Here is a 43,619-nt window from a genome sequence, read left to right on the forward strand (position 1 = left end):
TTCCACCGCCACCGCTCCCACCGCCGTCCTTCGCGTATGCAGAACCCATGATCGACAGGCCGTCAGGGAGTAACGGGGCGGCTGCAAGCATCATGGCGCATGACATTACAGCTACGAGACTCTTGTTTTTAAAAAGCATGATTGCTTCCGTAGGTGGTTGATATCGCGTGGCGTATGACGCGATATCCCTCAGACAGTTCAAGTTGTCACGACAGACGGCTGGAGCACCTTGAATCAGCAGGAAGACGACCTTCCTCAGGTTAATCAAACGCACCGTCGAGAATTTCATAAATCACCCCGGTGGCCAGCGCTACCAGGATCAAATCCGTACCGACCTGCTGCCACTCGTAACCCTCATAGTGGGGCAGTCTGCCGACCAGTCGGCCATCGAGTTTTTTGGCAATGCCCGGTGGAAGCGGCTTGCCTCGGGCGAGGTTCTTTTGAATACCCGGTGGCAAAGCCGGCCCGGGGCTCCAGTAGCCCGTATTCCCGCCAATGATCTCGAGCACGCTGCCTCGATTGATGCTTGGACCATTGCTCCAGTCCCCGCCACCGGAATTCTTGTTCTTGTTGCCATGACTGCCCTGGTTGCCATGGCTTGCCTTCCCGTTGCCCTGGCCGTTACCCGGATCGGCCAGCGCAGTCAGCGGACCGCTGACCAGAGTCAGACAGGTAATCGCTGCAATCAATGATCGAGACCTGAACATGAGTCGCTCCTTCGTGGCGGGAATATTCCCTGAAATTTAGACGCTATTGACGAAGTTGGTTCCATCGAGGCACAGAACCATAAACCGTCTACGCTCATCCGATCGAAGCCTTGCAGGTGTTTGCCGAAGGATGGGGCATGTCGATTGTATGCATCTCACAGCACCTCCCCGGAGACAGCGCCATGATCCGCCCCCTGCTGACCGCCCTCACCCTGCTCGCCTCAAGCGTCGCGGCCCACGCCGATGTCACGCCGTTCCCTGCCTCCTTCCAGACCCAGGACATCCCCGTCGATGGCGTCACGATGCACGTGCGCGTCGGCGGCAAGGGGCCGGCGGTGGTGCTGTTGCATGGCTTTGGCGACACCGGCGACATGTGGGCACCGCTGGCGGCCGATCTGGCGCGGGACCACACCGTGGTGGTGCCGGACCTGCGCGGCATGGGCCTGTCATCGATTCCAGCGGCGGGCTACGACAAGAAAACCCAGGCCGGCGACATCCGCGGCGTGTTGCATGCGCTGAAGATCGAGCACTCGGTGGTCGTCGGCCACGACATCGGCACCATGGTCGCCTTCGCCTATGCCTCGCGCTACCCGGAACACACCGATCGCCTGGTGGTGATGGACGCGCCGGTACCGGGCATTCCGCCGTGGAACGACATCGTGCGTTCGCCAATGCTGTGGCACTTCGACTTCGGCGGACCGGACATGGAACGCCTGGTCGCCGGGCGTGAGCGCCTCTACCTCGACCGCTTCTGGAACGAATTCGCCGGCAACCCGGCCAAGGTCGACGAAGGCACCCGCCAGCACTACGCCAGACTCTACGCCCGCCCCGGCGCCATGCACGCGGCCTTCGCCCAGTTCCGCAGCATTCGTCAGGATGCCGTGGACAATGAAGCGTCGATGGTCAAAAAACTGAGCATGCCGGTACTCGCGGTCGGCGGTGAGAAATCCTTCGGGGCCAATGAGGCCATCGTGATGCGCAATGCGGCGGACAAGGTCACCGAAGTGGTGATTCCGGGGGCCGGGCATTGGCTGATGGAGGAAGCGCCGACGCAGACCATCGCGGCGATTCGCGGGTTTATCGACAAGTGACGTCGAGACCTGCGATTTCCTGCAGGCACAACTCTGAAACCTTGTATGGAATTCCATTCGGTGAGCGCCCATTCGGCCCGAGATACTCGCCGCAACCTTCTTCGATATGAATCCACCCTTGATACGTCGCAGATACTTCAATGCGTGGCGCTGTTTCCCGATTGTTACCTCAGCGCCGCAGTTGTCACTTCTGCGCCGCCGAACTGGCCAATAGAGTATGGCCGTCGGTGTGCAGCAGGGTCGTCGACTTGTCGGCCCGCGCCGGCACCGATCCCCCCATCACGGAAGAGGTGAATCATGAGTTTCGTCAAAGTGGAAAAAAACCAGAGCAGCGCCCCGTCGGAAGCCGACATGAAAAAAGCCATGGTCGAGTCGGGCGGCAAGCCGGGCGAGGTCACCGGGACCAATGCCGCCCGCACCCTGACCTACACCGGCGTGGTCAATCACACGGTGTACGAGAACAAGCTGATCGAGGTCGCCAAGGGTAAGCGCACGAGCTGGAACTTCGTCTGGGCCGATGCCAAGGCCGCCTGAGGTCAAGGCGGGGCGGCCGATTGGCTGCCCCGCTGACTTGCCCCCTGATACAACCCCGATACCCGCTTGTAACACCAAGACACTTAGCCGCCCTGCCCCTCGCCCCTAGAGTGAAGCCGTCAATGGACTGCAGTGCCAGGCGCCAGCAACCCATTGATTGTCCAACACACCACCAAGGAAGAGGGAAACCATGAGCAAATCAATCGCTGTCAGCCAACAGAGCCAGCAGCTTCACAATGATGTGCAAGAAGCCGTCAAGTCGATCATGGGTGCAACGCAACTGAAGACGTCGGATTACGGCCCGGTATTGAGGTCGGCCCTGGCGGCTTCGCAAAAAACCGTCACCATCGAAATCGCCGCCGGCGACCTGACGCTGCTGAAGAAGTCCGGCTACAAGCTGTGCTTTGCCAAGAAGGTGGGTGACGCCGACTACAACGTGGTCTGGCAGTCCTATGACGCTTACCTGAGCAACAACGAGTTCAGCTGGACGCCTCAATATCAGCTGTTTGCGTCCAACCTGTTCAAGGCAAATGTGCAGGTCAAAGTCTCGACCAATATCGTCAATATCGGCCTGGGGCAAACATCGACACTCGATGAGCACGGTCTGTTGAGTTCGGCGGTTACCGGAGGACCGAACATTTCCATGACCTTTGTAAACGACTACGCACCCATCCATCCGGGTATCAACCAGCTATCTACCGGCATTGATGGCACTCAGGTCAGCACCCCCATTTACGTTGCGGTGGATCAGGTCGTCACCGGTGAAACCGTGCTGACGCCGGTGGAAACCATCCTCGTGTGGTTCGAACAGAACGTACAGACCAGCACCATGTTCAGTACCTCACGCTCCAAGGCGATCGAAATCGACTTGACGTTCGATAACACCGCAGGTCGCCTTTACGAAGGCGGTCAGTGGAAAACCGTGTAACCGTCATGCCGGGGCAACCTTGCGGTTGCCCCTTTCACTCCTCGTTGCCCGTCGTGGCGAAGTAACCCGTCAGCGAGCGGCAGATCGACTGCGCGAGGTCCTCCTGGGTGGCGATGCCATAGGGTCGATCACGATCGAACTGCGCCGACCAGCGAATCCGCCCCTGCGCCACATCCACCAGACGCAATGACGCTCGCACCCGCGAAGGCTCGACCCGCACGCTGCCCTCCAGGCAATAGCTGTAACGCCCGCCACGCTTGAAGTCCGGTACCGGTTCGCTGTTGCGTGCCACCCGCATCAACACATGATTGGTCCCGGTCTGCGCCTGTTCGAACGACTCGAACAGGCGGCAGCTCAACTCCTCGCACAAGCCCCGGGTAAAGTCATCGCCATCGCGGGTGAGGCAGGTAAACGGCTGGATCTGGACCACCGGATGGCGAGTGCCGACGCCCTTGGGCCGCAGCCGCTGATAGGTCAAGCGATAACACCCGGGTGGAATGCTCAAGCGCACCGGGTCCTGCTGGCCATTGCCGGCGTAATGCGCTGCGAGCTTGCGCCGCAAGCGCCCCACCTGGACTCGCACCACCGGATCGTCGCCCGTGCAATACACTGCCGGGTCACGACGAAACACCGCGATGCCGATGGCGTGTTCGGTCAGCGGCGTGTTGCAAGCCTGAAGGTCGTGCTCGACCAGAAAGCGCAACAGACCGCCCATGCGCCTGGACTTGGCAAACAACGGGCTGGCCAGCAACAGCGCCAGCACCCGCTCGATTTCTTCCCGATCGAGCGGCACGGGAACCCCCGCCGCAGTCGAATCGGCCATGCTTTTGATCACCATCGCCTGCCTCCGTGCAGGTTGCCGACAGGAATGGATGTCGCGCTCCGTAATTACCCTTGCAGCGTGAGCAGGAATGAGGCTCGGGCACTGCAACGACCAAGCGTAGCAGCCGTGTCGATATCGGCAGGCAATTGCGATGGTAGCAACCCGCCATCCGACGAACGTTCAATCTCGACGTCTGAAGAATTTGCACGACTTGCCCGCTTGTGGCCGCTGAGCCATTGCCCTCAGCCGCTGGCGAAGGGCTGCCCGCAGGCGCCCGCCTGCGGCACCAGCTGGATATCGACACGGCGGTTGGCCGCACGACCGGGTTCGGTGTCGTTGCTGGCGACCGGCTGGCTGGCAGCAAGTCCCTGGACGGCAAAGCAGCTGTCCGGCAGGTCGCCCATCCGTTGCATCCAGCCACGCACGGCAATGGCGCGGGCGTGGGATAGCTGCCGATTGTGCTCAGGACTGCCGCTGGCATCCGTATGCCCGGTGATCACGATCAGCCAGCCTGGCTGGGCCTTGATGTCGGCCAGGGCGCTGATCAAGACCTTGGTCGAGTCGGGCTTGAGCTGCGCACTGCCCGCTTCGAACAGTGAAAGACTGTCCAGTCGCACGGGGTCACGGATCACCTGCCCCGGTTGGAAGAGGCCCCGGAGACCCGGCCGGCCCTCACCATTCCCGGTCGAAACGCTCCACCAGACCCCGCTGGCCAGTACCAGCGTGGCCGCCACTGCACCCATCAGGAACGCGGTGCGACGCCTCGATGTTTTCATCTCGGGCATAGGCATAGGGGCAGCCGGCAAAATCACAACGGGGGTGACCAGTGCCCGTTCAGGGGCAGCCACTGCCAGCGGTACCGTGGTGCCCGGCAGCTGGCTTTGCTGCACGCGGAACATGACACTCTGGAGCTGCTGGCGCAGGGTCTGCAAGGCGACCACGGGAACCGCTGCCTGCAGATCCAGGCGTGATTGCAGATGCTCCATTTCAACCGCAAGGTGAGCGAGAGCCGTCAGGTTTCGTTCATGCACTTCCAGGCTGCGCAGCAACCATTGCAGTTGAGCGAATAGCCAGGCCAGGATTTCCAGGCGGGAAGATGGCGCGGGCGGCCACACGCCGGACCACTCACCGGCAAGTGCCTCGATCAGTGCAATCCCCTGGGTCATGCCGTCAAGTCCGCAGCGGTGACTGCGTGCCAGCGCGAAGGCTGCCGCCGTCTGCAGATCCGCTCCGTTGCACTGGAAAAGTACCAGGCATAACTGCTCCACCCTGGCCCAGTCCACATCGGGACAGGCTGGGTGACTCAGTTTGGCCAGTTCATCGCGCAGAGCCGCACACTCAGCAAACTCGCGCGGATCACCGCCCACGCGAATTCGCATTTCAAATAACGCCGTCATCCGGCCTCCCTTCCTTGCAGATTCGATTACGACAGCCAGTTGCGCTGTTTGAGGTGACGCACCACGACTTTGCCCTGCGCGGCCAGGGTCGTGCCGAACGTCACCCGGCCGCCGCCCTTGAGTTGCGCCTCCAGGGCATATTCCAGGTGCCCCGGTTGAACCTGTGGCAGCTGCTCGATGCTCACCGCCGCCAGACGTGGTTCGTACTTGATCAGGGTATCTTGCAGCGTCCTCATCAACCCCTGTGCCGAGGCGGGCAACCCCTGCAGGATCACGCCCATGTCCGGGAGCCCGTAATCGGGCAAATGAGCGAGAGTACCGGCACGGCTGTTGAGGATGCGCTGCACATTGTCCAGCACCGACAGGGTGTGCTGATCCTCTTCACTGACCTGGGACAGTTCCAGGTCACCGTCGAAGTTCTGCAGGAGCGTTTCATAGAGCGAAGGATTCAACTCGGGCATTGGTTACTCCTTGGCCAACGGTCGCAGGGTCAATCGGTTATCCCCCAACTCGACGACGCGCGCCCGGTCCGGCTCCAGGTCATCGCGCGACAGCGTCAGGCGCCAGGTATTGCGCTCGGTGTCGGGCAGGCGAAACAACGCGACCACCGAGATGAACCGTGCGTCCTTATCCATCGGTACATTCAGTTGCATCCCTTCCCCGGGCTTGACCACCACGGCCCGCGTGTCCAGCAGGTCGCCGGACAGCACACTGTCGTCATCGCCCAGCAGGCTGTCGTAGGCAGCCTTCTGTACTTTCCTGTCATCGCGCAATTGGTACACCCGCACCAGCGTTGGCACCGACAAGCCATTCATGTCTGTCCCATCGGTGTTGGTCGCCACCCGGGCATTCAAATCCAGGTGCAGGGTTTTCACCTGTTTGTAAAACATCGCCCGGCCGATGGACGCGGTGGAATCGCTCGCCGATTGGGTCAGACCGCAGCCAGCGAGCAACGCGGCGAGTGCAACGATCATCAGTGGGTTAATAGCGGTACGCGACATGCTGTAGTTCCTTGGCGTCGGGATTGCTTTTCAGGCCTTGGTAGCGGCCCAGATTGATCGTGATGCTGTGGTCTTGCGCGTCCTGCCGGGTATCTCGGCCCGCGCTCAACATGCCGGTCATGCCGAGCAGTACGGGGGCTCCTCCCAGAACCGCTTGCGGCAGGCTGCGTACGGGCAGCGATAGCTGCAGTCGGGCGGTGCAGCGCCAGCCCAGGTAAACCCGCAGCAGTACCAGCAGATCGTTGTACAACTGGCCATGGGGCAGCCAGCCACGCGCCTCGTCTTGATCCTCGGTGAACAGCGCCAGATGCAATTGGCTGTTGGCGTCGTACCCGACAGCGCCGAGCGGCATGCCCTGGGACAGGCTCACCGGGTGACGCGTGGACAGGCTTGCCGGCTGCGCCAGGGCAATCTTCTGCGGCCAGTGCGGGGTCACTTTCACTCGGGTATCGGGCGCAAGCAGCGTCACCAGCGCGATGATGCCCTCGGCATTGCGGGTGGGCAGGCGCATCGCGCCAAGCAGCGCCAGGAAGCGCGAGACCGGTGTGGCGATGCGCTCGGTGGTGCCGGGAATTCCCAGGCCGATCAAGCCCAGCAGGCATTGCGAAGTCGCATCGCTACCGCCTGCTTCGAAGGTGGCCGGGTACGAGTACTTGCGCCAGATGCGATAGAACTGGGTGAAGATACGGTGATTGAAAATATCGAGGAAAGCCTCCAGCGCCTGATGGCCTTCCCGACGCTGGGCGATATCGTCCAGAAAAGTCGTCGGCATTGGCGAATCCACGCCATACAGGCCGAGCAGACGCGTGCGTACCGTGGCCGGGCGCCGAGGATGATTTTCATCGGTTTCGATCGCTTTCAGTTCTCCGGCAGGAAAACCCATGCCCGGATCGGGTCGAAAGCGTACCGGGTCGTCTGCCGGGTGCGTGGTGCTGCCCAGAGGCGGCCGATCGGGCAGTGCCTGCTCCAGCAACTGGCAGAAGCGATACAGACTGGCCTCGGCCACCCGCCCCTCCAGCGCCTCCAGCAGTCCACTGGCTTTCAGCCGGGAATACGCTGACTGTGGTTCTCGTTCCATCGCAGGCACTTTCCAGTAGGTTGAAGAATCAGCGTGAGCTGGTTGAACAGGTGTATGTCGGCGTACAAACCGAAGAAGCGATGGAGCATTTCGCCGAACAGGCTGATGTCGCCTTCACCGCAAAAACCGTTGGCATCCAGGGTGACCTCGATGTCCACCCCACGCAGCAGAAAACCTTTTTCGAAGCGCTGCACCAGGTGGTGCCTGACCTCGACGATGGCCGCCAGGCGCCGCCGGTTCAGCTCACTGCCGGTCCAGTCGTACAACGCCAGGGTGCCGCGCAGCACTTCGGCGTTGTCGAGCATTGGCAGGAAGTTCGAGCCCAGGTGGCTGAGTACTCGCCAGTGGAAACGGTCGCGGTTCGGCGGATAGCACGGCAAGGTCGGCGCACAGAGGTTGCGTACTCGCAAGTCCGTCTGTGTGGACTGCACCAGGGTGTCGAGCAAGGTGCTCTGCAACGCCTTGCGCGGCAGTTGGCCGTGGGTGCCGGTCAGGTGCAGGGACAGGCTTTCGTCGTTACGCAGATTGTCCTTGTCAAAGCCCTCGCCGCCGAGGATCAACCAGGTATCGTGCAGGCCATTGGCACCCTGTTTCAGGCGGGTATGGAAGTAACGCTCTGGCGCTACATCGCGCAGCATGCCGCCCTTGTGGCGGAAACTGGTGAATGGCACGTAGTCGTGGCGCTCGGCGTTCTTCGACGCGGTGACCCGATCCACCGAATAGATCTCCGTATGACCGTCCTGCAAGCGCATGGGACGAAGCAGGTAGTCCGTCTGCAACGGTTGCAGCGTCAGCGGGTCGGACTCCAGCGTGAACAGATTGATCACCGGCACCGCATGCAGGCGAATGTGCTCGGCGCTCAGGTTGAAAGCTTGAGGCCAGGACTCGCGCAGGACCACCTCCAGTTCAAACCAGGCTATACCCGTTGCAAACTTTAAATGCTCGAGCCCGCACAAGGTCACGAACATGAATTTTTCGCGGAAGGTGAAATATTCCAGCAGCAACTGATACCCGCTGAAGGCGCTGTCACCCTTGGGCCACAGACGATCCTCTTCGGCAAAGCCCTTGGTCGCGAAATGCCCCTCCAACGGTTGACGCTCCGAGTCGCCAGGCAGGCGTACGTACAAGGCCTGGGTATTGAGGGTCAGCGCCTGATGCAACGCGCAGGCCAGCGGCGCGTCGGCATTGAGGTACAGCGGCAGGCGACTGAGGTCAATCTGGTTCCAGTCGGTCATTGCACCGCAGGTAAAGCGAAGTCGCAGCAACGAACGCCCGTCGGGTTCGTGAGCCAGTCGCACGGACTCGAGAGCCAGCGGCCGTAACGTCAGATCCTGGGTGGTGGTGTAGCGGCAACGGGTTCGCTGCGGGCCGATGGGCTGCGACAGTACTTCAAAACCGGTTGCGATCACTTCGCTGTGCTTCAACTCGTCCAGCTGCGGTGAAAGCTCGACAATCGATAGCGATGGAATGGTGCGCAGGTAATGCGGCCACAACAGACTGACAAGGCCTTCGGTCAACTCCGGCAGATCATCGTCGAGCTTCTCGCGCAGGCGCCCCATCAGGAAGGCGAAGCCCTCGAACAGGCGCTCCACATAAGGATCGCGCGCGCCGGGCTTGTCCAGGTTCAAATGCGCAGCCCGGTCCGGAAAAGCCTCGGCAAATTCCTGGCCGGCCTCACGCAGGTAGCGCATCTCGGCGTCGTAATAACGCAGTGTCAGATTGTCCATGCTCACAATAAAAATCCTGATGAATGAGGGTTAGCCGCACAGCACCGCGGCGCGTACCGGATCGATGGCCACCAGCGCCGCCAGCAGTGCGTCCATTCGCTGGCCCAGGGCGGTTTTGTCGGTGTCGTTGCGCTGGGCTTTCAAACGCAACAGCTTGAGCAGCCGGGCCTTGACCTCGAAACTCAGCTGCGGCTCCCACTGCGCCAGCGCCTGGCGCTGCGCGGTCGCGTCCAGCTCGCCGAGCAGATGCAGCGCCAGATCACTCTTGCCGTACTGCTCGGCCACCCGCGCCATCAGCAGGTGCAACAACCAGCGCTGTCGGCCGGTGTGAATGTCGGGACGCTGCGCCAGCCAGGCCAGCGCATGCTCGACGCCGTCGCTGTCGGCCTGCGCCAGGGCTTCGCTCTCCAGCAACAGGATCTCGGTGTCCGCACTTGCCGGTGCGGCGGACGGTGCAGGCAACCACTGCTGTTGGCGATTGCCGCTGACGTGCTGGGTGATCCACTCGCGGGTGGTCTCATCGGCGAAAGGCGTGCCGTCGCTCCAGCACAGCGTTTCCAGGCCCGGCAATCGGTCGAGGAACATCCCCAGGTCGCGCTTGGCGATATCGGCCCAGCTGTCCTGGGGCGCGGGTTGTTTGCTCAACGCCTGGCAGGTGTACCACTGCAGATCCAGCCAGAAATGATTGACGCCTTCGGCGTAGATTCGCTCGACCTGATCGAGCAACTCGCTCCAGCTCTGCTGCAGATACAGGCGCTTGAGTTGCGCCCGGTAGTCGCCCCGGGGCGGCGTCAGGCGCGTCAGGCCATTGGCGTCTTGAGGCGGCGTTTGCTGCACCGTGTCCCAACGCAGGCTCTTCATCAGGCGATGGGCCGCCAGCCAGCCCTGGGGTTGTTCGCGCAGATACCCGGCGAGCGCCCGACCACTGTCCAGCAGATCACGACCGGATTTGATGGCCGTCGCAGCGGCTGCACCGGTCTGGACATTGGCGTCATGGCTGGCACTGTTCTGCGGCACCAGTGCATCCACCCCGCCGGACTGCGCCAATCGCGCGGACAATGCGCCATACAGCGCGTCCAGCGCCGGACGTTGGTCCTGAGGCCATGCGTCCAGTCCGCGCTCGAGCCAGGCCAATGCCGTCACCGTGCGCTCCGCTTCGTCCTTCACCACTTCCGGGTACAGCGACAGGCAGTCGAGCACCTTGGCGCTGGTCAACCACTCCAGGGCCATCTTGCGGCTATTGGGCCGCATGGGCAGGACTTGTTCGGCGTAGCGTTCGATCAAGGCCGCCAACAATTCCAGGCCATCGGCCAGACCGGCCTCACCGTCCTTCTGCAAGCGCGCCCACAGGTAGTAGGTGGCCACGCGCAGGTCCTTGCAGCGCTGGGTGAGCAGTTTCTGCGCCAGTTGCATCACCAGGTCGGCGTCCGCGCCGGACAGCTTGTTGACCTCCTCGCGCATGCACTGGAAGTCGTCGTCGTAGCCGGGGTCTTCGCCGACCGGTGATTCAACGCTGATGGGCTGCAACCAGGCTTGCCAGCGTTCGGCGTGCAGCCGGGCCAGAGACAGGGCGTCACGCTCACCCAGGCAGCGGGCGATCAGGCTTCGCAGGCTCATTCGACACTCCCGTTTTGCGCTACTGCCGCACCGCTCTCACCGACGAAAATCTGCGTCGGCAACTTGAAGTCCCGCAGCTTGAGCAAGGTCAGCGGGCCCGCCCCCAGTTCCGTGCGCAGGTACCAGGTCAGGTCGATGCCATCGGGGGCCCTGAGCTGCAGGCGGACCTGGCTGCCACTGTCGGTCAGCGGCGTGACCTTAGCTTTTTCCAGCAGGCGGATCAGGCCCCAGGTGCCTTCGTAATCGCCGAACAGGCGCTCACCGGCAACCACGCTGGTCCAGGTCAGGCGGGTACCTGGATGGCTGGTGAAGCCCGGCCAGCTGAAGCGTTGCCAGCTTTCTTTCTGGTTGAAGTAGTGGTGTTTTTCGCCGTTGAGGATGAAGGTGGTTTGCACCACATCGCGTACCGGTTTGCCCTGCAATTCGAAACTCATGCCCATGCCGCCGTCGGTGTAGAGCACGTCGGCCAGGTGGCTGAGCTGGTTGATCGCTGCGAGGAACTGCGGGTTGAAGCGCAGGCCCTGGCTGTGCCGCGAGTCGGCCACCCAGCGGCTGCCTTCCTTGCGCAGCACGCCGCCCAGTTGTTGCTGCAGGAATTGTTCGATGCGCCCGGAATCGGCGCGGATCATCTGCCCGAGCATGGGCAGGGAAGCGTCGTTGGTGGTGGCCGCAAAGGGGTAGCGGCCGGCGAAAGCGCTGTGCCAGTCGCTGACGATCGCCCGTTGCCACTGGCTGTTGAGGCCCGCGGCCGAGGGTTGCAGGACGCGTTGCCAGGCCTGTTCCAGCGGCTGCACGAACAAGGTCTGGCCGACGCTGTCCCACTCTGCGCCGAGGCTGGCGGCGAGCAGGCTGGCGTAGGCCTGGGTGTCGGTGAGGTCGACGTTTTTGCCCTGGAACACGCTTTGGGCCAGGGCCTGGATCATGGCTTGCGGGTCGGTGGCACTGCGCACTTGCTGCAATTTCAGGCGCACTTGGGTAACGCGGTTGAGGAAGGCGTGCAGGCTCAGGCGTTCGTCGTTTTTGCCTTCGGCGTCCTTACCCAGCAAGGCCAGCAGCGGGCCGAAGCTGGCGTCCAGCGGATGGCTGAGGGTGGGCTGTTCGATCACTGGCACCGGGTCCTGAGCGATCAGTTTTTGCGCCGACTTCACCAGCGAATCGGCCAAGGCCTGCCCGCGCGCGCCGGCCTGGCCCTGATACGCCAGGGTGTTCATCAGCGCGATCAGCGGTGACTGGCGCACGTCGCTCATCAGCGCCAGTTGATCGATCACCTCGCCGAGGCTGTCCACCGGCTGCCAGCGCAGGCTGTTGAGGAAGTCCAGCCAGGCGTTGGCGTAGTCCTGGAAGTAGCGCTCGGTCAGCTGTTGGCGCAACTGGTCCGGGGTCAGCTCGGCGGCGAGGTCTGTCGGGCGGTCGCTGAGCACCCAGTCGATTTCCTCGCGACGGGCCTCGGCGATGGCGTCGATGGCGCCGCGCACCTGGCCTTCCCAGGCCTGGCGGGTGAACACGCCGGAGACGGTTTTATTGCTGACAAACAGCGCCCGGGCATCGGTGTCGCCGACCATCTGCGGCAGGCTCAGCGCCGGGTAGTGATTGGCCGCGTCGTTGAGGACTTTTTGATACAGGCTGGCCTGGGCGTTGCGCTGGCCCAACTGGCCGAGCAGCACTTGGCGGACTTGCGCCACCAGTCGTTTATCGGGCTCGATGCGCCAGTCCGGGTGCTCCGCCAGTTGCTCGGCGTAGAACTGCCAAAGGATTGGCGACAGGGCTTGCCAGAGGCCCGGCGAAATACCGGTGCGTTGTGGTTGCGCCTCACCAAGGGTCTGGGCGAGGAAAGTTGCGTCGGCTTTTTCCGGATGGGCCAACATCAAGTAGGCCTTGAGCTGCGCGTAGGCGGCAGCGGCGCCGGTGACACGCTCGGGGCTGTCCGGGGGCAGTTTGAGCAAGGCGTTGAGTTGCTGTTGCAGAGTGGCGGCAGCCGGGTCGCGCAGCAGGCGGTTGTTGGCCTCCACAAAACGTGGCCATAGCGTTGCCAGCAGTTGCTCGTTGTGGTTCAGGCCGAAGCGTTGATACCAGGGGGTGCCGTATTCGGCGCGGTAATCCAGGCGACCCAATTCCCGGGCGACCTCATAGAGAGCGCGCAATTGTTCGTCAGCAGATTGCGCCTGGTGCATCGCTGTGACGGCCGTCTGTACCTCGGCGATGTGCACGCGGTTGCTCGCGAACGAGTACAACAGGCCGGCGCCCCATACCGCGATCAGACCTAACGCCAGCACATGGCCGACTCTCGCAGCGCCCCAACCGAAGCGACGGTGCTGAACCGCCTTGTCGCCGAGCACGCCTTCCCAGGGCGGGGTGACATGCCAAAAGTGCTTCGCGTGTTCATGAGCGCCCTGCAACGGCAAGCTGAACCACAACCCGCGCAACGGCACACCACGGTCAAACACACGCCACAACGGATCAAGCGCCTGCCGCCAGCGGGCAATGCCCTCGACCTGAAGATCGCGAGCCAGGCGCACCAGAAAGTCATGACCCATAACGTCGCGCATCTGCGTCCAGCCTGCCTGACGCAGGGGATCGAGCAGGCTGTCCAGCGAGGTTTCCAGAGCCTGCGCCGTGGCAGGTGACGGCAACAGGCAACCGACCGGCTGGGTCGGACGTTTGTCCTGTTTCCATTTGCTATCGCAGACCTGCCACAAGTGCAGCGGTAGTTGCCAGCGCAGTTGGCAGGCCAGTTCTTGCAAGTGACGCGCGCCGACGTCCATGGCGGCGGTGTCGGCGCTTTGCGCTGTGTTCAGCGCCCAGACCACACCATCCAGCGGGCGCCAGCGGGTCAAGCCATGCCAGCGTGTGCGCCATGATTGGTCCAGTTGGCTTTGTGCGCTGCCGCCCCAGAGCAGGATGGTGTCGTGGCTTGCGAGCCATTTTTTATCTCTGAGGGTTGGAGCGATGGCGTCGATCTGATCAGGTTCGCCAACCATGAGCAGCAAGCGGAATTTATGGCGCCAGAGCAGGTTGTGATTTTCGAGGAGGTATTTCCTTAGCCCCGGCACCCATGAGTCATTCGCTGAAGCGTCCTCTTTGCTCAACGGCGAAGTCGCCATCGCGCCCGTTGCGCCAACCACTCGACTCGATTGAGTGACTGCCAATCGATCCCACGCCAGCAGTACCACCGGGCAGAACCAGCACAAGGCAAACCAGGTCCCGGCCCCCCACAGCGCCAACGATTTGAGTGGCAGTCGAGGCCAGCCGAAATACTCGCGGCTCAAGTCGTACAGCAGACAACCGAACACCACCAGTACCGTCAACACCAGCAGATAACCCAGTCCCACCTTCTTCAGAGAGCCTTCGCCCGTCTTCTTAATCATTGCCATGAGGCACCGCCATTCCTATAGCCAATCGATTGTTTCCGTCCTGGCTCAGCCAGCCACAGGGCTGTCCGGCCTCCATTGCCTGCAACAACGCCAAGGACATGCCGATGAAGGGCGCCAGCTGCGCCAATACGCCCCAGTGCCCTGACAATTGATGTTCGGCAGACTGCCAGCCGCCTGCCACGAAAGCGCCCTGACTGGTTTTATCCAGCGCCAGGCAAGCCGGCGGTGCCGCGTCCAGCCCGGCGTAGCGCTGTAGCTGCACACAGAGTTCAGCGGGCGATTCATCGGGCTCGCGCAACAGGTACTCGCCCCTGTGCAATAACTGCCGGCCCTGATGGCTCACCAACCAGAGAAATCCTGCTTCACCGGGCAGATCCGGCTCGTCAGCGCTCGGCACCGACATCACCCCGGCGCAGAGCACCCAATCCGCCTCGTCGCAACAGTCGTGGTGAAACGCATCAATGAGCGTGTCCAGATCGCTCAGGTCATCCAAAGGCATGCGCGCTTCGGGCAACACCACGCCGCCCTTGGCCACTGCCTTCAAATAGGCGCTTTGACTGGCCTCATCCCCGATCCAGGCGATCCCTCGCAACGACGGCCATCGTTCTTTCAACTCGGGGAGTTCAAGGGTCATCCGCGCCAGGCGTCGGGCCAACGCCGGAGCACGCTCACTGGACGAGCCCAGCGCCACCGGGCAGCACAACATGGGTTGTGCGGCGCCATCCGGCTTCGATGGCTTGGGTGCGGGCGCACCGGCCATCAAACCGTGGTAATGGGTTTGCTCATCGCCCACGGGCCCCAGCAGCAACACTTGCTCCACCGGCAGACCCAGGCACCGCCACCCCCACCAGCGCTGCACAGCGGCATCAACCGTGCGCCGATACACATCGCGGTTGAACAGGCCGATTTGCCACCCCAGCACACGCAGGGCCAGTGCCAACATCCAACACAACGGCAGCACGGCACTCCATAACCAGAGCTCCAGTCGTGGCTGATCCTCTGGCCATAACGACAACAACACCGCCGACTGCAACCCCCAGAGCCACAGCAAAGCGAGCCACCAGCGTCGCCAACGGGGTTCGCGCGGTTCGATAACGTCCGGGTATTGCGGCGCCCGATTCATGGCGCCGACATCATTGACGAAGCGGCAAGGGAGCTGACCAGTTGGCAGCCGCATTCACACTGGCACCCATCCAGCGCCACGGGCGTGTCGTCCATGGTCGCTATCGAGGTGCCCTCCTTGATGCGTGTCAGCCCGTGCAAATCGCAGCGGGCCTGATCCCCCACGCAGGCCACCGGGAAACCGAAGGCCTCGTAGTGACCTTCAAGCACTTCACCACCGAAAGGGCTGAGCGAGTCGCCCATGCGTACCAGAGGCAACATCACACGTCCTCCCCGGTGAGTTCGAACAAACTGCCCGCCTCGCGCAACATGGCGGTGGTTCGATCGATCATCTGCGCATAGTTTTCCTCAGCAATCTGCTGCTTGAGCTCAGCCGCCACCTGGCCGATATGAGCCGTGGGTTTGAGCAACTGTGCAGCCTCCGGCAGGAACGGCAGCGCCACACCCCGCGCCTTGTCGATCACCTGATAACCGATGGTGGCGCCACCGATGCCCGCGGCCAGCCCGCCAACCCCGCCCAGCACCCCACCGCGCTTGATGCCGTAGACCGTTGCACCGGCGAGCATCGCCACGCCCAGTATTCGTCCAGCCACCACCACGGGTGCCAGGTCCCGGCTGTTGGCATTGCCGAAATACGTCATGCGATAGAAGAAATAACCGGCCCACAGCTCACGGGATTTCAACGCGTCATGCATGAACCAGGCCCGGGAGTCGTGTATCTGGTCATCGAACAGCGCGACCACCAGCGCCATGCGCGGGTCGGTGCTGGGTGTGCCTCGGTCATCGCGGAACAATTGTTTGGTGCGCAGATCACCTGCGGCCCTGATCGCGGCGTGGTCTTGCAATTCATCGTTTTCGTTGAGCAGATAGATGGCGTCGCGCAAGATCACATCGGTGATCGTACCGGCCGCACTGGTTTGCTTGCGGTCGAAGCCTTTGTAGTCGCGTTTGAATTCCGCAGCCGCCTCGCTGAGCTGGGTTTTGTCGATCTGCGGTTCGTAGATGGGCGGGCCGGGGTGGTTCGTTGCCGCCTCGGGCGCTTTCAGCCGATCGGCCAGGATGATTTTTTTCTGCTTTTCGTAGGCCTCGCGTTGTTGTTCGGTCTCGTAGCCAGTGATTTCGTTGGCCTGGGTGAAAAACGGCTGATGCTTGTAACTGTCGTTGTTCTGCAACGGGTCATTGGCATAACGACCGATGCGCCAGCCGGTGATCCAGCCCAGTTGATCGGCGAGGGTTTCTTCCACGGTGATGCCGAGTGGTTGCGGTTTGTATTCCCAGGGTTTTGTGTGGGTGGGGGTGTCGGCGGTGATGCCTGGGAGGGTGTAGCGCCAGGCGTTGAAGCGTTCGATGACTTGCTGATTGACCACAAACTCTGACAAGGTTTGTGGCCCCATTTCCCGCCAAGACTTCTGCTCCAACAAATTTATCGGCAACACTGCTTCCGGCACCTGCAACGGTGCGCCCGCTGCAAATGCTTCGGCATAGAGGTCGTGCAGGACAATCTGCGATACCAGTTCATCAGTACCGCCACGAGCCTTGCCCTGGTCATTCTGCGGATAACCACCCCCGACATCGGAATGCACACCGGGGTACACCACTTCAAAGGTGTTGGGCGGGTACTGACCGTCCTCGTTGCGGATCGAGTCCAGCGGAAAACACGAGCGCTGCTCGAAGGCCGCGACGAAGTGCCGGCAGCGTTTGACGAAGCTCGGAAACTTCGCGGCGTCAGGCAGCAACTGACTGTCATCGGCCCAGTCCATGTGCCCGGCGAAAAAAGGCGCCGCATGGGCGATACCGACCGAGGCGACGGTGTCCAGCACACCGAGAAATTCGACGCTGACTGGCAAACCGATCAGACGTTGTTCGGGGAGGTCGGCGCCGGCCGGCGTATCGAACAGCTGGCTCAGCCAGGTCACGAAGGTGCGAGCCTCAGCCGCGCCGCGCGAGAAGCCGTAAACGTACAGTTTGATTCCCAGTACTTTGGGTTGCCGGGACTTTTCTTTGCATTTCTCCAAAGCCTCCAGCAGTCCCTTCATGACTCGCCGTCGTTTGCCCTTCCCCAGGACGCTCATCAGCGGCTTCCGCCAGGTACTCATGTCTTCGACTGCTTTTTTTCTGTCGGCTTTGGATAACTCTTCGTTGGCCAACGCAACCGTCAGAGCATGAGCCACTGACATTAATGCCCAATTAATGCGATTTTCACCTCCCGTCGCAAACTTCAGCCCATCTTCACTGTAATCCAGTTCGCCAACTTCCGGAAAAGGCGTACCGACACCGGGCATGTAATAAGAGAAATATCCCTTTTTCTCTGCGTTCTCGCCTCTTAGCGAGGCATGAAAAAGCTTGGCGATATTGCTCGGGTGATTCTTCTTCGTATCATTGAATTCGTTATTGTTAGTGCCATCGAAGAACAGACCGATGTGCAGGCTGTGGCAACAATCGTACCGCTGGGACTGTCCTTTGGAATTGACGCTTCGCTGATGACCAAGCTCCTCGGCGGTTTGCTTTTCATAATTGTCAGTCACCGTCACAACATCATCGGGCAAGCGCCCTTCCACTGGAAAAACCGGCGGAGCCCATACCTTGGCGCCTTTATTGTTCTTTACTTCGGACATACGGCAGGCTCCTTCGATTCTCTAGCTTCTTGAATTGGATAATTAGGCGAGCTTGGTGCCCAGCAAGAAGTTGTCACCTTGACTTGATTGCAGGTTAAAAAATGGACTTTAAGATCGCATGATTTGGTTCCCGGCCACTCTGGAATTTCCACAATCGCACTGTAGTGCTGATAGTTTGCTTTATGTTTTGCTTGAGCGGCTCTATAGCCATCAGTTCCTAGCGGCGGCCATTTAGAGTAAGCATAAGGATCGGTATCGACTTCCCACTCAATATTCGCCTTCAAACCTGGGCGCCATTTAATCGGCATGATAATGCAACAAGAACGCCCCCCTCCGCCGTCGGCCCGATAGCCATTAACCGAGAGCCAGTTAATATTGTGCAGCGTATGATTAATTGCTTGTATATTCCCACCAGCCATCTCATTGTCCGCCGTGGAACATCCAACTAATGCCAGTCCCAACAAGCCCAACAACCATCGCACCCTTGTTTTTTTCATAATTATCTCCCTCACCGCTCACTCCCTTATGCAATTTCAGGCTGCAAGGGAAAAACCCTCAGGGGATACTTTCTCTTGCAGCGTTTTGTAATCGTCAGTCACGATCACAACATCACCAGACAAACACCCCGTAGCCGAAAAACTGGGGGCGTCCACGCTTTAGCTTTTGAGTTGTTTTTCATTTCGGACATACAGCGGGTTCCTTCATCTCCCTAGCCTCTTGAATCGGATAGTTAGGCGAACTTGGTGCCCAGCAAGAGGTCGTCACCTTGACTTGATTACAAGTTAAAAAATGCACTTTAAGGTCGCATGACTTTGTTCCCGGCCACTCTGGAATATCTAGGATGGTGGCGTAACGCCGATAATTGGCGGAATGTTTGGCATAAGCATCTCGGAACTCTATTGATGTTACAGATGGCATTTTTGCATGCGGCTCCGGATCTACTTCCCATTCGACATTAACCTTCAAACCAGGCCGCCATTTAGTCGGCATGATGATGCAACAAGAACGTCCCCCTCCACCGTCGGCCCGATAGCCGTTAACCGAGAGCCAGTTAATATTGCTCAACGTATGATTGACAGCTTGTATGTTCCCACCTGCCATTTCATTGTCCGCCGTGGAGCATCCAACCAATGCCAATCCAAGCAAGCCCAACAACCATCGCGCCATAGTTCTTCTCAAAGTTATCTCCATCACCGCTTACTCCCTTATTTCATTTCAGGCCGCATGGGAGAAATCCCGATGTATCTAAAGCACAGTTCTGGCTGGACAGGCGTTTACGTCAAGATCATAGAACTCAAGCCTTTCCTTATCCGGGAGCCCGTTATCGGCCTGGCAGTATTTATCCAGCAGGTAGCCTTCGAACTCCCGATCAGCGATCAGTTTTCTCTTGTGGTCGCTGTGCAACAGCATAGTGTCGACAACGAAGTCCACGGGCATACCGAGCACAACAATGAAGGGGCAGGCGATACTCAGATAACAAGCTACAGGTGTGTAGTCGTAACCTCCGCGACCCTCCAGGGTGAGCATGGCCCAATCATATTGAATGGCCGGATAGTAATAGTTCGAACTATAGTTTTTTCGCGATGACGCATCTCGCTCAATCAAAGTCCCGCAGCCGACAATTGAAAAAACAACACCCAATAACGGTATAACCATCATGCGCTTCAGCACGTTCATCTCCTTCACTCGTTTATCCCTATAACGCGCCACGAGCATTAAACAGCTATCAAACCGGCACATTGGAATCAGGCAAGTTCTGCCGAACGTACTCGCTGAAATCGCCAAAGTAATTTTCCCGTTCGGCTTGCAGGATCAATGAGTACAGCAAGTTGAAACGCTGCTCCTTAGTCCCTTCCAGATGATCGAACTTCCCACCATTGAGCATTCGCTGAGCGTCACCGATGCAACCAATGAGTGCGCATTGCTCATCACTGAGCTCCACGAAGGGACTGACTTCGATGCCGCTCTGCTTCCTCAGGCGAGTGCCTGGCAGCCATTGCGGCTGGTCTTCGCGATCGAGCCAGCCCCAGCAGCAGGCGACTTGCAGGAACTCGGCGCGCTGTTCGCTGGTGAGGATGGTGTTCAGCAGCAGGGGAAAGATTCGCGGATCGTAAAAACGCAACAAGCCGGCCTGCCCGCCCCACTGCATTTGAAAGAGCGCTTGCAAGGCTTGACTCAGTTCTTGAAACCGCAGGGACGTGACCAAGACCATCAGGCGAGCCTCGGACGCGCCGTGTTCGATCAGCTCTTCCAGCCAGGCCCTGTGTTGCCAGATGGTCAGGTCCAGGCGCATCAACAGCGGGGCCTGGTCCAGCAGCTTTTCTTCCGGCGTCCCCGTGAACAAAGAGAACCATGGCGCCTTGGGGCTCAGTGCCTGCAACCCGGGAACCGCGCAATGGCTCCAATTAGCCTGATCAAGCAAAAGGTCGACTTCCTGTACTCCGACCAAGGCGCACACCCGTTCTATCTGCTCCAGCCATTGGATTGGCGTTTTCATCTTTATCTTTCCTCCATCAACCTTGGCGCATCAGCAAACCAATGGCGTTTTCCTGGGCCCTTTTCAGACACTCCTCGCACACCAATTTGGGCAACACCATCAACGGGATACGCTGGCCGCCTGGCCCCTCCCAGATGTGTTGCCCCCTGTAGCGAATCTTGGTGTGGCTTTCGAAAAGGAGTCCTTCGTCCGGGTCGAGATGAATCTGCACATTTCCGGTGCCGAGCCTGATGCCTTTTTCGGCCAACAAATCCAGACGTCCCTGTACCGACTGCACGTTGATGTCCTGCTGGGCGAACAGGTTCATCGGGCCGCCATGGGACTCGATGTCCAGTGGACCCTCGCCGGACACCAGACGCATGCCTTCCCGCTGGGCGAGCAGCGAAATGCCTTTTTTGGCGTGTGCCGACAGGTGCTGCTCGGCGGCAAGGTTGATGTCGTCCTGGCTTTGCAGGTACATCCCGTCGCCGCTTTCGAGCAAAAGGGCCGCCGGGGTGACCGCGCCGATACCGTCGGGGGCGCTGAGGAGGATGGCCGGGGCGGACAGGTCTTTGGCGTCTGCTTGTAGTTGCTGCAGGCCTTCGATGGCAGGTGGTCGACTGTTATGGGCCTGGGCAATTTCCTGCCACTGGGCCATTTGCTGCCGGGCGCCTTCGATCTGGCGGGTGGCCGGGCCCATGTCGAGCACATCGCCCGAGGCTTTGGTCTGTTCATCGGCAGTGATGAACACGCCTTTGCCACCCCGGATGCTCCCCCAATCATCGGTGCGCAGCTCAAAGCCTTCCCCACGCTTCTTCTTTTCGGCATCCACCAGATGCCCGAGGTTGAGCTGGCTCTTGCCGCCGTATTCGGTGCTGAGCTTGACGTGCTCCTGCCCGCGCCGGTCTTCCATGCGCAGCTTGTTGTTGGCCGGGGTGCGCAGCACGTTGCGGGTGTAGTCGCGCTTGCGCAGGGTCACGTGGTCCGGGTGGCGGTCGTCGTGCAGGGCGTGGGCGATGTAGGGGCGGTCGGGGTCGCCTTGTTCGAAGGCGATGGCCACTTCGGTGCCGGCGATCAGCGGCAGGTGCAGGCCGTGGGTGTCGCCGGCGTAGGGTCGGGCGAGGCGCAGCCACAGGCTTTCCTGGCCGAGCTTCCAGCTGTCGCGGTCGAACAGGAAGTTGACTCTGTAGCGGCCTTCCTTGTTGATATCGGCATAGAGGTCACGGGCCTGGGAGCTGGTGACCCGGGCCGGGACGGTGCCGGCGATATTTGGCTTGGGCAGCAATGGCGGGCGAAAGCAGATGGTTTCCGCGTAGGGGATGGCCTCGAAGGTGCATTCGAAGCTGGCATCGCGGGCGGCGCGGGTGGTCAGGTGGGTTATCACGGCGCGGGGGGCGAAGGCCTGGGGCGCACCGCCAGTGATGGTGAGGACCTGGCCCGGCGCGAGGGTGGCGCTGCTGCTGACACCGCTCAGCAGGGTCTGCTCGTTGAGGTAACGCTCGTGGCGCAGGCGGGCGTAGAAGTAGCCGCTTTCGCTTTGCAGGTCTTCGTCCTGGTCGTAGGTGTCGCCGAGTACGGTGTAGGGCTCGGCGTAGTGGTAGGCCTCGCCGTAGGTGGTTTTCGCACCCCGGGTCTGGTCGACGTCGCTCTGCAGCCAGGCGTTGGCGTTACGCGGGTCGTAGGCGCGCAGGTGGAGGTTTTTTTCCACCACTCGATGGCTCGATTGCAGCCGCCAGACGCCGTCCTGATCGTTGCTGTTCAGACCGGCGGGCGGACGGTACGACAGCTCGATATCGAACTGGTAGCCGCGCTGGTCGTCGCAGAATTCCACGACATCGATGTTCAGCCGTTGGTCGCTGGTGAACCGGTACCAGATGCCCACTTCGGCCAGCAGCCGGGCGATGAACGCCAGGTCACTTTCGCCGTACTGCATGACCTGTTCGCGCTTGGGGTAGTCGCGCACCAGCCTGAACAGGAAGTCCTGGCCCTCGAATTCGTGGCGGCTGCGCAGGACGTGTTCGACGATTTCCGGCACCGACTGGTGCTGGTAGATGCGGTATTGCCGACCGCGGCCGAGCAGGGCCAGGCGCGGTTGCAGGGTGAGTTCGTAGCGCGCTTCGTCGACGGAGGCGGACAGGCGTTTGAAGGCGGTGATCACGCCGTTCAGGGTGCGCAGCGGTTTGATTTCTGGCGTGGGCAGGCCCTTGATCACCGGTGGCTGTTTGCCGGCGTACAGGCTGAAACGCGCGTCCTTGCCGAGCAGCTGTTCGGCGGCGAGGTCTTGCTCGGTGCTGGTGAATTCGATGTGGTAGCTGAAGGGCTGGCTCAGGTGCTCTTTGCCGTGGAAGGCGAGGACATCGAGTGGAGCCTCGAGGTTGCGAACCCAGAGTTTGTGGCGGCTGTGGTCGAAGAAGACGGGCAATGAATCGAGCATGTTCAGGCCTCCTCGACCCTAGAGGACGCCGTTTGCCGAGCGTCGGTGAAGGACAGGCAGATGCCGTGTTCGGCGCTGAAACCCAGCATCACGCCAAGGGTTTTCAAATTGACGGCCTGACGCTGCAGGAGCTGCTGGCTGAGGACCGGCAATATCTGCTGGTTGAGCAAGCTGTCGATGTTGCGTGCGCCGGTGTCGGGCAATAGGCAGGCGGCAACCAGTGCATCGTTGAGCGAGTCTTCGATCCGGCAAGTCAGGCCGTAATGGCGGTGCAGGCGCCTGGCGACCTGGGCGAGTTTGAGCGCGACGATACGCTTGAGTGCGCAGGCATCCAGCGGGCGGTAGATCAGGGTTTGAAAGCGTGCCAGCAAGGCTGGCTGAAAATGCTCGCGCAGGATCGGTCGCAGCCATTCGTGCAGGGTGCTGTCCGGCGCATCGGGTTGCTCCTGAAGACCGGCCTGCAGTTCGTCGCTGCCAAGGTTGGAGGTCATCAGGATGACGGTGTTGCGAAAGTCGATTTCGCGTCCCTCGCCATCGCGCATGAAGCCGCGATCGAAGACTTGATAGAACAGGTTGAGCACGTCGCGGTGGGCCTTTTCCACCTCATCCAGCAACACGACACTGTAGGGGCGCTGGCGGACCGCCTCGGTGAGCACGCCGCCCTGGCCGTAACCGACGTAACCCGGTGGCGAGCCCTTGAGCTGGCTGACGGTGTGCGCTTCCTGATACTCGGACAGGTTGAGGGTGATCAGTGATTTCTCGCCACCGAACAGGCAGTCGGCCAGGGCCAGTGCGGTTTCGGTCTTGCCCACGCCACTGGTGCCGACCAGCAGGAATACACCCAGTGGCGCGTTCTCCTGGGTCAGGCCGGTCTTGGCTGCGCGAAGGCGCTGGGCCAGGGCATTGAGAGGTTGATCCTGGCCGATCACCCGCTCAGCCAGATGTTGTTCGAGCAGCAACAGGTTGGCCTGTTCGTCCTTGAGCAGACTGCCCAGCGGCACCCCGGTCCAGTCGGCGATCACTTCGGCCACGCTGCGCGCGGTGACGTCGAGTGACAGCAGCGGCTGGTTGCCCTGGATTTCGCTCAGGCGTTGTTGCAGTTCCACACAGTCGCCAGGGCGAGGTGGTTCGGCCTGGCGCGTGTCGAGCAGTTGTCGGGTCAGTTCGAGCTCATGCTGGTATTGCCGGACCCGTTCGATTTGCTGACGGTCGAGCTCGGCGTGTTGAACCTCGATGGTTGCCAGACGATCTTCGACAGGGCCGCCACTGAGTCGCTGATCTTGCAGCAGGGCCTGCTGCTCCAGCTCCAGCGCCGCCTTGCGGGCCTTGAGCCGGACCAGCGCCTGCGGTTCGCAATCGAGGCCCATGCGCACCCGCGCGCTGGCAGTGTCGAGCAGGTCGACGGCTTTGTCCGGCAATTGTCGGCCCGTCAGATAACGTCGCGACAGGCTGACCGCCGCCTGCACCGCCCCGTCCTGGATATTCACGCCATGATGGCTGGCATAACGGGCCTTGAGACCGCGCAGCATGAGGCAGGCACTGTCGTCATCGGGCTCGTCGACCTTGACCATCTGAAACCGCCGCTCCAGCGCGGCATCGCGCTCGAAATACTGCTTGTACTCACTCCAGGTGGTCGCGGCGATGGTGCGCAACTCACCACGGGCCAGCGCCGGCTTGAGCAAGTTGGCCGCATCCGCCCCGCCCGCCTGGTTGCCGGCACCGATCAGGGTATGGGCTTCGTCGATGAACAGCAGCACCGGGTCAGCCGACTGCTGCACGGCGTCGATGACATTCTTCAGACGTTGTTCGAACTCACCCTTGACCCCGGCGCCCGCCTGCAACAACCCCAGATCGAGGGTGCGCACACACACCGGCTTGAGGCTGTCCGGGACATTGCCTTCAGCGATGCGCAAGGCAAGGCCTTCGACCAGTGCCGTCTTGCCCACACCTGGCTCGCCGACCAGGATCGGGTTGTTCTTGCGTCGGCGGCTGAGGATGTCGATGACCTGGCGGATCTCATCGTCACGGCCGAACACGGGGTCGATGCTCCCTGCCCTCGCCTTGGCCGTGATGTCCTGAGTGAATCTGTCCAGCACGGCCAGCAAGGCATCGTTGGGCACTGCACTGGAAGTCGAGCCCTCGAATGTCTGCTCCAATGCTGTTGCCTGTTGCACCTGCGGACGTTCCTCGGAGCATTGGTCGAGCACTGCAAACAGGTGTTGCAACTGGGTTTCGCTGAGGCTGAGCAGTGGCCAAGCGGTTTCGCACGCCAGCAGGTCGGGACTCTCCAGCAGCGCACCGAGCAGGTGCGCCGAACGCAGGCTGTCCTTGCTCTCCAGCGAGGCACGCAGCCAGGCGTTCTTGATCAATTCCTGCAACTTGCCACACAGCTGCGGTTTGCCCTGCACGCTGCACGGCAGTGTGTCGAGATGGTCGAGCAGTCCGCGCCACAGCGCGTCCATGTCCCATTCATAACGGCGGGCAATCAGGGTCAGGTCGCCCTCGCCCTGCTCCAGCAGTTTGAGCAGCCAATGTTCGATGCTGACCTGCGCATGGGCACGGCTCTGGCACAGCGATGCCGCTGCGCTCAGTGCCTGGGCACAGAAAGGATTGAGGCGGCGAAGCAAGCGTGTGGAAGCGAGTGCCATGCGGTACGTCCTTGTGCTGGATCCCCAGCGAGTAGTCGGTTGTGCAAAATGGAAAGCGTGGGGATATGCCTTGTTGAACGTCCGCATGCAGACGCTCGACAAGGCACACCGCAACCAGCAAGCGGATGCCCGCCTGCTGGTTGCCTTACATCAGGAGCTCTGGCGCTCGCTCCAGGAATCGGAGTGGATGATGTTGCCGTCCTTGAAGGTCCAGGTGACCTTCTCGTACCGCAACTCGATCTGCTCCAGGTGGTTGTGTTTTTCCTTGGTCGGATCTTTCACGTCGTGCATTTTCGACGCGACTTTCACCACCTTCACGTTTTCCAGTCTGGTGTTGAAGTACTCGACTTCCTGGCCGGCATCGTCGATGCGATACCACCTGAACTCGGCGCTCTTCAGCGTCTGGCCGGTGGTCACCGCCTTATAGAGGTAAGGGGTCGAGGCATCGATTTCCTTGCTGAACTGAAACGGGGTATGCACCCGCGTGCCAGTCAACTTGCCGGTGTTGTTGTCGGTGGGGATGTACAGGCTGTGGTCCTGGGCGACCACCTCGATGCTGCCTTCGCGCTTTTGCACGTCCACCGAACCCTTGATGTCCGCGTCGCCGTCATCTTTCAGCCACAGGTAAACGGGAATTGCCATGTGAAGCTCCTTTTCTCGGATCGTGAATGCCGCGTTATGCGACAGGGGGGTGCTGGTCCGCTCCTGCAGCGGGAGGCACGCAGGCCCCCGCTTCAGGAATCAGACGTATATCGACGCGACGATTGGCCTGGCGACCAACCTCGGTGGCGTTGCTGGCGATGGGCTGACTGGCACCGAAACCCTGCACCGCGAAACAGCTGTCGGGGATATCGCCCATCTGCCGCATCCAGTGGTGAACCGCTGCGGCGCGGGCTCGTGACAACGCCAGGTTGTGCTCGGCACTGCCACTGGCATCCGTGTGCCCGGCAATGACGATCAGCCAGCCGGGCTGGGCCTTGATGCCGACAAGGGCGCTGATCAGCACCTTGGCCGACTCGGGCTTGAGCTGGGCGCTGCCGCTGCTGAACAGCGAGAGGCTGTCCAGGCGAACCGTCGTGGCGGATGCCGCCTTTGGCTGTCGGTGGCCGGCGATCACCGCCAACAGATGTTCACGTAGCCGTTCGCCGCGATACAGGCCAAACCCCAGGGACAGGGGCGCGCCGTGGCGGTAATAGTGGTCAAGACGCAGGGCGTCCTGATGCAGTACTACCAGGTTTTTTTCGCGCCTGTCGACGTCAGGTCGGGATACCTGATCCGCCGGAGTGATGGCGTTGTATCGCCGCAGGTCATCGGTCACTTGCCGTGCCAGCAAGGTGTTCTGCCACGCCGAGTTCACCAGCGCGACCAGCGCGGCAGCCGTGAACATCCACAGCGCAATCACACCCGCACGACGGTTCGGTGAGTAGCGCGAATCCCTCGGCAGCAGGCTCAACAACGGATCAGGAAACGGCAAGGCCTGTGACGCATCAGGCTCGATGGGCCGTGGGTCCGCCAATGCAATCCTGTTGCGCAACCATTGCTGCCACAGGTTGCCCGGCACACGCCGGGGCCCCTCCGCGACCAGCGTGATGGCACTGGCCACGACCAGGTCGCTGTGGGTGTGGGCCTCGCGGGGGGCGAGATGTGGTAATACGGTTTCAGCCAGCCACGCCGCCGCGCTGTTGAGCCGAACGCTGGTCTGCAATCGCAACGCGCGCGTGGCATTGTCCGCCACCTGCACCTGCCATTGGTCCAGGCTGACGCACTCGCCGGCTTCGCGCACGTTGGGGCTGGCCTGCCCGGATTCCCAACTGAACCACTGCCCCGCCCCCCGCGGGCTTTGCAGGTAACTCAACACCAGCAGCGGCGCGGCAATGCCCTGTTTGCGCACACGCATCAATTGATGGCGCACCGTCCGCACCCGGCCGGCGAGCACTTCGCTGTCGACCTGTTCCTGGGGATTGACGATGAACAGGACGCTCAATTGCCGGCCCCAGTCAGGACGCAGGGACATCAGGTTGTCAGCTACCGCGGGTAACTGTTCCAGACTGGCCACGCGCACATAACAGCCCTGCCCGGTGATGCGCAGGGCCAGTTGCCCGGCGGGGATCTCCCCAAACAGACCGACCAGGCCGTCACCACAGACCAATACCACCGGCAGGCGATAGGACGCCGGCGGCAATGGCTGGCTTTCGCTCATCAGCAGCGCCTGGCGCTGATGAGCCGCCTGCCGGCCGATCCGCTTCCAGGCCATGCCGACGCCGACAACCACCACGACGATTGCCATGACGCGAAGCCAGAGCGTCATTGGAATGATCAGCAGCAGTACGGTCGCCAGTGTGCCCGCCCAGAGCCAGAGACCACGTTTGAGTTTGAAGGTCATCGGCCCCTCACACCCGGCCAGGCACAAGCGTGGCGATCAGATCGCCCAACAGATAGTCCAGTCCGCACCAGACCGCCGCCAGCAACACACCTGCAGCCAACCCCTGGGCCAGGGGCGTTCGCAGCCAGGCAGGCGTGATGCCGCGAGTGCCCGGGTTGAACTGCGTGTCGATCGACTGGCCGAGTTTCAACGGCTGCACCCTGGCACTCAATGCGGCCAGCAGTTGCTCCCGCTCGGGGTCATCCAGTTGCTGATAACGGCCCTTGAACCCCAGCATCAACACCCGGTGAAAGGCCGTCAGTACATGCAAGTCCGGCGCGGGATCGCGCAGCACTTCGCGCATGTCCTCATACAGGAACTCACCGGCCTGGTGGCGATTGAAAAACCTGGCTTGCAGGGGTTCATTGGCCCACTTGGCGTGGTCTTCCCCTTTGGCGAAGCCCAGCACGGTTTCATCCAGCAACGCGCACTGCGCATGACTGATATGGTCGATGCTGCGTCGGCTCAACCCGGCTTGTTCAAGCTGCCCGAGTACGTGCTCGATCTGTTTGATGCACAGTGCCGATATGTCCTGGCTGCCATGTACGGGTGTGCCGTGCAGCAGCTCGACCACCAGCAGGTAGCTGTCCTGCAACAGCGTATCGACGTCCACCGCCGCTACGGCAGGTAGTTTGGATAAGGTCGGTTTCATGTGCGTAATACCGCGAACAGTTCGAGTTTGACGTCGGCCAGGGTGCCGGGTACGTAGAAGACACAGGTCCCTGCGGCCAGCATGGCCTGCCCCTTCGCATGGTTCAGGTCAAGGGCGAAGTACTGGTTTTCCAGGCGCAGGGGAATGGCCGCCGGAACATGGCTCAGTGGCTGCAACGGCACGCCGTCAAGCGCGGCGTTGACCAGACGCTCGACATCGTCCGGCGCGCCGATCTTGCACAGGCGCGGGAACTGGCTCTGCAACTGCGCCGCCGGCAAGCCGCTACGCACCGACAGATAGAAGTCGGCGCCGTCCTGTTCGCGCAGGCGCCCATCGTCGAGACGGACCTGCCAGCGGTTGGCGCCGGCCTCCTCCAGCGCAAGGGCAATGACTCGCGACGGCAGGCTGGCCTCCAGCAAGGTGGAGATCAGGCGCAACAACGGTGGCAATACCTGTTCCAGATGTTCGTGTCGGTAAGGGGGGATCTGCTCGATGTCGTGTTCGAGGGAAAAGGTCAGCAGGCTGCCGGCCAGCCTGGTCAGCTCCAGGTAGACCTGCTCGGGGTGCCGTGCAGGCCAGGACTTGAGATCGGCCAATACCGGCTGGTAAGTGTTCAAGGCGTTGAGCAGCCAGAACAACGACACGTCCGCCACGGCAAAGTCAGCCATGCGCTGATTGCTTTCGCGACGCATGCCCATCAAGCGCTGACGCTTGGCGGACAACTGGGTCAACAGGTTATCCAATTGCGCCAACAGCCCCGGATGCGCCGCGAAGCTGAGTAGCGGCGGCACATAGCCGGGATCAAGACTCCAGGCGCCCTGCCCGTCGCGCACCAGGCGCGCGATCGGGCAGGTCAGGTAGTCGCCGTTGTCGTCATGGGCAAAGCGCAGGCTCAGTACGTGCTCCAGCACGCCGATCGATTGCGCCTCATCGCCATACAGGTCCTGCACCTGGCGCCAATCCTGACGAAAGCGTGTCGGTCGATCGGACTTGACGTCGTCGAACAGGCAGTTGTTGCCATTGCCCTGCTCCAGCGGCAAGGCCAGGAGCAACGTTGCACCCGCAAGGTCATCGGGCAACAGGCGCGCCAGTTCCAGGCCCGCTGGCAGACGATCCACATGATCAGTATCGATCAGTGTCCCGTCGGGCATGCGCAATCGCAGCTCAGTGGCCTTGAGCTTACCCAGGCGCAGAGCTTCCAGGTCAAACGCCACCGCCTGGATACCCCAGGGATGAACCAGCGACAAATGCGCCAGACGCTCATTTGCCCAGGCCTCCCAGCGTGCCTGCTGCTGGAATTGCTGCGGAGACAGAAGAGCCCCCGCGGCCCACAAGGGGCGGTCGATTTTCATGACGTCGTTTCCCTACGAAATGAACAGCTGTTCGGAGCCTCAGGCTTTTGCCTTGGGCATCTGCGAAACCAGCGACAAATTGACGTCCATGCCTTCCACCTGGAAATGCGGCACGGCATACAACTTGACGCGGAAGAAGCCGGGGTTGTCCTCGATGTCTTCCACGGTGACCTTGGCATCGCGCAACGGGTGCGAAGCCTGCAAGTCATCACTTGGGTCGGTCATCTCGGTCACCAGGCCGCCGATCCACTTGTTCAGCTCCAGCTCCAGCAGACGACGATCCTTGGTCGTGCCGATGTTTTCGCGCTGGATCAACTTCAAGTAGTGAGCGATGCGCGACAGCAGGAAGATGTAGGGCAAGCGCGAGTTGATTCGGCTGTTGGCAGTGGCATCGGCCGTGTCGTACAGCGCCGGCTTCTGCGCAGAGTTGGCCGAGAAGAAACACGCGTAGTCGCGATTCTTGTAATACGAGAGCGGGATGAATCCGAGGTTGGCGAACTCGAATTCGCGAGTTTCCGGAATCATCACCTCCGAAGGAATCTTCACCTGGTTGCCCGTGCCCAGATCGTATAAATGGATCGGCAAACCGGTGACCGCACCGCCAGACTGCGGTCCGCGAATCTGCACGCACCAACCGTTGGCAATAAAGCTTTTAACCATGTTGGCAGCGAAGGCAAACGAGGCGTTGGTCCACAGGTATTTGTCGTGATCCAGGCCTTTGACGCTTTCGATGTAGTTGAAGCTGCGCACCGGAACGGTGTCTGGACCATACGGCAGACGCCCCAGCACCCGCGGCATGAGCAAGCCGATGTAACGGGCATCGTCACTCTCGCGGAACGCCTTCCACTTGATGTATTCGGCACGGTCGAAGTAATTGCCGATGTCCTTGATGGCGGCGACTTCTTCCATCGACTGCTTGCCAAAGAACCCGGGGCCGACGGCACCGATGAAAGGCATGTGCGCAGCCGCCGAGACTTTGGAGATGTTGCGCAGCAGGGCTATGTCCTGCGGATCGCGACCAAACTCGTAGTTGGAAATGGCCGCGGCAATCGGCTCCCCGCCGGGCGTGTCGTACTCCTGGGTGTAGGTGTGCAAATACAGGCCGCTTTGCGCGATTTCCGGAGCGTCTTCAAAATCCTGTACCAGGTGCGCCTTGCTGATATCGAGCAGCTCGATTCGTACGTTCTGGCGAAAATCGGTCTGGTCGATCAGCGACTTCACGCCACGCCAGGTTGACTCGGTTCGCTGGAAGTCAGGATGGTGCATCACAGCGTCGAGTTGACGGCTGATCTGTGCATCCAGCATTGCGATATGGCCGTCGAGCAGCGCTCTGTCCAGGCGCTCGATTTTCTGCGACGACTGCTTGAGCAGGTTCAGGAACACACTGACAGCGGCCGTCACGCGCTCATCGGCCGTGGCCTCAGCCAGCGCCTCGGCATTCTGAAAGCTGTCGATGCCGCCTAATTTCGCCACTGGACTGAGATTGATCTTTCCAAACAGTGCGCCATACACGCTTGCATTTTCTTCAGGCAACACTGTAGCGCCGCGCGATTGCGCGTTAGAACTTTCTAAAGACATTGTGGAACTTCCCTTTAAACGAACCGAATTGAATTAACGAGCTTCTTCCGGAGCCAAGGCGGCCAACTCGGCCCGCAGCTCATCACTCAGCACATCGTCCTTGAGGATTCGCTCCAGTTCGTGACGGAAGGTAGCGTTGTCCAACAGGTTGGACTTGAGGTCGCGCAGCAGGTTGCGCATCGCCAGCAAGGCACGCAACTGGGGGATTTGCCTCGCCACCTGCTCAGGCTCGAAATCCTTCATGCACTGAAAGTTCAATTCGACCGAAGTGTCGACGCCGTCATCCACCAGGGTATTTTCCACCGCCAGTTTCAGGACTGGCGAGAACTCGGCCAATACGCTATCGAAGTTATTCTTGTTGATTCCAACTTTGTGGCGCTCCGAAAGCGGGCGCTGCTCCTTGCCGTTGCTGTAGTCACCCATGACCATCAACTTCAAAGGCAGCTCGACCTTTTTTTGAGCACCGCCAGTGTGCAAATCGAGCTTGATGTTGACCCGAGCCTTGGGCACTTCATTTTGAAAACTGTTTGAAGCCATAACTCCTCCATGCGAACTCGCAACAGCCGCGAGCAACATCTCTGTCGATAAATGTATCAATCATTTCGGGGGGCAACAATGAACTATCCTGGAGGGACGCACCACCCCGAAAAATACGATTCAGATGCTTCCGACTCTTTTAGGTAAACACTACCTACACACCAAGTAGGAATTACCCTACACAATTTATGAAACAACCTACAGTCAAGGCGAAGGACCGATAATTTGAAATACAAAACACTTCGGCAAATATCTATTTACAGCAATAAAGGCACCGCTTTTACTGTGAAAAATACTTACCTTCGGCGTATTACATCAGGAAACAATTAACGACCAAGGTGGATTACAACAATTGAAACTGACCAAAGCGGGCACCACCAAAACAAAAAAAATCCGATCCCTGAACAGGCATCGGATTTTTTGTTCCACTCGATAAAAGCCGTTTCAACCAACCAGCTGATTATCCTTGCGCGCCGTCAGAAGTTCGCCGGCGTGTTGGCACTGATAATCTCGGCCTCATCCGCCCCGATATTGCGAAACCGATGCGGCAAGGTCGTCGGGAAGTAATAGCCATCCCCGGCATTCAGCACGCTTACCTGTCCGTCCACGGTCAACTCCACGGTACCCCGTGTCACCAACCCACACTCCTCGCCTTCGGAATGCACGATCGGCTCTTCACCCGAACTGGCGCCCGGCGCGTATTGCTCGCGCAGCAGGCGCATCTGCCGGCTCGGCACGGAAGCGCCGATCAGCAGCAGGCGCAGGCCATGGCGGCCGAGGTCGGGCTGTTCGTTGGCGCGGAAGACGTACTGGTGTTCGCGCGGTGGCTGATCGAAGGTGAAGAAGTCGGCCAGGGACATGGGGATGCCCTCCAGCAACTTTTTCAGGGAGCTGACGGAAGGACTGACCCGATTCTGTTCGATCAGGGAGATGGTTGCATTGGTGACGCCGCTACGCCGGGCCAGCTCGCGCTGGGACAGTTTGTAGCTTTCGCGTACTAATTTGAGTCGTGAGCCCGTGTCCATGACAGCCTTATGCGCCAACCTGCAGGAGCGAGCAAGCTCGCTCCTGCAGGGATAATGGAGGGGTGGAGTGCAGGCGCGGATCACGCCGTTTTCCGCTCCCGGAAACGTGAAAGGCGGCTATTAAATCACGTTTGTTCGTAATGCTCAGCAGGTTCGATAAACGGCTGGAAAAATAGCCATTTGCCACGAAGTTGCACAACCTGTGGGAGCGGGCTTGCTCGCGAAAGCGGTGTGTCAGGCGCCATCAATTTTGGCCGAGATGACCTCTTCGCGAGCAAGCCCGCTCCCACAGGGGACCGCGGTGTTTCTGGTATTAAAAAACCGGCGGCACCCTTTTGGGGCGGCCGCCGGCGAGGTAAAGCCTAGATCCCGAAACGGTCGCGCAGCGAGTAGTACACGGCACCGAGGGCGGTCAACGGCGCCGAGAAAGTGCGCCCGCCGATCATCGGCATGTGCGGCAGCGAGGCAAACGCATCGAAGCGCTCGGCGTCGCCACGGATCATTTCCGAGATCAGTTTGCCGGCCAGGTGCGAGCACGTGACGCCGTGGCCGCTGTAGCCCTGCATGTAGTAGGCGTTTTTCTCGATACGGCCGAATTGCGGCATGCGCGACATGGTCAACAGGAAGTTGCCGGTCCAGCGGTAGTCGATCTTCACGTCCTTGAGTTGCGGGAAGGTCTTGAGGATCTTCGGGCGAATCAGTTGTTCGATGTCGTCCGGCTCACGAGCGCCGTAGACCACGCCGCCGCCGTACAGCAGGCGGTTGTCTGCGGTCAGACGGTAGTAGTCGAGCAGGTAGTTGCAGTCTTCGACGCAGTAGTTGTTCTTGATCAGGCTGCGGGCCTGTTTTTCCGACAACGGCTCGGTGACGACGATCTGCGAGCCGCACGGCATGCTCTTGCTGGTCACGCGGTTGTCGAGGCCCTGTGGCAGGTAGGCGTTACCGGCGATCAACAGGTACTTGGCCCGCACCAGGCCTTTGGCGGTGCGCACGGTGATCGGCTCGCCGTAGTTGATCTCCACCGCCGCCGACTGCTCGTAGATCTTGCCGCCCAGGCCGATGATGGCCGAGGCTTCGCCGAGGGCCAGGTTCAGCGGGTGAATGTGGCCGCCCTGCATGTCCAGCAGGCCGCCGACGTAGGCATCGGAACCGATTTCACGCTTGATGTCAGCCGCATCGAGCATTTTCAGGTTCTTGTTGCCGTAGCGTTCCCAGCTCTTCTTCTGTTCGGCCAGGCCCTTGAGTTGCTTCTTGTTCATCGCCGCGAAGATGCCGCCGGGACGGTAATCACACTGGATGTCGTAGTGCTGTATGCGCTGACGAATGATGTCGGCGCCTTCGAAAATCATGCTGCCGAGGATTTCGGCGGTCTTGTCGCCGTAGCGCTCTTCGATGACATCGACGTCGCGGCTGTAGGAGTTGACCAGTTGGCCGCCGTTGCGACCGCTGGCGCCGAAACCGACCTTGGCCGCTTCCAGCACGGTCACGCTGTAGCCCGCTTCAGCGAGGAACAGCGCCGAGGACAGACCGGTGTAGCCGGCGCCGATCACGCAGACGTCGCAGTCCACCGCTCCTTCCAGCACCGGGAAATCGCCGGTGAAGTTGCGGGTGGCGGCGTAGTAGCTGTCTACATGCTTTTGTTTAACAGAATCTTGTTTCATAGGTTTCTCCGATGGCCGCCGGCAACGTGCAGGCGACCGCCGTTTAAAAGGTCTTAGAGCTTGATCCAGGTCGCTTTGAGTTCGGTGTACTTGTCGAACGCGTGCAGCGATTTGTCCCGACCGTTACCCGACTGCTTGAACCCGCCGAACGGCGCGGTCATGTCGCCGCCGTCGTACTGATTGACCCAGACGCTGCCGGCACGCAGGGCACGGGCGAAGGTATGGGCCTTGCTCAGGTTGCTGGTCCATACGCCTGCGGCCAGGCCGTAGATGCTGTCGTTGGCAATCGCCAGAGCTTCTTCAGCGGTGTCGAAGGTAATGACCGACAGCACCGGGCCGAAGATTTCTTCCTGGGCGATGGTCATGGCATTGGTCACGCCGTCGAAAATCGTCGGTTCCACGTACTGGCCACCGGTGTCTTCGAGGGTGCGGCTGCCGCCAGCGATCAACTGAGCGCCCTGCTCTTTGCCGATACCGATGTAGCGCAGCACGTTGTCCAGTTGACGCTGGTCGACGACCGCGCCGACGGTGGTTGCAGGATCGAGGGCGTGGCCCGGCTTCCAGGCTTGCAGGGCTTCCACCAGCAGCGGGATGAACTGCTCGCGAATCGAGCGCTCCACCAGCAGGCGCGAACCGGCGGTGCAGACTTCGCCCTGGTTGAAGGCAATGGCACCGGCTGCGGCCTGTGCTGCCGCGCGCAAATCCGGCGCATCGGCAAACACCACGTTGGCGCTCTTGCCCCCCGCTTCGGCCCAGACGCGTTTCATGTTGCTTTGCCCGGCGTAGATCATCAGTTGCTTGGCGATCGCCGTGGAGCCGGTAAAGGCCAGCACGTCGACGTCCATGTGCAGCGCCAACGCCTTGCCGACGGTGTGGCCGTAGCCCGGCAGGACGTTGAACACGCCTTTCGGGATGCCCGCTTCCAGCGCCAGCTGCGCGATGCGGATCGCGGTCAGCGGAGACTTTTCCGAAGGCTTGAGGATGAACGAGTTGCCCATCGCCAGAGCCGGAGCGAATTTCCAGCTGGCCATGATCAACGGGAAGTTCCACGGCACGATAGCCGCGACCACGCCGGCTGCTTCGCGCGTCACCAGGCCAAGCTGATCCTGGGGTGTGGCGGCGACTTCGTCGTAGATCTTGTCGATGGCTTCGGCGGTCCAGCGGATCGCGTTGGCGGTCGCTGGAATGTCGATGCTCATGGAATCGCTGATCGGCTTGCCCATGTCGAGGGTTTCGAGCAGGGCCAGTTCTTCACGGTTTGCCAGAATCAGGTCGGCAAAACGGATCAGGACACGCTTGCGCTCGGCCGGGGCCAGGTTGGCCCAGACGCCGGACTCGAACGCGCGGCGCGCCACGGCGACCGCCGCATTGGCGTCAGCTTCGTCGGTGCTGGCGACGTTTGCCAGGAAACGACCGTCTACCGGGCTGATGCATTCGAACGTGGCGCCACTGGCGGCCGCGCAGTATTGGCCGTCAATGAATGCGCGACCTTCAATGGAGAGGGACTGGAAGCGTTGCTCCCAATCGCTGCGAGTGTTTGTCATGGTTGTGACTCGACGCAGGGGAATAGGTGGTCGCCGGATTGAACGCCAACCAATTACGACCTTGGAAATACGGTCCCCTGTGGGAGCGGGCTTGCTCGCGAAGGCGGTGTATCAAGCGACATCAGTGTTGACTGTGCCGCCGTCTTCGCGAGCAAGTCGGAACGCCGCACCGCCGCTCCCACAGTTGATCGGTGTGATCCGTCTTAAACGGTATGCAGGTACCAGTTGTACTCAAGGTCGGAGATGGAGTTCTCGAACTCGGCCAGCTCGCTTTCCTTGCACGCCACGAACACGTCGATGTACATCGGGTCGATGTAGCGCGCCATGACTTCGCTGTCGTCCAGTTCGCGCAGGGCATCGCGCAGGTTGTTCGGCAGGCTCTGCTCGTTCTGCTCGTAGCTGTTGCCTTCGACCGGAGCGCCCGGTTCGATCTGGTTGGTCAGGCCGTGGTGCACGCCCGCCAATACCGAAGCCATCAGCAGGTACGGGTTGGCGTCGGCACCGGCTACACGATGCTCGATGCGTACGGCGTCCTTTGAGCCGGTCGGTACACGGACAGCCACGGTGCGGTTGTCGATGCCCCAGCTCGGTGAGTTCGGCACATAGAACTGCGCGCCGAAACGACGGTACGAGTTGACGTTCGGGCAGAGGAACGCCATCTGCGCCGGCAGGGTCTCGAGCACACCGCCGATCGCGTGACGCAGCGCGGCGTTCTGCTCGGGATCCTCGCTGGCAAAGATGTTGTTGCCTTCCTTGTCGAGAATCGAAATGTGCACGTGCAGACCGTTACCTGCCTGGCCCGGATACGGCTTGGCCATGAAGGTGGTGTCCATCTCGTGGTCGTAGGCGATGTTCTTCACCAGACGCTTGAGCAGGACCGCGTAGTCGCACGCCTTGATCGGGTCAGCCACGTGGTGCAGGTTGACTTCGAACTGCGCCGGGGCGCTTTCCTTGACGATGGCGTCAGCCGGGATGCCCTGCTCTTTCGCGCCTTCGAGGATGTCTTGCAGACAGTCGACGTATTCGTCGAGGTCGTCGATCAGGTACACCTGGGTCGACATCGGACGCTTGCCCGATACCGGCGAACGTGGCGATTGCGGACGACCGTTCACGTTGTCCTGGTCGATCAGGTAGAACTCCAGTTCGAACGCGGCGCAGATGGTCAGGCCCATGTCGTCGAACTTGCGCACGATATTGGCCAGCACTTCCCGCGGATCGGCGAAGAATGGCTCGCCTTCGAGTTCGTGCATGGTCATCAGCAGTTGCGCAGTCGGGCGCTTCTGCCAGGGTTCGATGCTCAGGGTGCCCGGGATTGGGTAGCAGATCCGGTCGGAGTCGCCGATGTCCAGACCCAGGCCGGTGCTTTCCACCGTGGAACCGTTGATGTCCAGAGCAAACAGAGACGCCGGCAGGTTGATGCCTTTCTCGTAAACCTTATGAAGACTGGTGCGCTCGATGCGCTTGCCGCGCACCACACCGTTCATATCCGCAATCAGAAGGTCGACGTACAAAACCTCAGGATGTTTCTTAAGGAATGCGTTTGCTTCGTTGAGTTGAACGGCACGCAGAGGGACCGACATGATGCACCTATTTTTTACTGTTAATTATTATGTTCACCGCCCTTTCACGAGCCCAGTCAATCCGAAAGGCAAAGTGAAGTCAATAGCGAACACTCAGCCGTTCAGCGTTTATTTTCGGGCCTCTCAGAAGGACGAGAGTGCCAGACAAGCCCTCAAACACGCGTAAACCCTGAAGATCGGACGTGCGGCGTTTAGAATTTTTTACATGAGAGTTGTTAATTAAAATCAACAAGGCTAAGCTCCGGAAAAGCTCGTTCAAGTGTGAAACTTCGAGGTGATAAAAATGGCACTCAAGCCATTGATCGGCGTTACTGCGTGCGTCAAACAGATTGGCCTGCACCCCTACCACATCAGCGGCGACAAGTACTTGCGTGCTGTCAGCGTCGCGGCGCTGGGGCTGCCTGTCGTTATTCCTTCCTTAGGCGACCTGACCGAAATCGATGACCTGCTGCCGCAGCTCGACGGTCTGTTGCTGACCGGCTCGCCGTCGAACGTGGAACCCTTCCACTATCAAGGCCCGGACAGCGCCCCCGGTACGGAGCACGATCCGCAACGGGACCGCACCACCCTGCCGCTGATCCGCGCAGCCATCGCAGCCGGCGTTCCGGTCCTCGGCATCTGCCGGGGTTTCCAGGAAATGAACGTGGCGTTCGGTGGCAGCCTGCATCAGAAAGTCCATGAACTCCCAGGCTTCCTTGATCACCGTGAAGCCAGTCACCCGGACCTGGCCGTGCAATACGCGCCGGCCCATGGGGTGAGTGTGCAGCCCGGCGGCGTGTTCGAAGCGCTGGACCTGCCGGCGGTGTTCCAGGTCAACTCGATTCACAGCCAGGGCATCGACCGCCTGGCGCCCGGCCTGCGTGCCGAAGCCGTCGCACCCGATGGCTTGATCGAGGCGGTGTCGGTGGAGAACAGCAAGGCCTTCGCCCTCGGCGTGCAATGGCACCCGGAATGGCAAGTCCTGAACAACCCTCCTTATTTGAGTATTTTCCAGGCGTTCGGCGAAGCCTGCCGGCAACGGGCAGCGCTGCGTCACTCGGGCTGACGAAAAAACACTGACAAACGATTTTCTGCCCCCGCGGGTCGGGCGGGCGTGCGTTTGCGCGTCCGTCACCCGCGACAACAACACACTGCAATAACAACAAGTACGAAAGGCAGCCAGGATGGCGGCGCCGAATAAACCCGAGCGGTTTGGGTCAGGCAAGCACGTTCCATGTGGGAGCGGGCTTGCTCGCGAAGGCGGAGTGTCAGTCGACACCATTGTTATCTGATACACCGCTTTCGCGAGCAAGCCCGCTCCCACAGGTTGCGTGTCACACCCGCCACCGGGTTTGCAATCCACTATTAAGCCGGGCCGTGTTGGCCTGGCGACTGAAACCTGTTGGGAGTTTCACATGGCAAACGCCTCCAGCATCTACAGGAAGGCTATTGAAGGTCACCAGGCACCGAAAAAGGTGTTGGTGAAAGTCGATCGCGTCACCAAGAAATTCGACGAAACCACCGCGGTGGACGATGTGTCCCTGGAAATCCACCAGGGTGAAATCTTCGCCCTGCTCGGTGGTTCCGGCTCCGGCAAATCGACCCTGCTGCGCATGCTCGCCGGTTTCGAGCGCCCGACCGAAGGCCGGATTCTGCTCGACGGTGTCGACATCACCGACATGCCGCCGTACGAACGACCGATCAACATGATGTTCCAGTCCTACGCGCTGTTCCCGCACATGACGGTGGCGCAGAACATCGCCTTTGGCCTCAAGCAGGACCGTTTGCCAGCGGCCGAAATCGAAGCCCGCGTGCAGGAGATGCTGCGGCTGGTGCACATGACCCAATACGCCAAGCGCAAGCCGCACCAACTGTCCGGCGGCCAGCGTCAACGCGTGGCCCTGGCCCGTTCCCTGGCCAAGCGTCCGAAGCTGCTGCTGCTCGACGAACCGATGGGCGCCCTGGACAAGAAGTTGCGCTCGCAAATGCAGCTGGAGCTGGTGGAAATCATCGAGCGCGTGGGCGTGACCTGCGTGATGGTGACCCACGACCAGGAAGAGGCCATGACCATGGCCCAGCGCATCGCGATCATGCACCTGGGCTGGATCGCCCAGATCGGCAGCCCGGTCGACATCTATGAAGCCCCCGTCAGCCGCATGGTCTGCGAATTCATCGGCAACGTGAACGCCTTCGACGGCACCGTGGTTGAAGACCTGGAAGGTCACGCGATCATCCACAGCCCGGACCTGGAGCAGAAGATCTACGTCGGCCACGGCGTCAGCACCTCGGTGCAGGACAAATCGATCACCTACGCGATCCGCCCGGAAAAACTGCTGGTCAGCACCGTCAAGCCGGAGAACCGCTACAACTGGTCCAGCGGCAAGGTGCATGACATCGCCTACCTCGGCGGCCACTCGGTGTTCTACGTCGAGCTGCCTGGCGGCAAGATCGTCCAGTCGTTCATGGCCAACGCCGAACGCCGTGGCGCACGTCCGACCTGGGACGATCAGGTCTACGTGTGGTGGGAAGACGACAGCGGCGTGGTACTGCGCGCATGAAAACCTTCAATCAGCAATTTCTGAGACTGGTCCCCAGCGGGCGCAAGTTCGTCATCGGGATTCCCTTCATCTGGTTGTTCCTGTTCTTCATGTTGCCGTTCTTCCTGGTGATGAAGATCAGCTTCTCGGAAGCGGCCCTGGCCATTCCGCCCTACTCGGAGATCTACACCTACGCCGAGCAGAAATTCCAGCTGTTGCTCAACATCGGCAACTACACCCTGCTGGGCCAGGATGAGCTGTACCTGTCCGCCTACCTGGGTTCGTTGAAGGTCGCGTTTTTCAGCACGCTGATGTGCCTGGTGATCGGCTTCCCCATGGCCTACGCCATCACCAAGGCCAGCAAGGAAGCGCAGAACGTGCTGATGCTGCTGATCATGATGCCGACCTGGACCGCGATCCTGATCCGCGTCTATGCGTGGATGGGCATCCTCAGCAACAACGGCCTGCTCAACGCGTTCCTGATGTGGACCGGCCTGACGTCGCACCCGATCGAGATCCTCAACACCAACACTGCCGTCTACATCGGCGTGGTGTACGCGTACCTGCCGTTCATGGTGCTGCCGCTGTACGCCAACCTGGTCAAGCACGACCAGAGCCTGCTGGAAGCCGCGTCGGACCTGGGTTCGAGCACCTTCAACAGCTTCTGGAAAATCACCGTGCCGCTGGCCAAGAACGGCATCATCGCCGGCTGCATGCTGGTGTTCATTCCGGTGGTCGGTGAGTTCGTGATTCCTGAACTGCTCGGCGGTCCGGAAACCCTGATGATCGGCCGTGTGTTGTGGCAAGAGTTCTTCAACAACCGCGACTGGCCGGTGGCGTCTGCCCTGGCGGTGGTAATGCTGTTGATCCTGATTGTGCCGATTCTGCTGTTCAACCGCAGCCAGGCCAAAGAGATGGAGGCACGGGGATGAAACGCTTCGGATTTTCAAAGTTCATGCTGATTTTCGGCCTGTCGTTTATCTACCTGCCGATGCTGATCCTGGTGATCTACTCGTTCAACGCCTCGAAGCTGGTGACGGTGTGGGGTGGCTGGTCGATCAAGTGGTACGCCGGCCTGCTCGACAACTCGCAACTGATGGGTTCGGTGGTGCGCTCGCTGGAAATCGCCTGCTATACCGCCGTCGCAGCAGTCGCACTAGGGACGTTAGCCGCGTTCGTGTTGACCCGCGTTACACGCTTCAAGGGTCGTACCCTGTTCGGTGGCCTGGTCACCGCGCCGCTGGTGATGCCTGAAGTGATCACCGGTCTGTCGCTGTTGCTGCTGTTCGTGGCCATGGCGCAGCTGATCGGCTGGCCGCAGGAACGCGGCATCGTCACCATCTGGATCGCCCACACCACGTTTTGTGCAGCCTACGTGGCGGTGGTAGTCTCCGCCCGCCTTCGCGAACTGGACCTGTCCATCGAAGAAGCGGCCATGGACCTGGGTGCGAAGCCGTTCAAGGTGTTTTTCCTGATCACCATCCCGATGATCGCGCCGTCACTGGCGGCGGGCGGCATGATGTCGTTCGCCCTGTCGCTGGATGACCTGGTGCTGGCGAGCTTCGTGTCGGGACCTGGTTCCACGACCCTGCCGATGGAAGTGTTCTCGGCGGTGCGTCTGGGCGTGAAGCCCGAGATCAACGCCGTGGCCAGCCTGATTCTGCTGGCGGTGTCGATCGTGACCTTCATGGTCTGGTACTTCAGCCGTCGTGCCGAAGAAAGCCGCAAGCGCGCGATCCAGGAAGCCATGGACCAGACCGCCAGCGAATCCTGGCAACAACCGAAAAAGCAAATGGCAGAAGCAGCGGCCTGAGGCCGCCCCCTGTAGGAGCGAGCATGCTCGCGATGGCCATCAACGATGACGCGGGCTATCTGAATGAACGCGTCGTCCTTGAGTTTTTCGCGAGCAAGCTCGCTCCTACAAGGAGCGTGAAAGCTTATTTACTGTGTGATTTGAATAAGAAAAGAAATGGAGTTGTACCGATGAAAATGTTTGGCAGGACTCTGCTGACACTGTCCTTATTGGGCGCGATCGCCACTGGCGCCCAGGCCAATGACAAGGTTCTGCGCGTCTACAACTGGTCGGATTACATTGGCCCGGATACCGTCAAGAAGTTTGAAGACGAGACCGGCATCCAGGTGACCTACGATGTGTTCGACAGCAACGAGACCCTTGAAGCACGCCTGCTGGCGGGCAAATCCGGCTACGACATCGTCGTGCCGTCCAACAGTTTCCTGGCCAAGCAGATCAAGGCCGGCGTCTACCAGACGCTGGACAAATCGAAGCTGCCGAACTGGAAAAACCTCAACCCGGTGCTGCTGAAGAACGCCTCCGCGAGCGATCCCGAAAACGCTCATGCCATCCCGTACATGTGGGGCTCGATCGGCATCGGCTTCAACCCGCAGAAGGTCAGGGAAGTGCTCGGCAGCAACGCTCCGACCAATTCCTGGGACCTGCTGTTCAAACCGGAAAACGCCGAGAAGCTCAAAGCCTGCGGCATCAGCTTCCTCGACTCGCCGACAGAAATGCTCCCGACCGCCCTGCACTACCTGGGCTACCCGGTGAACGATCAGGACAAACAGCACATCGCCGAAGCCGAGGCGCTGTTCATGAAGATTCGCCCGAACGTGGCGTACTTCCATTCGTCGAAATACATCTCGGACCTGGCCAACGGCAACATCTGCGTGGCCGTGGGTTACTCCGGCGACGTGCTGCAGGCCAAGGCCCGCGCCCAGGAAGCCGGGGACAAGGTGAAGATCGACTACAGCATCCCGAAAGAAGGCGCCGCCAGTTTCTACGACATGCTCGCCATCCCCCGCGATGCCGCCAACGTCGAGAACGCTTACCTGTTCATGAACTTCCTGATGCGCCCCGACGTGATCGCCGACATCACCAACAACATCGGCTACAGCAACGCCAACGCGGCGGCCACGCCATTGGTCGATGAAGCGATCCGCAACGATCCGGGCTCCTACCCGCCGGAAGCGGTGATGGCCACGCTCTATGCCGTGCCAGACCAGCCGATCGCCATCCAGCGGATCATGACCCGTGGCTGGACCAAGGTGAAGTTGGGCCAGTAATCCAGAACCCCACCGATCAAGTGTGGGAGCGGGCTTGCTCGCGAAAGCGGTGTGCCAGCCACCATTAATATTGAAGGTGATGGCCTCTTCGCGAGCAAGCCC

At 60.7% G+C, this 43,619-nt stretch carries 36 protein-coding genes and 1 pseudogene; 8 read left to right on the forward strand and 29 right to left on the reverse strand.

All coding sequences use genetic code 11. From position 1 onward, the window contains the following. A pseudogene (locus ACCD00_RS18960) lies at positions 1 to 289 on the reverse strand (hypothetical protein); the annotation flags it as partial. Then, the gene (locus ACCD00_RS18965; protein WP_413426818.1) at positions 261 to 707 is read right to left on the reverse strand and encodes an anti-virulence regulator CigR family protein; all 447 of its coding nucleotides are present in this window, start codon (positions 705 to 707) and stop codon (positions 261 to 263) included. The gene ACCD00_RS18965 and the pseudogene ACCD00_RS18960, both read right to left, overlap by 29 nt. Positions 708 to 889: 182 nt before the next feature. Between ACCD00_RS18965 and ACCD00_RS18970 the strand changes: the two genes are divergently transcribed. The 3 genes from ACCD00_RS18970 to ACCD00_RS18980 all read left to right on the forward strand — a co-directional run bounded on the left by ACCD00_RS18970 (position 890) and on the right by ACCD00_RS18980 (position 3,260). After that, complete coding sequence (locus tag ACCD00_RS18970) at positions 890 to 1,798, forward strand: alpha/beta fold hydrolase (protein ID WP_413426820.1); 909 nt, start codon at positions 890 to 892, stop codon at positions 1,796 to 1,798. A 297-nt stretch (positions 1,799 to 2,095) separates the two neighbouring features. Next, on the forward strand, positions 2,096 to 2,332 hold the full coding sequence (locus ACCD00_RS18975) for a hypothetical protein (RefSeq protein ID WP_413426822.1): 237 nt from the start codon (positions 2,096 to 2,098) through the stop codon (positions 2,330 to 2,332). A gap of 190 nt (positions 2,333 to 2,522) precedes the next feature. After that, positions 2,523 to 3,260 (forward strand): hypothetical protein, encoded by a 738-nt coding sequence (locus ACCD00_RS18980; RefSeq protein ID WP_413426824.1) that lies wholly within the window; start codon positions 2,523 to 2,525, stop codon positions 3,258 to 3,260. A 34-nt stretch (positions 3,261 to 3,294) separates the two neighbouring features. Here ACCD00_RS18980 and ACCD00_RS18985 read toward each other — a convergent pair whose 3' ends face one another. The 27 genes from ACCD00_RS18985 to ACCD00_RS19115 all read right to left on the reverse strand — a co-directional run bounded on the left by ACCD00_RS18985 (position 3,295) and on the right by ACCD00_RS19115 (position 37,920). Continuing rightward, positions 3,295 to 4,098: a hypothetical protein gene (locus ACCD00_RS18985; RefSeq protein ID WP_413426826.1), complete on the reverse strand. Its 804-nt coding sequence runs from the start codon at positions 4,096 to 4,098 to the stop codon at positions 3,295 to 3,297. 227 nt (positions 4,099 to 4,325) lie between these two features. Then, positions 4,326 to 5,480 (reverse strand): OmpA family protein, encoded by a 1,155-nt coding sequence (locus ACCD00_RS18990; RefSeq protein WP_413426828.1) that lies wholly within the window; start codon positions 5,478 to 5,480, stop codon positions 4,326 to 4,328. A gap of 26 nt (positions 5,481 to 5,506) precedes the next feature. Continuing rightward, on the reverse strand, positions 5,507 to 5,941 hold the full coding sequence (gene tssE, locus ACCD00_RS18995) for a type VI secretion system baseplate subunit TssE (RefSeq protein ID WP_413426830.1): 435 nt from the start codon (positions 5,939 to 5,941) through the stop codon (positions 5,507 to 5,509). Between the two features lie 3 nt (positions 5,942 to 5,944). Continuing rightward, the gene (gene tssJ, locus ACCD00_RS19000; RefSeq protein WP_413426832.1) at positions 5,945 to 6,481 is read right to left on the reverse strand and encodes a type VI secretion system lipoprotein TssJ; all 537 of its coding nucleotides are present in this window, start codon (positions 6,479 to 6,481) and stop codon (positions 5,945 to 5,947) included. Beyond that, on the reverse strand, positions 6,462 to 7,559 hold the full coding sequence (gene tssG, locus ACCD00_RS19005; protein ID WP_413426834.1) for a type VI secretion system baseplate subunit TssG: 1,098 nt from the start codon (positions 7,557 to 7,559) through the stop codon (positions 6,462 to 6,464). Before tssG ends, tssJ begins: the two co-directional genes overlap by 20 nt. Continuing rightward, positions 7,523 to 9,292 carry a type VI secretion system baseplate subunit TssF gene (gene tssF / locus ACCD00_RS19010; protein ID WP_413426836.1) on the reverse strand — a complete coding sequence of 590 codons (1,770 nt, stop codon included), beginning with the start codon at positions 9,290 to 9,292 and terminating at the stop codon, positions 7,523 to 7,525. Before tssF ends, tssG begins: the two co-directional genes overlap by 37 nt. A 24-nt stretch (positions 9,293 to 9,316) precedes the next feature. After that, positions 9,317 to 10,903, reverse strand: coding sequence for a type VI secretion system protein TssA (gene tssA, locus ACCD00_RS19015; protein WP_413426838.1), 1,587 nt, complete (start codon positions 10,901 to 10,903; stop codon positions 9,317 to 9,319). Further along, positions 10,900 to 14,268, reverse strand: coding sequence for an ImcF-related family protein (locus ACCD00_RS19020; protein ID WP_413426840.1), 3,369 nt, complete (start codon positions 14,266 to 14,268; stop codon positions 10,900 to 10,902). The genes tssA and ACCD00_RS19020 overlap by 4 nt, the downstream gene beginning before the upstream one ends. After that, the gene (locus ACCD00_RS19025) at positions 14,261 to 15,397 is read right to left on the reverse strand and encodes a hypothetical protein (protein ID WP_413426842.1); all 1,137 of its coding nucleotides are present in this window, start codon (positions 15,395 to 15,397) and stop codon (positions 14,261 to 14,263) included. Before ACCD00_RS19025 ends, ACCD00_RS19020 begins: the two co-directional genes overlap by 8 nt. Continuing rightward, positions 15,394 to 15,657, reverse strand: a complete 264-nt coding sequence (locus tag ACCD00_RS19030) for a PAAR domain-containing protein (protein WP_111286946.1) — start codon at positions 15,655 to 15,657, stop codon at positions 15,394 to 15,396. Before ACCD00_RS19030 ends, ACCD00_RS19025 begins: the two co-directional genes overlap by 4 nt. Beyond that, positions 15,657 to 18,011 (reverse strand): T6SS phospholipase effector Tle1-like catalytic domain-containing protein, encoded by a 2,355-nt coding sequence (locus ACCD00_RS19035; protein ID WP_413426845.1) that lies wholly within the window; start codon positions 18,009 to 18,011, stop codon positions 15,657 to 15,659. Before ACCD00_RS19035 ends, ACCD00_RS19030 begins: the two co-directional genes overlap by 1 nt. Then, positions 17,999 to 18,508, reverse strand: coding sequence for a DUF3304 domain-containing protein (locus tag ACCD00_RS19040; RefSeq protein WP_413426847.1), 510 nt, complete (start codon positions 18,506 to 18,508; stop codon positions 17,999 to 18,001). Before ACCD00_RS19040 ends, ACCD00_RS19035 begins: the two co-directional genes overlap by 13 nt. A gap of 178 nt (positions 18,509 to 18,686) precedes the next feature. Then, positions 18,687 to 19,202: a DUF3304 domain-containing protein gene (locus ACCD00_RS19045; RefSeq protein WP_413426849.1), complete on the reverse strand. Its 516-nt coding sequence runs from the start codon at positions 19,200 to 19,202 to the stop codon at positions 18,687 to 18,689. A 54-nt stretch (positions 19,203 to 19,256) separates the two neighbouring features. Then, positions 19,257 to 19,688 (reverse strand): YceK/YidQ family lipoprotein, encoded by a 432-nt coding sequence (locus ACCD00_RS19050; protein ID WP_413426851.1) that lies wholly within the window; start codon positions 19,686 to 19,688, stop codon positions 19,257 to 19,259. A 49-nt stretch (positions 19,689 to 19,737) separates the two neighbouring features. Then, positions 19,738 to 20,508, reverse strand: coding sequence for a DUF4123 domain-containing protein (locus tag ACCD00_RS19055; protein WP_413426853.1), 771 nt, complete (start codon positions 20,506 to 20,508; stop codon positions 19,738 to 19,740). 16 nt (positions 20,509 to 20,524) lie between these two features. After that, positions 20,525 to 22,921: a type VI secretion system Vgr family protein gene (locus ACCD00_RS19060; protein WP_413426855.1), complete on the reverse strand. Its 2,397-nt coding sequence runs from the start codon at positions 22,919 to 22,921 to the stop codon at positions 20,525 to 20,527. 2 nt (positions 22,922 to 22,923) lie between these two features. Beyond that, positions 22,924 to 25,569: a type VI secretion system ATPase TssH gene (tssH, locus tag ACCD00_RS19065; RefSeq protein ID WP_413426857.1), complete on the reverse strand. Its 2,646-nt coding sequence runs from the start codon at positions 25,567 to 25,569 to the stop codon at positions 22,924 to 22,926. 150 nt (positions 25,570 to 25,719) lie between these two features. Then, positions 25,720 to 26,211, reverse strand: a complete 492-nt coding sequence (locus tag ACCD00_RS19070; protein WP_413426859.1) for an Hcp family type VI secretion system effector — start codon at positions 26,209 to 26,211, stop codon at positions 25,720 to 25,722. A 34-nt stretch (positions 26,212 to 26,245) separates the two neighbouring features. After that, positions 26,246 to 27,952 carry an OmpA family protein gene (locus ACCD00_RS19075; RefSeq protein WP_413426861.1) on the reverse strand — a complete coding sequence of 569 codons (1,707 nt, stop codon included), beginning with the start codon at positions 27,950 to 27,952 and terminating at the stop codon, positions 26,246 to 26,248. 7 nt (positions 27,953 to 27,959) lie between these two features. Continuing rightward, positions 27,960 to 28,643 (reverse strand): type VI secretion system protein TssL, short form, encoded by a 684-nt coding sequence (tssL, locus tag ACCD00_RS19080; RefSeq protein WP_413426863.1) that lies wholly within the window; start codon positions 28,641 to 28,643, stop codon positions 27,960 to 27,962. Continuing rightward, on the reverse strand, positions 28,640 to 29,995 hold the full coding sequence (gene tssK, locus ACCD00_RS19085) for a type VI secretion system baseplate subunit TssK (RefSeq protein WP_413426865.1): 1,356 nt from the start codon (positions 29,993 to 29,995) through the stop codon (positions 28,640 to 28,642). The genes tssL and tssK overlap by 4 nt, the downstream gene beginning before the upstream one ends. Before the next feature lie 39 nt (positions 29,996 to 30,034). Next, positions 30,035 to 31,573 carry a type VI secretion system contractile sheath large subunit gene (gene tssC, locus ACCD00_RS19090; protein WP_413426867.1) on the reverse strand — a complete coding sequence of 513 codons (1,539 nt, stop codon included), beginning with the start codon at positions 31,571 to 31,573 and terminating at the stop codon, positions 30,035 to 30,037. A gap of 33 nt (positions 31,574 to 31,606) precedes the next feature. Then, positions 31,607 to 32,110: a type VI secretion system contractile sheath small subunit gene (gene tssB, locus ACCD00_RS19095; protein WP_413426869.1), complete on the reverse strand. Its 504-nt coding sequence runs from the start codon at positions 32,108 to 32,110 to the stop codon at positions 31,607 to 31,609. A gap of 476 nt (positions 32,111 to 32,586) precedes the next feature. Then, entirely contained in the window at positions 32,587 to 33,135 is a 549-nt protein-coding gene (locus ACCD00_RS19100) for a cupin domain-containing protein (protein WP_007975263.1), read from the reverse strand. Positions 33,136 to 33,497: 362 nt separating this feature from the next. Next, a complete protein-coding gene (locus ACCD00_RS19105; RefSeq protein ID WP_413426871.1) occupies positions 33,498 to 34,796 on the reverse strand; it encodes an NAD(P)/FAD-dependent oxidoreductase in 1,299 nt (432 codons plus the stop codon). A gap of 53 nt (positions 34,797 to 34,849) precedes the next feature. Then, a complete protein-coding gene (locus ACCD00_RS19110; protein ID WP_413426873.1) occupies positions 34,850 to 36,340 on the reverse strand; it encodes an aldehyde dehydrogenase in 1,491 nt (496 codons plus the stop codon). A gap of 203 nt (positions 36,341 to 36,543) precedes the next feature. Further along, positions 36,544 to 37,920 carry a glutamine synthetase family protein gene (locus ACCD00_RS19115; protein WP_008019695.1) on the reverse strand — a complete coding sequence of 459 codons (1,377 nt, stop codon included), beginning with the start codon at positions 37,918 to 37,920 and terminating at the stop codon, positions 36,544 to 36,546. Positions 37,921 to 38,203: 283 nt separating this feature from the next. Between ACCD00_RS19115 and ACCD00_RS19120 the strand changes: the two genes are divergently transcribed. The 5 genes from ACCD00_RS19120 (at position 38,204) to ACCD00_RS19140 (ending at position 43,517) form a co-directional block, all read left to right on the forward strand. After that, on the forward strand, positions 38,204 to 38,965 hold the full coding sequence (locus ACCD00_RS19120) for a gamma-glutamyl-gamma-aminobutyrate hydrolase family protein (protein ID WP_413426875.1): 762 nt from the start codon (positions 38,204 to 38,206) through the stop codon (positions 38,963 to 38,965). A 349-nt stretch (positions 38,966 to 39,314) separates the two neighbouring features. Continuing rightward, positions 39,315 to 40,457 (forward strand): polyamine ABC transporter ATP-binding protein, encoded by a 1,143-nt coding sequence (potA, locus tag ACCD00_RS19125; RefSeq protein ID WP_111286908.1) that lies wholly within the window; start codon positions 39,315 to 39,317, stop codon positions 40,455 to 40,457. Continuing rightward, on the forward strand, positions 40,454 to 41,368 hold the full coding sequence (locus ACCD00_RS19130; protein ID WP_413426877.1) for an ABC transporter permease subunit: 915 nt from the start codon (positions 40,454 to 40,456) through the stop codon (positions 41,366 to 41,368). Before potA ends, ACCD00_RS19130 begins: the two co-directional genes overlap by 4 nt. Next, positions 41,365 to 42,249, forward strand: coding sequence for an ABC transporter permease subunit (locus ACCD00_RS19135; protein ID WP_413426879.1), 885 nt, complete (start codon positions 41,365 to 41,367; stop codon positions 42,247 to 42,249). Before ACCD00_RS19130 ends, ACCD00_RS19135 begins: the two co-directional genes overlap by 4 nt. A 170-nt stretch (positions 42,250 to 42,419) precedes the next feature. Next, positions 42,420 to 43,517, forward strand: coding sequence for a polyamine ABC transporter substrate-binding protein (locus ACCD00_RS19140; protein ID WP_413426881.1), 1,098 nt, complete (start codon positions 42,420 to 42,422; stop codon positions 43,515 to 43,517). Positions 43,518 to 43,619: the final 102 nt, after the last annotated feature.

The organism is Pseudomonas sp. Pseusp3 (genome assembly GCF_047304225.1).
In the GTDB taxonomy this organism is placed as follows: Bacteria; Pseudomonadota; Gammaproteobacteria; order Pseudomonadales; family Pseudomonadaceae; genus Aquipseudomonas; species Aquipseudomonas fluorescens_CD.

What these genes read in the sequence shown, in the direction of transcription:
- ACCD00_RS18965 (WP_413426818.1), bottom strand. Translation starts at nt 707, where the DNA reads ATGTTCAGGTCTCGATCATTGATTGCAGCGATTACCTGTCTGACTCTG.
- ACCD00_RS18970 (WP_413426820.1), top strand. Translation starts at nt 890, where the DNA reads ATGATCCGCCCCCTGCTGACCGCCCTCACCCTGCTCGCCTCAAGCGTC.
- ACCD00_RS18975 (WP_413426822.1), top strand. Translation starts at nt 2,096, where the DNA reads ATGAGTTTCGTCAAAGTGGAAAAAAACCAGAGCAGCGCCCCGTCGGAA.
- ACCD00_RS18980 (WP_413426824.1), top strand. Translation starts at nt 2,523, where the DNA reads ATGAGCAAATCAATCGCTGTCAGCCAACAGAGCCAGCAGCTTCACAAT.
- ACCD00_RS18985 (WP_413426826.1), bottom strand. Translation starts at nt 4,098, where the DNA reads ATGGTGATCAAAAGCATGGCCGATTCGACTGCGGCGGGGGTTCCCGTG.
- ACCD00_RS18990 (WP_413426828.1), bottom strand. Translation starts at nt 5,480, where the DNA reads ATGACGGCGTTATTTGAAATGCGAATTCGCGTGGGCGGTGATCCGCGC.
- tssE (WP_413426830.1), bottom strand. Translation starts at nt 5,941, where the DNA reads ATGCCCGAGTTGAATCCTTCGCTCTATGAAACGCTCCTGCAGAACTTC.
- tssJ (WP_413426832.1), bottom strand. Translation starts at nt 6,481, where the DNA reads ATGTCGCGTACCGCTATTAACCCACTGATGATCGTTGCACTCGCCGCG.
- tssG (WP_413426834.1), bottom strand. Translation starts at nt 7,559, where the DNA reads ATGGAACGAGAACCACAGTCAGCGTATTCCCGGCTGAAAGCCAGTGGA.
- tssA (WP_413426838.1), bottom strand. Translation starts at nt 10,903, where the DNA reads ATGAGCCTGCGAAGCCTGATCGCCCGCTGCCTGGGTGAGCGTGACGCC.
- ACCD00_RS19020 (WP_413426840.1), bottom strand. Translation starts at nt 14,268, where the DNA reads ATGATTAAGAAGACGGGCGAAGGCTCTCTGAAGAAGGTGGGACTGGGT.
- ACCD00_RS19025 (WP_413426842.1), bottom strand. Translation starts at nt 15,397, where the DNA reads ATGAATCGGGCGCCGCAATACCCGGACGTTATCGAACCGCGCGAACCC.
- ACCD00_RS19030 (WP_111286946.1), bottom strand. Translation starts at nt 15,657, where the DNA reads ATGTTGCCTCTGGTACGCATGGGCGACTCGCTCAGCCCTTTCGGTGGT.
- ACCD00_RS19035 (WP_413426845.1), bottom strand. Translation starts at nt 18,011, where the DNA reads ATGTCCGAAGTAAAGAACAATAAAGGCGCCAAGGTATGGGCTCCGCCG.
- ACCD00_RS19040 (WP_413426847.1), bottom strand. Translation starts at nt 18,508, where the DNA reads ATGAAAAAAACAAGGGTGCGATGGTTGTTGGGCTTGTTGGGACTGGCA.
- ACCD00_RS19045 (WP_413426849.1), bottom strand. Translation starts at nt 19,202, where the DNA reads ATGGAGATAACTTTGAGAAGAACTATGGCGCGATGGTTGTTGGGCTTG.
- ACCD00_RS19050 (WP_413426851.1), bottom strand. Translation starts at nt 19,688, where the DNA reads ATGAACGTGCTGAAGCGCATGATGGTTATACCGTTATTGGGTGTTGTT.
- ACCD00_RS19055 (WP_413426853.1), bottom strand. Translation starts at nt 20,508, where the DNA reads ATGAAAACGCCAATCCAATGGCTGGAGCAGATAGAACGGGTGTGCGCC.
- ACCD00_RS19060 (WP_413426855.1), bottom strand. Translation starts at nt 22,921, where the DNA reads ATGCTCGATTCATTGCCCGTCTTCTTCGACCACAGCCGCCACAAACTC.
- tssH (WP_413426857.1), bottom strand. Translation starts at nt 25,569, where the DNA reads ATGGCACTCGCTTCCACACGCTTGCTTCGCCGCCTCAATCCTTTCTGT.
- ACCD00_RS19070 (WP_413426859.1), bottom strand. Translation starts at nt 26,211, where the DNA reads ATGGCAATTCCCGTTTACCTGTGGCTGAAAGATGACGGCGACGCGGAC.
- ACCD00_RS19075 (WP_413426861.1), bottom strand. Translation starts at nt 27,952, where the DNA reads ATGACCTTCAAACTCAAACGTGGTCTCTGGCTCTGGGCGGGCACACTG.
- tssL (WP_413426863.1), bottom strand. Translation starts at nt 28,643, where the DNA reads ATGAAACCGACCTTATCCAAACTACCTGCCGTAGCGGCGGTGGACGTC.
- tssK (WP_413426865.1), bottom strand. Translation starts at nt 29,995, where the DNA reads ATGAAAATCGACCGCCCCTTGTGGGCCGCGGGGGCTCTTCTGTCTCCG.
- tssC (WP_413426867.1), bottom strand. Translation starts at nt 31,573, where the DNA reads ATGTCTTTAGAAAGTTCTAACGCGCAATCGCGCGGCGCTACAGTGTTG.
- tssB (WP_413426869.1), bottom strand. Translation starts at nt 32,110, where the DNA reads ATGGCTTCAAACAGTTTTCAAAATGAAGTGCCCAAGGCTCGGGTCAAC.
- ACCD00_RS19100 (WP_007975263.1), bottom strand. Translation starts at nt 33,135, where the DNA reads ATGGACACGGGCTCACGACTCAAATTAGTACGCGAAAGCTACAAACTG.
- ACCD00_RS19105 (WP_413426871.1), bottom strand. Translation starts at nt 34,796, where the DNA reads ATGAAACAAGATTCTGTTAAACAAAAGCATGTAGACAGCTACTACGCC.
- ACCD00_RS19110 (WP_413426873.1), bottom strand. Translation starts at nt 36,340, where the DNA reads ATGACAAACACTCGCAGCGATTGGGAGCAACGCTTCCAGTCCCTCTCC.
- ACCD00_RS19115 (WP_008019695.1), bottom strand. Translation starts at nt 37,920, where the DNA reads ATGTCGGTCCCTCTGCGTGCCGTTCAACTCAACGAAGCAAACGCATTC.
- ACCD00_RS19120 (WP_413426875.1), top strand. Translation starts at nt 38,204, where the DNA reads ATGGCACTCAAGCCATTGATCGGCGTTACTGCGTGCGTCAAACAGATT.
- potA (WP_111286908.1), top strand. Translation starts at nt 39,315, where the DNA reads ATGGCAAACGCCTCCAGCATCTACAGGAAGGCTATTGAAGGTCACCAG.
- ACCD00_RS19130 (WP_413426877.1), top strand. Translation starts at nt 40,454, where the DNA reads ATGAAAACCTTCAATCAGCAATTTCTGAGACTGGTCCCCAGCGGGCGC.
- ACCD00_RS19135 (WP_413426879.1), top strand. Translation starts at nt 41,365, where the DNA reads ATGAAACGCTTCGGATTTTCAAAGTTCATGCTGATTTTCGGCCTGTCG.
- ACCD00_RS19140 (WP_413426881.1), top strand. Translation starts at nt 42,420, where the DNA reads ATGAAAATGTTTGGCAGGACTCTGCTGACACTGTCCTTATTGGGCGCG.